Genomic DNA, 55,351 nt, shown 5'->3' with positions numbered 1-55,351 from the left:
CCATCTGTGCCGCCTAAATCCCCTGAATCGCAACCTGTGCCGGGGGCGGAAACCGGGGACAAGGCCGTGGCTCCGGCTGCGCCACCCTCTGCTGTGCAGATGCAGATCAAGGCCATTATAACCGAACAAACGACCAGCCCGATGGAGGCCGCGGCAAGCCCCGAAGACACTTCTTAAACGCAAGCTTCTAACTGTTGCCACTAAGGCTCTCAAAACACGCTCTTTTTATCAACCACCCTTGGTTATCCGCATCCCCAGTGGGATGTTTTCGCCGAGATATTTCGATGGATCGCGCTTCAAACGCGCGATCTATTGCAAACCAAAGACGGCACTAACGAAAGAAGTCCCGCCCCGCCAAGCGGGTCATTGATGAACACAGCGAGATGACCCAGCGCCTTTTTCGGCGTTCTGGGCAGCCAGTTTGCACGATCCATGGCGCGCTTCCCCCTTGCCCCTGCCATTTAATCGGTGCAAGGAATGACCTGCAATGCGGGTAGTGCCCGTACGTAATGCGGAGCCCCGACAGACCAGTCGACGGGACCGCGCCGAGGCGACGCAAAACCGGGCGAGGGACAGCATGACCAAAAACAAGCATGATGCAGATGTGGCTTTTATCGAAGCGCTGGCGAAACTCTTGCGAGACAACGATCTGACGGAACTGCAGGTCAAACGCGCATATGGCGAGGATGACAGCCTGAACGTGCGTGTCAGCCGCGCAACACAGGTCGCACCCGCTTCGGCACCCCAAGCCGCCGCACCTCAGACGTCGGTTGCCCCGTCCGCCGCGCCTGCCGGATCTGCCATAACCGCCCCCGAAGACCCCGCCGATCACCCCGGAGCCGTGACATCACCGATGGTTGGAACGGTCTACATGCAGGCCGAACCCGGGGCACCCGCGTTTATCAGTGTTGGCCAGCAAATCGCCGAAGGCGACACGTTGTTGATCGTTGAAGCTATGAAAACGATGAACCACATCCCTGCCCCAAGAAGCGGAACAATCAAGCGCATTCTGGTCGAAGATGGTGCCCCCGTGGAATACGGCGCGCCGCTTGTGATCCTTGAATAAGCGGGTCGCATCAATGTTTGATAAAATCCTTATTGCCAACCGGGGCGAAATTGCCCTTCGCGTGATCCGCGCATGCCGAGAAATGGGAGTGGACAGCGTTGCGGTTCATTCCACAGCTGATTCCGACGCGATGCATGTTCGGATGGCCGACGAAGCCATTTGCATCGGCCCGCCCTCTTCGACCGACAGTTACCTTTCTATTCCGGCGATCATTTCGGCCTGCGAGGTGACAGGCGCGCAAGCGATCCACCCTGGATACGGCTTTTTGTCGGAAAATGCGCGATTTGTGCAGATTGTCGAAGATCATGGCCTGACATTCATCGGACCAACTGCGGAACATATTCGTGTGATGGGCGACAAGATCACTGCCAAGGACACAATCAAGGCATTGGGCGTGCCCTGTGTCCCCGGCTCGGAGGGCGGTGTGCCCGATCTTGAGACGGCCAAAGCTGTTGGGGATGACATCGGCTATCCGGTGATCGTCAAAGCAACGGCCGGGGGCGGTGGCCGTGGTATGAAGGTTGCCGAAACGGCCGAAGATATGGAAATGGCGTTTCAGACCGCAAGGTCCGAGGCAAAGGCGGCCTTTGGAAACGATGAAGTCTATATCGAAAAATACCTGACCACCCCGCGCCATATCGAGGTGCAGGTCTTTGGAGATGGCAAAGGCAAAGCAGTGCATCTGGGCGAGCGCGATTGTTCCTTGCAACGGCGTCATCAGAAGGTTCTTGAAGAGGCACCAGGCCCCTGCATCACCCAAGAAGAGCGCGCACGTATCGGCAAGATCTGTTCCGATGCTGTGGCCAAGATCAACTATGCCGGGGCCGGTACAATTGAGTTTCTGTACGAGAACGGCGAGTTTTATTTCATCGAAATGAACACCCGCCTTCAGGTCGAACATCCGGTGACCGAAGCAATCTTTGGCGTGGATTTGGTGCGCGAACAGATCCGCGTGGCGTCTGGTCTGCCATTGTCTTTCGAACAGGACGATCTTGCGATCAATGGCCACTCTATCGAAGCCCGGATCAACGCCGAGAAGATCCCCAATTTTTCCCCGTCTCCAGGGCGGATCACGCAGTATCACGCGCCGGGTGGATTGGGTGTGCGCATGGACAGCGCGCTGTATGACGGCTACCGGATTCCGCCCTATTATGACAGTCTTATTGGCAAGCTGATTGTCCATGGGCGCGACCGGGACGAAGCGTTGGCGCGGATGTCGCGGGCTTTGGGGGAATTGATTGTTGACGGTGTCGACAGCACGGTGCCCCTGTTCCGCGATCTGCTGCAGGACCCGGACGTGCGCCGTGGCTCCTATAACATCCACTGGCTGGAGCACTGGCTTGAGCGCACCTACTCTGATCAAGGCGGGTGACATCGTGCGGTGCGGCGGATGACACATCTGGCGACACATAATGACTGTTACGCCTGACCTTTTGCTTGAAGCGTATCGGGCGGGCGTTTTTCCCATGGCGGAACATCGCGACGATCCCGAGATGTTCTGGGTAGATCCGCGCAAGCGTGGCGTGTTCCCGTTGGACGGTTTTCATATCTCGCGCAGCCTTGCCAAAACGCTGCGCCGCGACGCTTATCGCGTGACGCGCGACGCGGCGTTTGCCCAAGTGATTGAGGCCTGCGCAGACCGAAGCGAAACCTGGATCAACCGCGACATCCGTATTTTATACGAGGAATTGCACAAAAGGGGTCACGCCCATTCGCTTGAAGTCTGGCAAGACGAACAACTGATTGGTGGCATTTACGGGGTTTGTGTTGGCTCTGCGTTTTGTGGCGAAAGCATGTTCTCTCGCAGACGCGATGCGTCCAAGATTGCGCTTGCCTGGCTGGTGGATCTGCTGCGCCGGACAAAATTCACTCTGTTCGACACGCAATTCATCACACCGCATCTTGCATCGCTCGGGGCTATTGAAATCTCGCGGGTTCAATACCGGCGGGAATTGGCACGCGCGCTGACGCATAATGCCGATTTTCTAAGCGAACCGCTGGCGGCATCCGGTCACGAGGTTGTGCAGCGCAACACCCAAACGTCATAGCGTTGGTGATCCATCGGGTTCAGTGCCGGCGATGACGCAATCATCCAGCCTTCGAACACGGGCGCGTCAATGCCGATTTCCCGGACGGATAGAAACGCATACGCCTCGCCTGCCGCGTTACCATTGGGATACCGGCACTCGTCCACGGTGATCGTGATCCGCCCGACACTGTCTGACTGGCCTGTGGCAAGCTGTAGGTCGGAAACCTTGCCGGTGAGCTTATCCAGTGCCCGAAGATCGGCCCCGGTGCCATTGCTTGTGGCAAGCTGGGCTGGCGCGCCTGTTGCGAACAAAAATGCCGTCAGAAATGCCCATACACGCGTCATCTGGATTTTGCTTTCCACCACAGCGGCACGCAGCCCAATGGTTTATTCGGGGCTCCACGCCTCATAGTCGCGACGGTCCTCGGGAATAGGGCGCCGGATTGACCCGGCCGGTGCATAGGCCAAGGCCGTGCCCGTCAGGTTTTCCTGATGCGGCTTTTCCCAGTCTTTTTTGACCAATGGGCGTTCGGTCGGTGGCTCTTTGAAGGTGTGATGCAGCCAACCATGCCAATCCGGATCTACGCGGCTCGCCTCGATTTCACCGTTGAAAATCACCCAACGGCGCTTGCCTCCGTTGGCCTGATAAAACATGTTGCCCTGCGTGTCCTCTCCCACTTTTTCGCCTTTACGCCAAGTATAAACCTGCGTGTTCAACGTTTGCCCGTTCCACCAGGTCACGGCGCGCAAGAGAGTATTGAGAATGCCCATGGACGACTCCTCGGGGGTTGTTTGCCCGTGTTATAGGGCGCTTTGCCGATCAAGGTCCAGCGCAGCTATGCCGCAGTTGGTGCAAGCGCCGTTACTTCGATTTCAATTCGGTATTTCGGGTCGATCAACCCGCATTCGATCATTGTCGCAGCAGGCGGGTTTTCGCCAAATGCCTGCGACAGAATGGGCCAACACGGTTCGAATTCGGCCCGATCCGGCAAAAAATAAGTGACCCGCACAACGTCAGCCAGCGATGCACCGGCCTTTTCCAAAGCCGCCGAGATCGTGTCCAGCGCAGCCTGGCATTGCGCGGTGACCGTATCGCCCTGGCCCACCGTCCCGGCCACATGGACAAATCCCCCGGCGACAACGGCGCGGCAATAGCCGATTTTGGCTTCAAATTCGCCGCCGGAATGGATGCGTCTGATCGTCATGAAAGGCCCTCAAAAAGAAGGGCGGGCAAAATGCCCACCCTGATATTTGTCTTTGTGTTCTGTCTGTTATCCTGCTTCTGCAGGTTCTTTCTTTTGATCGGCATAGATCATCAGCGGCTTTGCGTCCGACGTGACCGCCTCTTCATTCACGACAACCTCGGTCACCTCGTCCATCCCCGGCAATTCGAACATCGTATCCAGCAGGATGTCCTCAAGGATCGACCGCAAACCACGCGCGCCGGTTTTGCGTTCGATCGCGCGCTTTGCAATCGCGCTGAGCGCGTCGTCGGTAAAGCTGAGCGTGGTGTCCTCCAGCTCGAACAGGCGTTGGTATTGCTTGACCAAGGCGTTTTTGGGTTGCGTCAGGATGATGACCAAAGCGTCCTCATCCAGATCTTCCAAGGTGGCGATTACCGGCAGACGCCCGACAAATTCCGGAATCAGACCGAATTTGAGCAGATCTTCCGGCTCAAGATCCTTGAATGTTTCGCCGACGCCCGCTTCGCTGTCGTCGCGCACATCGGCACCAAAGCCCATGGCCGACCCTTTGCCACGTTGCTTGATGATCCGGTCCAGACCCGCAAACGCACCGCCACAGATGAACAGGATGTTGGTGGTGTCCACTTGCAGGAATTCCTGCTGCGGGTGCTTGCGTCCACCTTGCGGCGGAACCGATGCTACGGTGCCTTCCATCAGCTTGAGCAGGGCCTGCTGCACGCCCTCGCCCGACACATCGCGTGTGATCGACGGGTTTTCGGACTTGCGGGTGATCTTGTCGACCTCGTCAATATACACAATACCGCGCTGTGCGCGTTCGACATTGTATTCCGACGCCTGAAGCAGCTTGAGGATGATGTTCTCCACGTCCTCACCCACATACCCCGCCTCGGTCAGGGTTGTGGCATCTGCCATCGTGAACGGCACATCCAGAATACGCGCAAGCGTCTGTGCCAGAAGCGTTTTACCGCAGCCGGTTGGACCGATCAAAAGGATGTTCGATTTCGCCAGTTCGATATCTGACGATTTCTGCGAATGGTTCAATCGCTTGTAGTGGTTGTGAACCGCAACCGACAGCACCCGTTTCGCAACGGCCTGACCGATCACGTAATCGTCCAGCACATCGCAAATCTCGCGCGGTGTCGGAACACCATCGGTCGATTTCAGGCCACCGCCCTTTGTCTCTTCGCGAATGATGTCCATGCAAAGCTCGACACACTCATCACAGATGAACACAGTCGGGCCTGCGATCAATTTGCGGACTTCGTGTTGGCTTTTGCCGCAGAAACTACAGTAAAGCGTGTTCTTGCTGTCGCCACCAGAATTCGTCGCCATGTCTTACCTTTCCCGGCTCGTCCTTTTGGTTGATCAAACTCAAATCCATCAACCTAAGCGCGTGTGTCGTGTTGTCTGTCTTAAACCTTAGGACAGCATGGTTTGAGCCACAACGCCAAAAACACATCTTGTGCGGTATGGCCCAATTCCAGTTTACGCATCGTCAGGTCCGGTTACGCGGTTCTCGACAATTTCATCAATCAAGCCCCAGTCCTTGGCCTCTTCGGGAGACATGAAATTGTCGCGCTCAAGCGCCTGCTCGACCTTTTTCAAGCTTTGACCAGTGTGTTTGACATAGATCTCGTTAAGCCGCTTTTTGAGCTTCAGCGTCTCTTCGGCGTGGATCATGATATCCGTGGCTTGCCCCTGATACCCGCCGGACGGCTGGTGAACCATCACGCGGCTGTTGGGCAACGAAAACCGCATGCCAGCAGCCCCTGCCGTCAGCAACAAAGACCCCATGGACGCCGCCTGGCCAATTACCAGCGTGCTGACCTTGGGTTTGATATATTGCATTGTGTCGTAAATCGACAAACCAGAGGTCACCACGCCACCGGGCGAATTGATATACATGCTGATTTCTTTCGACGGGTTTTCCGCCTCAAGGTGCAACAACTGCGCAACAATCAGTGATGACATGCCATCATGCACAGGACCATTGAGAAAAATAATCCGCTCTTTCAGCAAGCGCGAGAAAATGTCGTAAGCCCGTTCGCCGCGGCTGGTTTGTTCAACCACCATTGGGACGAGCGTGTTCATGTAAGTATCGAAAGGATCGTTCATCTGTGCCTGCCTGGATGAAGCGGCCGCCGAACGGGGCCGCGGTTGCGAGTTCCCCAAAGACTAGTGTCCGGCTCTGGGGGCTGCAAGGGGGGCCACGAGATCAGTGTCTGTCAGCGGCGCTTGACCCGGCGTAGCGTGGCCTTACCTCGGGCCGTATGACAGACCTGTTTCCCCCGACGCGCACGGCTGCGCTTGAAAAGCTGGCAGAATTTTTGCCCAAAGCTGCACGCGAGTATACGGCGCAGCGCAATTATGATCGCGGTCCCGGCAACCACACCGCTGTGTCGACCCTGTCCCCGTATATCCGCCACCGTCTTGTGACAGAACAAGAGGTGCTGGACGCGGTGCTTGGCCGATTTTCACCGTCTTCGGCCGAGAAATTTGTGCAAGAGGTGTTTTGGCGCACCTATTGGAAAGGCTGGCTAGAGCTGCGCCCTGCGGTATGGGACGCCTATCAGCAGGGCGTGATCCACGCGTTGGATCAGGTCCAGACGCAATCTGGTCTCAGATCGGAATGGGAAGCGGCATGTAAAGGCGAAACCGATATTGCCTGTTTCAATCATTGGGCACATGAACTGGTGGAAACCGGCTATCTGCACAATCATGCCCGGATGTGGTTTGCCTCGATCTGGATTTTCACGCTGCGGCTGCCCTGGCATCTTGGGGCCGACTTTTTCTTGCGCCACTTGCTTGATGGCGATCCCGCCTCGAACACGCTCAGCTGGCGTTGGGTTGCGGGGCTTCAGACGCAGGGCAAAACCTATGCGGCGCGGGCCTCCAACATTTCGAAATATACCGAAGGCCGCTTTTCTCCGGTCCACCAACTTGCCGCGACCCCCGCGCCGCTGGAAGGTGCGCCGCATCCGCCGCGCATGGCCCCGCCAGTGGGGGATGACATTGAGACCGGCAAACGGTCCGTTTTGTTGCTGCATGAAGACGATCTGAGCCCGGGATGGATTTTCGATCTGGGGCTGACGCCTGTCGCCACCGCGACCGTGGATGCGTCCGGGAATGTAAGCCCCCTGCATCTCGCACCGCATGTCGCGACGTTCAAATCCGGGATCATTGCGGACACCACGAACCGGTGGGCGCAAAAGCTTGGACCTGTCACAACCGGGGTGCAATCAGCACAGGACATCGAAGACTGGGCGCGTAGCCATGGGGCCGAACAGATTGTCACGCCCTACGCTCCGGTCGGGCCGACAGCAGCGATCCTCAAATCGGTGACCGCAATGCCCGTTCTGCGCGCGTTGCGGACCTATGACGAACGCGCCTGGCCGCACGCAACGGCGGGTTTTTTCAAGTTCAAAAAGAAGATTCCGGAATTGATCGGCGCTGTGAAAGGGCTGCATCCGGTGTAGCCCGCTAAAATTCTGACGAGACTGCGACATCCGATGCAAAACAGGGCCGGGTACGTCCGGCCCTGTGTGTCAGATCGTCAGCTCCCTACCCGAACATGTCCGAGGTGATACCCTCGTACCAACCGATGCTCTCCTCAAAGGTCGCGCGGCGCAGGTCTGCATCTTCGCCGGTTTGGCTGATAAAGCCGTCAACCTTGGCGATCTTTTCGTCCGTCGCCTCGTAAGTGGCACCCACTTTGACACCGTCTTCGGTGTCGATCAGCGACCAACACGTGTTCGAGAATTTCGCAGGGAACACGCGGCTGCCAGTCAAGGCACCGCGCACTGCCATGGCGGCGACTTTTGCCTGTGAATTGGCGGAATAACCGGATTTGGGCATATCGCCTTGATTGGTCGCATCGCCAAGAATGTGGATATTCTCATCCATACGGGACTGCATCGTATGCCCCGACACCGGGGCCCAATTGCCTTCGGTCAGTCCGGCCGCATCGCAGATCAGTCCCGCTTTTTGCGCCGGAATCACATTCACAACATCCGCCTGAACGACTTCGCCGTCGATATCCACCGTCATGGCCGCCGGATCGACCGATACGTTCTGGCCGCCGAAATCCGGACCGATCCGTTCAATCATCCCGGTGTAATGCTTTTGCCAGCCTTCTTCGAACAGCGCCTGTTTCGAGAATTTCTCTTTGGGATCGGCGATCAGAATCTTGGCCGTTGGGTTGGTCGCTTTCAGCACATGCGCGACCATCGAGATCCGTTCATACGGCCCCGGCGGACAGCGGAACGGGTTGGGCGGGGCCACCATCACAAAGGTGCCGCCTTCGGGCATTGCGGCCACCTGCGCGCGAAGCAGTTCCGTCTGGCTGCCGCCCTTATATGCGTGCGGCATCGCGTTCTGGGCAGACACATCCCAACCGGGAACCGCGCCATCCACAAAATCAATGCCCGGGCTCAGGATCAGCCGGTCATAAGGCACCGTCGCGCCACCCGCCAAGGACACCGTCTTGGCATCACGATCCACACCAACGGCCCAGTCATGCACCACATTCACATCATAGTCAGACGCCAATGTCCCATAGGAATGCTCGATGCTCTCCAAATCGCGGAAACCGCCAATATAGAGGTTTGAGAAAAAACACGTGTAATAACTTCGGCTGGGCTCGATCAATGTGACATCGATCTCGCCTGCGCTGTCTTTGGCTACATAGCGCGCCGCCGTCGCGCCTCCGGCACCGCCACCGACAACCACCACTTTCGGTTTGCCCTGAGACGACGCGTGTACGTTTGGTGCCGCCAGAGTTGACGCAGCAGCCACGCCGGTCCCGACAAAAGCCCGTCTGTTCAGTTTCATGTCTTTCCTCCCTTTGAAATATTTTCCGCCGGTGAACCGGGGTTATTCAAGCTTTGCAAAATATGCAGCAAGCGCGGCGATTTCTTCTGCGGACAATCGGCTTGCCATCATTTGCATCACCGGATGAGGCCGGATTTTTTGTTTATACGCATGCATCGCAACAACGAAATCTTCCTCGGGCCACAGGGTGATTGACGGAATGCCCTGATCCGACCCGTCCCGTTGATGACAGGTCTTGCATTCGCTTGACAGGTATTCGCCGTATTCGGCATCCCCCACAATTTCCAGAATATCAGCAGGCAACGCCACCTCCACCGCCTGCGCGGTGGGGGCTGCTTCGGGGATGTTCTGCGGATTGTCGGAATACAGGCGCAGATAGGCCAGAAGATCGCTCCGGTCTTGCGGATCATCTATCCCGCGAAAGGACATCCGTGTCCCGCTGACCAGCGCTTTCGGATTTTCGATATAGGCGTCGAGATGCTCCAGATCCCAGACCAGACCATCGGCGGCCGCCCGTTTGAGGCTCTTGGAATAAAAGAAGCCTTCAATTGCGCCTGCCCTGCGGTCAAACACCCCGTTCAGCGGTGGGCCAATGCCGCTTGTCGCATCAGGCCCCACCATATGGCAGCCACTGCATTGCGCATAAATCTCTGCGCCCCGATCGGCATCGCCCAATGGGATCGCCTCTTCCTCAGCCAATGCGCCGCCCACGGGCAGCGCAAGGCAAAGGGACGTTATGAAACCGCGCAGCACTGCTTAATTCGCAGTAGTCATGAGATACTTCGGACCACCAGCCCCATTTTCGGGTTTGCGACATGTGGCGACACTTACTTTCGGGCCTTCTGAAAAGGCGCGCGGGTGTTCAAGACATGCAATCAAAGCATCCTCCGTTCAAAAACCGTCCGTTCCCGCAAGACCCTTGTCGCCTCTGACCCTATCCATCGCCGCAATATCGCGCCCGATGATGTCGTTCAGCACAGAAAAATCACAGGTCTTCTCCCCACCTCCAATGTGATGAAGTGCTTCGCATTTGCCAAATACTTTTTCGCCTGCGGCCCGTAAAATTTCACCCAGACAGGGTGTTGCGGGCGTTTGAACACCTGCAACACCCCCATTGTGGTCAGCTCGCGCCGTTTCGATTGACGCCGTGCGATAACTTAATCTTCGGGGGTCACATTCAGAACAGACGACCGCATCGTGATCTCGACGCTGTCTTTGCAGTTCTCCATACACGGCTCTGTGCGCCACATAGGATATTCGGTTTCGGCCCGGTCATCGACGATAAAGCCATCGGCATTCGGCATCTCCACTTCAAGGAAATTTTCGTTCGACAGAACAAAATCGTCCTCAACAAGAAAGTTCGAATAAAGAATATACGCCACAATCGCATATACTTCATCGTCACTCAGGATCTGCGCGCTGCCATAGGGCATGGAGCGGTGGACATAGTCCCATGCGGTTGACAGGTATGGCCAGTAGCTGCCCACTGTTTTCACCGGGTCTTGATCGGCAAGCGTGCCTTCACCGCCGGCCAGTTCCGGCCAATTGTCGACACCTTCGGCAAATTCACCGTGGCACACCGCACAATAGTCGGAAAAGATCATCTCGCCGTCTTCGACGGAGCCAGACCCCACCGGCAGACCGGTTCCATCGGGGCTGACATCCACATCCCAGGCGGCGATTTCCTCTGGCAGGGCCGCGCGGCCAAGCCCCAGCTTGTCCTGCGCCAGCGCCTGTGTCGAGAGCATCGCCGTTGTCGCAAGCAGCGCCGCGCCACAGATAACTTTAGGAAACTTCAACATTTTCCGCCTCCCCATTGGGCATGACATGCCAGGTCTGAATGCAATTATTGTGATAGATCGAATTTTCGCCGCGCACTTCGCGCAGCTGGTCTTTGGTGGGCTGGACATAACCGGTCTCATCAACCGCACGCGCCTGAAGCAGCATCTCTTCGCCATCCCAATCCGTGTCCAGATAGAACCGGGTCAACGCCATCTTCTCACCCGGTTTGGCCAGGCGAGCGGTCTCCCAGGTGATGCCACCGTCTTTGGACACGTCCACGCGGGTGATGGCCCCGTGGCCTGACCACGCCAGACCCGAGATCACCAACGGACCCGCGCCATGTGTGATCGGCGATTGCGGACTTGGCGACGTGATGACGGATTTCGCATCCATCACCCACGTCCATTTGCGGCTGGTGCCGTCTTCCAGTGTGTCGGTGTATTTCGACGTCTCCTCGCGGCTTTCCACCGCGTTGGCCGTGACCTCGATCCGGCGCAACCATTTGACCCAAAGGTTGCCCTCCCATCCCGGAACGACAAGGCGCACGGGATAGCCATGCTCTTTGCGCAACGCCTCTCCATTGGCCTTGAACGCGACAAGAACATCGTCCAGCGCCTTTTCCATCGGAATGGAGCGCCCGTTTGACGACGCATCGGCCCCTTCCACATAGACCCATTTGTCAGACAGATCGCCCGCCGCGTCCAATCCCGCTTCGGTCAAAAGCGTGCGCAGCGACACTCCGGTATATTCCATGTTGTGAATCATGCCGTGGGTGAATTGCGCGCCGTTTAATTGCGCACCGGCCCATTCCATGCCGGTATTGGCCGCACATTCACAGAAATACACATGGTTTTCACGCGGGAACCGCTCCAAATCCTCATAGGTGAACACCAAAGGCGTATCGACCAAGCCATTGATCATCAGTCGATAATCCTGCTTGCGCAGCTCAATCGCACCTGAATGGTGACGTTCGAACGCGCAGCCCTGGGGCGTGATCGTGCCGTCCAGGGCGTGGATTGGGGTAAAGTTGATCGAGCTTGTGGTGTCGGCGGTCAGCCATTCCACATTCCGCCGGACAACATCGCTCTCGTATTCGATGGGCAACCCATAGGGCGTGACATCCACTCCGTCGCCAAACGACATGGCCCAATCCTGCACCTCGGTGATCAGCGGATCAGGTGTGTCAGCCCGCGCCGCGGCCCCAGCTGTGATCCCGGCCGCTGCCGCAGCAGAGCCGCGCAAAAATGCACGGCGGGAGGGTTTGAAGATATCAGACATATCTCACACTCCGATTGATTACGCGCCCACAACAGTGACGCTGGTGTTTTCATTCACGGTGACGGTGCCAAGCTTTTTGATATGCGCTTCGACAACGTCCCAAATTTGCGGACCTTCGGTGCCTTCGTTGACGGACGCCCAACCGGCGACCACATAATTCCGAGCAGGATCAATGGCTTCGCCGGTCTTGAGAAGGGTCATGTCGCTGATCCGCTCGCCTTGAGGCTTGCGCACATCAATGCGGTATCCCATGCCCCCGATCCGCACCATATCGCCGCCTTGCTGGTAATAGGGGTCCGGGTTAAAGATATTGTCGGCCACGTCTTCAAGGATCACCTTGATGAATTCGCCCGTCATTTCCGACCGATAGGCCTTGCCATAGGTCATCGACGTGACGTTCCAGATATCTTCCCGCGTGATGTCATCACCCGGAATCAGGCTTGGCCCCCAACGCACGCCCGGCGACATGGCAATGTCTGCTTCGCGCTCGCTGATCAGGGCGTCACAGATCAGATCATCCCAGGTTCCGTTAAAATTGCCGCGACGGTAAAGAAGGCTGTCGGTCTGTCCGATCACCTCTTCCAGATCCGCTTTGAACGGCGCACGCTGCGCGTCGATCAGTGCGGTCATATCCGCATCCGGTGTGATCACATCCGAGAAGATCGGGATCAGCTTGTGGCGGAAGCCCATCATCCGGCCGTTCTGAATATCCAGATCCACGCGGCTGACAAATTTGCCGTTCGACCCAGAGGCCACGACGATGGTGTCGCCCACCAAAACCGGTTCCGGCAGGGCATCATGCGTGTGACCCGACAGGATCACGTCAATACCGGTGACGATGCTGGCCATTTTCTTGTCTACGTCAAAACCATTATGGCTCAGGCAGACGACACACTCGGCCCCTTGGGCGCGAACCTCGTCGACCATGGCCTGCATGTTTTGATCCCGGATTCCAAAAGAGTATTCCGGGAACATCCAGCCGGGATTGGCAATCGGCATGTAGGGGAAAGCCTGACCAATCACTGCGATCTTGACGCCACCGCGCTCAAAGAACTGATAAGGCGGGAACAATTCTGCGGGTTCATCCCATTCCGCGTCAAAGATGTTCTGACCCAACGCCGCAAACGGCAGGCCTTCGACAATCTCGGCCACACGATCAGAGCCCAGCGTGAATTCCCAGTGGAACGTCATCGCATCAGGCTTGAGCCCATTCATCACGTTGACCATGTCCTGGCCTTCGGTTTTGTAGCAGGTATACGAGCCGTGCCATGTATCGCCGCCATCCAGCAAAAGCGCATCCGGCCGGTCAGCGCGGATCGCGTTAACCACCGTGGCCACGCGATCCAGACCACCGACACGCCCATAAGCCTGGGCCAGGGAGGAGAAATCACCCGAGCTGAGCGCGTAATGCGACGGGCTGCCGTCATCTATGCCATAGAGTTTGCGAAAATCCGCACCAGTGACATGGGGCACCGCTCCGCGATTGTCGCCCACGCCGATATTCATCGAAGGTTCGCGGAAATAGATCGGCTTGAGCTGAGCGTGAATGTCGGTGACGTGGATCAGAGAGACGTTGCCGAACGTGTCGAACTGCAAAAGCTGGTCTTGCGTCAATGCTTGCTGAGCCGCCAATCGCGACCAATTGCCAAAGCCGGACGCGCCGACCACAGCAGAAGCAGCCATCGACACTTGAAGAAAATCGCGTCTTGAGATCATGGGATGGGCCTTTTGGGGTTTCCCGTCACACATTCGCATGTGTGAATGAGTTTAAGCAAAAAAGACCCCGCGCCTCGAAAGCTACGGGGTCGACGTGTTTAGTTGCGGACGGACGGTGCCTCGACCGACAAACCATTGCCGCGCGATGCAACATACAGCTCCAGCGCCACAAATTCAGGCGAGCCGGGGCTAAAGGTTTCGGCACGCGTATCGCGGATGCACCCCTTAAAGCGGTTGTGCTGTTGAATCAGCTTGGCTTGTTTGAGGCGATAGGTCGGAAATCCATTGATCTGGCCTTGGCTCAGGTGATCGGCGCGGATGTAATTGCCATAATTGTCTTCATGGCAATTCGCGCAGGACAGCTCAAGCTGGCCATACCGGGTGTAGTAGATTTCCTTGCCCTTCTCCCATGTCTCGGCGGCGGGTCCGTCGATCGCCACATTGACGGGCATGCCACGCGACTGCACCGAGATAAGCGCTTCCATCGCGGTCATCTGACTGCCGTCATACTTGTAGGGCTCTGCGCCCATGCGCTCTGTGCGACAATCGTTGATCTGCATCGCAAGCGTGCGGACCTCTCCGGCCTCTTCATTCCACTTGGGATACACTGCGCGTACGCCTTCCATGGATTCCGGGCCTTCGTGGCAAGAGGCGCAGGCTTTCTCGGCACTGCCCTCGACCGTGTTCCACGTATCTATCGCCTGATCGACAAAGATCATGCCGGGGTTGTCGAACGTGTCCATTTGCATGGCCTGCGTGTCGTCCTCCCGAAAATGCCAGCCGGACATGATCGTGCTCACACTGGTGTCACTCATATGCGCAGGCGCGGCTGTCTTGGAGATCATCTCCTGACCGTCGATGGCGAGCGTGTCGTCATCTGCGCCACCAGCGATCACCACTGGTGCTGCGATGGCAAGCGTGGCGCACAGCGCCGTCATTGCCTTGAATTTCATTCTTGTCCCTCCCAAAAGGCTTATCGCCACTCTCTTTGCAGCGGCTCAAGGTGCCCTGCCCCTTATCGGGGGCAGGAACAGTATCAGCCGATGGCGATTGCTTTGCTGTCTTCGTAAACGGAACCATCATCATCGTACCATGTGAATTTGAATTCACCGGCGTCGGGCACGGTGGATTCAAACTCGATATATGGATTGGTCGAAATCGCGGGTTCCAATGTGACGTCGACCACATTCTGTCCGTTGAAATCGCAGGTAAAGCGATTGATGATCGACCGGGGAATGGGGTTTCCGTCTTTGTCTTTGCGCTGACCCGACTCCATCGGGTGGCTGATCAGCGTTTTGATGGTAATCGCATCGCCGACAGCGGCTGTTTTCGGAACCTTGACGCGGGGTTTTACACCTGATGCCATGTTATTTCTCCTGAAATCCTGAGTGTTGACCTTAGCCGCCGCAGCCGCCGATGGTCACTTTTACGGTTTTGGCGCTGCGCGCAAAGCTGCCGTCGGCCAGTTTGGCAATGGCAAGAACATCCTGCGTTCCGGCAAGACGCATGCGCGTGCTTGCAGATTGGGACGCGGCCAGCGGTCCAAAGTTGAACGTCGCGACGCCCGGTGTCGGGTTGCCCGTTGCCAGCACCATAATGGCTGTCGCGCCAGGTGCGGACACCTCGATCGGCACGGTGTTGCCGTTTTCGGCAATTTCGGGTGCGATCAGCTCAACACCGCTATCGGCAAGGTCTGCGCCGCCGGTAAAGGCATTGATCGCATCATTTGTCGCTGCCTCTGTTGCCGCGCTGGCGCGGAATGGCAGCGCAAATGTCAGCGCAGCAGCCCCGGCCAAGGCAAGGGTTTCGCGTCTTGTAAACTCCATGTCGTATCTCCTAATTCTGTGCGGTGCGGTTCAGCTGTCCTGAAGCGTCATCAGGAACGCCACCACATCTTCGATTTCCTGCGCCGTCAGGATTGGCGTCAGGTCTTCTTCTTTTGCAGCTTTCCCCGTGTAGCCGTCCCCCGGGCGGATAAAGCCGCTTGTTTTATAAAACGCTGGCATCATTGTGCCCTCGAACATCATTTTTGCATTTGCGATGATGCCGCGCAATTCTTCTACACTGCGAAACCCGCCGATCCCGTCAAGGGTCGGTCCGACCTCTCCATGGAACGGGGCGTCGTTCAGCGCGGTGACCGCATGGCATGCCACACAATTGCCCTTGCCGCGATTGACCATGATGGCCGCACCGCGTTCGGCATCACCGGGTTCACCCGAAAGCGATGTCTCGATCGCTCCGAATTCGGTGAATTCGATGTCTGCCGGCGACACCGGATTTGCAATCGCGGCACCTGCGCATAGCACGATACCTGCAGTAAGTCCTGTTAGCTTCATTGTCCCTCCCTTACCGCCCGGGCGATATCCCGGGCTGACATTGGCTTTGCATACCGTAGGCGACAGTACGCGATTCACGCAACAACAAATTCATAGAAATGAATGGATGCGATCATTTTTTCGTGCGTTCAGTCAAAACTGTTGTTGTCGCGCTCCTGGATGCGGCGTGCGTGATAGCGTTGGAAATTCTCGCCATCCTCCATCGCATAGCGTTTTTCCGCGACCCAGGTGAACATGTCCAGCGTGGTGCCTTTTCCAAAAGCCCCCGGCATCACCGATACCGCCGCCTCTAATGCGGTTTGATCCTCTGGCACGTCTTCCGGCAGGAAAACGATGCTGGGCGTGAACATCACGCGCCATCTTTGGGCCATTTCCTTCTCGGGCAGGACTTCGCCGTCGAAATCGGTCACCTCGATATCGCCATAGAGGTTCATCTGAACGACAAAATAATTCTCGGCGATGTAGTCACTGACCTCGGCATCCGAGAACACCTCTTCATGCATCTTGGAGCAATAGATGCAGCCTCTTTGTTCGAAAAACAGCACCAGGCGTTTGCCTTCGGCGTTGGCTTCGGCCAGGTCCTCGCGCAGGTCCATAAAGGTGTCGCGCATCCAGGGCTGCTTGTGCAGACCATCATCTCCAAGCTCTGCCGCCCCAATCGGAGCCGCCATCAAAAGCGCCAACACGCCCGCCAAAAAATGTCTCATACCACCTCCTTTATCAAACGACCTTCATCCAAGAGCCACCCAGCCCGGAAACATGCGCAACATGGCATCCGCAATTAGCGTCACGGTATCCGTTGCGATCAGAACCGCAAACACGATCAACATACCGCCCATAACCTTTTCGGCATGGCCCAGCACGTTGCGGTGGCGCGCCGTCCAGCGCAGAAACGGTCCCGAAAACAGTGCGGCGATCACAAAGGGCAGCGTCATGCCCAGACCATATACCAGCAACAGCATTCCGCCCTGAACCACGTCTCCCATGCCGCCCGCGATCATCAGGATCGATGCCAAAGCCGGGCCGACACAGGGCGTCCAGCCAAACCCGAAGGCCAGTCCCATAACATAAGCCCCGAGCCATGTTGTGGGTTCCGCCTGAGCCTCTACCCGCGCTTCGCGGTACAGGATCGGCACCCGAATCACCCCCAGAAAGTGCAGGCCAAAGACCCCCAGCACAATCGCCGCAACATAACGCAGCGGTTCCCGATACTCTGCAAAGGCTTGCCCCACCGCTGTCGCACCAATGCCAAGCAAGACAAAAATCGTTGTCACACCCAAAGCAAAAAGACAGGCCGACAAAACCAGATTCCACGCAATGCCCTCTGGCGCATCCTCCTCGCCACGCAGCTCGTTCATGGAAATCCCGGCCATGTAACACAGGTAAAAGGGCACCATCGGAAGAATACACGGCGTAAAAAAGCTGAGCACACCCGCCAATGCCGCACCTGCAAATGAAATGTCGAACATCAGTCGAGTTTCCTTGAATTATTCACATATTCAAATTAAGTAGTTTGTGCTCCTGTCGTCAATTGGTGTGTGATGCAATCTCTCAGACCCTTGGCATTTGCCGCCCTTTCATCGCTCTGTATGTTTTGGGGCAGCGCGGCTGTGGCCGACCCCAATCTCGTCATGGTAGAACAACACGGGTGTATATATTGTGAACGCTGGGACGCAGAAATCGCTCCAGCCTATTCCAAAACCGCCGAAGGCGCGTTTGCACCTCTCATCCGTGCGAATTTACGCGATGGCGCGCCTGAGGGCATCACCTATGCCCGCAAAGTGATGTTCACCCCGACATTTATCCTTGTGGAGAACGGACAAGAACTGGCCCGTCTTGAGGGTTACCCGGGCGAGGATTTCTTTTGGCCCCTGCTTGGTAGGCTTTTGTCTGATCATACAGAATTTGCGCCTGAAACCCAGACCGACACGGTCCAGAATTAGAGGCACGGCATGGCACTCCCACAGCTTAGTCCCGATCTGAGTGAAGAAGAGCTTGACCGCATCGCGGACAAGGCGACCATTGCGTCGAACTTCCTTAAGGCGATCAGCCATGAAGGCCGCCTGATGATCCTGTGTCATCTGGTAACTGGCGAAAAATCGGTGACCGAACTCGAAGACCTTCTTTCCGCGCGGCAAGCGGCCGTGTCGCAACAATTGTCGCGTCTGCGGTTGGAAGGGCTGGTGATTCCGCGGCGCGAAGGAAAGACGATCTATTATCGCCTGTCGGACAATCGTCCTCGCAAAATGCTGGAATGCGTCTACGATCTTTTTTGCAAAGACGACTGACCCCCGCTGGAACCGAGAGACTTGCACAAGACCTGACCGCGCCGCATAGTTTCGATCAAAAATCTGGCCACGGGGGAAAATCACATGCTGGAACTGTTGCCAGAGCACAGTCTTGTCGCCTTGGTGGGTTTGTTTGGTGGCATCTTGCTTGGCCTGGCCGCACGGCTGGGCAGATTTTGCACTTTGGGAGCAATCGAAGACGTGCTTTACGGTGGCTCGGACACCCGGCTGCGGATGTGGGGCATTGCCATTGGCACTGCGGCCGTGACCAGTTTTGCGCTGACGGGCACTGGTGCGCTGCCGGGGGGCGATACGATCTATTTGTCGATCCGCTGGTTGCCCTGGGCCTCGGTAATTGGTGGGCTGATGTTCGGCTATGGGATGGCGCTGGCCGGAAATTGCGGCTTTGGCGCCATTGCGCGCCTCGGCGGCGGCGACCTTCGGAGTTTTGTCATCGTTCTGGTCATGGGGGTATCGACCTATGTTGTTTTGAATGGCCCGCTCGCTCCGATCCGAAATCTGTTTTTCCCACAAAGCGCGCTTCTGCCCGGAGAGGCCCCCCCCGGCATCGCCCATCTGGTTGCATCGTGGACATCCCTGCCCGCCTACATCATCGGAATGGTGATTGGTGTGGGTCTATTGGCACTCTCCGCAAGCTCCCGCGCACTGTGGGAGACGCCATCATCCGTGGTCTGGGCGGCGGTTGTGGGGCTTGCCGTGACAAGCGGCTGGGCCGGTACGGCTTGGGTTGCGGCAAACGGGTTCGAAGCCATCCCCGTGGTGTCTCACAGTTTTGCGGCACCGTTGGGCGAAAGCATCCTGTGGTGGATGATCGGTTCGGCGCAACCGATCAGTTTTGCGGTTGGGTCCGTCGCGGGTGTATGGCTTGGGGCCTTCATCGGGTCTTTGATCAAAGGCCACTTTCGGTGGGAAGCCTGCGAAGACCCACGTGAATTGCGCCGTCAGATTTTCGGAGCTGCGCTTATGGGGGCCGGTGCCGTTATCGCCCTTGGATGCACCGTGGGTCAGGGCATCAGCGCATTTTCGGTCCTGTCCTTCAGTGCGCCGGTGACATTTATGTCCATTTTCCTCGGCGCGGCCCTTGGCCTTCGGCAATTGATCGTTGGATTTCGCCTGGCCGAATAGCCGGACAAAGCGTTGCCAAAGAATCACGGTTGAGCACATTCTTCAGACACCGATTCGGTTTGGCAATTTTTCGCCTGCAAAAGCATCGTCCTTTGTTTACATTTAACAAAATTATAAAACGAGCAGGCAAACGGGACTATGGGAACGGCTTTCAATGGCACGTTCGTCATCTCCTGGTCGCAAACAACAATCGACACGCTTCAGGCGGCTCCGGCCGAATTCCTGAATGTCGGAGCGGCATGGAGTTGGACAGGCGATGCTGTCCGCGTGGACGGCCCAAACGATTTGTTGCGCCTCGACGAGGCGGAAGGCGACGCAGAGCGCCGAAAACGTGCGGCGCGGATGGTGCGGCGGCTTGTGGGGGCCGCCGTGGACAACACCCAGGATCTGACGGCAGTTTCGATTGATCATCCGGTCGCGGATAAAAGTTTTGTCGTCACCGATGGTCAGCACACTTACACTGTCACACTGATTGACTCAGGCACGCGCAAACCACCTCTGTTGATGTTCCTCAACAGGGTGCCGCCCAAAAACAAAGATCTCTGGATCGTCCACGCTTCGGTCAACAAGGCGCTGCCGCAAAGCACGGCCGAACATCAGGGTGCCGTGATCTGTTTCACCCCGGGAACGCAGATCCTGACGCAGGATGGTGTTCAACGCATCGAGGATTTGCGCGAAGGCGATTTGGTTCAGACCAAAGACAACGGCTGTCAGCCCATTCAATGGATGGGGCATCGCCGGATGAGTGGCGCACGTTTGTTTGCAATGCCAAAACTGCGCCCGATCCGCATTCGTGCGGGTGCATTCGGCATGGACGAACCGGATGAAGACCTGCTCGTATCACCCGAACACCGTATGCTGGTCAAAGGTCGTGTGGCCATGGATCTGTTCAACACGCCCGAAGTGCTTGTTGCGGCCCGCGACCTGATCGACCATGACCGTGTGTCCGTCGATTTGTCGATCCGCGAGGTCACCTATGTCCACATGCTGTTGCCGCAACACGAAATTCTCTTTGCCAACGGCGTCCAGACCGAAAGCTTCCATCCTGCAAATGCAGCCCTATCCACACTGGACGCGCGCGATCGGGTGCGGCTGTCGCAGATGTTGCCATCTGTCGAACATGCGCCACAAGACTATGGGCGCTATGTGCGGCGCAACCTCTCTGCGTCCGAGGCGGCCATCCTGATGCATGAAGCGGCTTGAGCAACCATAAATTTCAGACGGTTGGCAGGGTTTGCCCCGGCAGTGGCGACTGTCATTCGAATACTTCGCCCGGTTCCACGCCCCAGAATGACCCTTTCCGCGCCCATCCCCGATAACCGCCAGCGGACAGTTCACACCAATCGGGCTCACATTTGCGCACTTCAGCGACAACCCCCATCGACAATTGCGCATTGATTTGGGCGGATTGATCCGGTCGTGCATAAAGATTGAGCACATCGACCTCGATGATGACGGTGCGGACACCTGAAAGAAGGGCGTAATGCACCCATCCACCTGCCCCATCGCGATCCTGGACGCGACGCCAATGCCCATGCTCTGCCGTGATCTGAAGCGGCATGTTGCGACGCTTGTAGACCCAATCAATCCGATGCGACAGCGACGGCCCGCGTCGCACGTTCCCCTCGCTGGCTTTCATCGACACAAAACGTGGCAAAGGCAAATTTGTGACTGGCCCACGTTCTTCTGCAAAGACCGGTGTTGATGCAAAAAAACCTGCAATGAGAAGAGGTAACATCAGAGTGACAGTCAAAGCCCGGAATGAAAGCCAGCTCATGTAATATGCCTCAACTTGCTTGGGTTTTTGTTTTTTCCAGCAGGTTCTTGTGCCTGCCGCGCCTTTGCGACACTGTGCCAAAACCGGACAGCACGGGAAAGTAGCGGGAGCGAAGGTATGCCATCAAATCGTCTGAGTGTTGTTGTGACGCGACGCTTGCCTGATGCGGTTGAAACGCGCTTGAAAGAACTGTTTGACGTCCGCCTTCGGGACACTGATGATCCCATGTCCGAAGAAGAATTGATCGATGCCGTAAAGCAGGCAGAGGTTCTTGTTCCGACGGTGACCGACAAGATTGATGCTGGTTTGATTGGCCAGGCTGGCGACCAACTGCGCCTGATTGCAAACTTTGGCGCGGGCGTTGATCATATTGACGTGGACACCGCGCGCAGCCGGGGAATTCTGGTTTCCAACACACCTGGCGTCGTGACCGAAGACACAGCCGACATGGTTCTGGCGCTGATGCTGGGCGTCACGCGTCGCATTCAGGAAGGCCTGAGCGTCATGCAAAGTGGCGAGTGGGATGGCTGGGCCCCGACGGCGTTTCTGGGCGGGCGGCTTGGCGGGCGCCGTTTGGGCATTCTTGGAATGGGTCGGATCGGACAGGCCGTGGCACGCCGCGCGCGGGCGTTCGGGATGCAGATCCACTACCACAACCGCCGCCGCCTGCGCCCCGAGATCGAAGAAACGCTGGATGCGACCTATTGGGAAAGCCTTGACCAGATGGTCGCGCGGATGGATGTGCTGTCTGTCAACTGTCCTCATACGCCGTCGACGTTCCACTTGCTGAATGCGCGGCGGCTCAAGCTGCTGAAACCAAGCGCTGTTATCATCAACACCTCGCGGGGTGAGGTGATCGACGAAAATGCGCTGACGCGAATGCTTAAGGCGGGCGAATTGGCCGGCGCGGGCCTTGATGTGTATGAACATGGCCACCGCGGCGCACCAGAGCTGCGCAATATGCCCAATGTTGTGATGCTTCCTCATATGGGATCAGCGACCCAGGAAGGCCGCCTCGAAATGGGTGAAAAGGTCATCATCAATGTTAAAACCTTTGCTGATGGGCACCGACCGCCAGATCAGGTTGTGCCGGCAATGCTCTGACACGGGTGCGTCGCTTGCAATAGAGATAGCATTGCGCGATGAACAAATCATGAACACACTCGAATTTGATTTCCAGTCACAAACGCTTGTTGCTTTGCCGAGCGGGGCGTTGTTCTGGCCTGACCGGGGTCTTTTATGTGTGTCGGACCTGCACCTTGGAAAGTCGGCGCGCCCGGCCCGGTTTGGCGGGGCGCAGTTGCCGCCCTATGAAACCACCGAAACCCTGACCAATCTGGCCCGCGATCTGGATGTGACACAGGCCAAAAGTGTGATGTGTCTGGGTGACAGCTTTGATTCGCCCAGCCTGCAACAGGCGTTGCCGGAACAGGATCGCTTTACCCTGCTGGCCCTGCAAGCGGGGGTGGATTGGGTCTGGATCGAAGGCAATCATGACCCGGGTCCGGTGGCATTTGGCGGTCGCTGCATGCAGCAGCTTGCGATCGGCCCTCTTCACTTTCGTCATATCGCCAAAGGACAGGCGACAGCCGGCGAAGTCTCGGGGCATTATCACCCCAAGGCCACGCTTTCTTTGCGCGGGCGCAGCCTGACCCGACCGTGTTTCGTGTTTGATGACACACGCCTGATCCTGCCTGCCTATGGCACATTTACCGGCGGTCTTCATTGCCATGATCCGGCGCTGACCCGGCTGATGTCTCCGACTGCGCATGCCATTCTGACCGGTCCAACGCCGTGCAAAATCCCCATGCCGGGTCGTGCCCCCTTGTCTTGACCGGGATGGCATGCTCACTTGCAGGCATGACGATTGCCCCTCGAATTCAAGCCAGCTTTGACCGCCAATCGATGATGACGACGCTTGGGGCAACGCTGATCGAGACCGGAAAAGGCACTGCCACAATAGCGGCACCGATCCTGCCGGGGACGCAACAACAGCAGGGATTTGCCCATGCTGGTCTGACCTTTTCAATCGGCGACAGCGCAGCGGGATACGCCGCGTTGACGCTGATTCCGGAGGATCAGGAAGTGGTCACAGCCGAGATCAAGATCAACCTCCTGTCCCCGGCAAGCGGAGATCGCCTGATTGCAAGAGGCCGCGTCATCAAACCCGGTCGCAGGCTGATTGTCGTGGCGTCAGATGTATACGCCGAAACCGACGGCACGGAACGCCATGTTGCCTGCATGATGGGCACCATGATGCCGGTCACCCTTTGAAGGAATGGAAAATGTCCAAATACAATCAACCCCTTGGTGGCAACGATGCACCCCGTTTTGCTGGCCCCAACACAATGATGCGCCTGCCGACGCAGCCGACCGCAAAAGGGCTTGATGCGTGTTTTATCGGCATTCCCATGGATCACGGCGCCTCAAACCGCCCCGGAACGCGGCTTGGCCCCCGCCAGATCCGCGAGGAAAGCCGCATGATGCGCCCCTACAATATGGCCACCGGCGCGGCACCGTTTGAACATATGCAGGTGGCCGATATCGGCGACGTGCCGGTCAACACGTTTGATCTCAAGAAAACCATTGGCATCATCACCGATTTTTACCGCGATGTTCTGAGCCATGGAACGATCCCGCTGACTTTGGGGGGCGACCACACACTGACATGGCCAATCTTGCGCGCCATCAGGGAAACACACGGCCCCGTTGCCCTGATCCATGTGGACGCCCATGCGGATACCAGCGAACATATGTTCGGCGAAAAAGAAGCCCACGGCACTCCGTTTCGCCGCGCCTGGGAAGACGGTTGCCTGCAAAATGACAAGGTCTGGCAGATCGGTCTGCGCGGATCGGGCTACAGCCCCGACGACTGGAACTGGGCCCGCGATCAAGGCTGGACGGTGATCCCGTCCGAACAATGCTGGTACAAATCGCTTGCGCCCCTGATGTCCGAGATCCGCGCCAAGATCGGCGAGACACCCGTCTATCTAAGCTATGACATCGACAGTCTTGATCCGGCTTTTGCCCCCGGCACCGGCACGGTCGAAATGGGAGGGTTGAGCACCTGGCAAGCACTTGAAATCATACGCGGATGTGCCGGGCTTAACCTTGTCGGAGGCGATCTGGTGGAGGTCTCACCACCGTTTGACACAACCGGAACCACGGCTCTGATTGCGTCTAACCTGCTTTTCGAAATGCTGTGCGCACTGCCCAAAGCCCAAGGTTGAGCGACGCCGGGCGGCTTAGGTCAAACCACGGGATGTTCGGCCTGTCACTGCCTGTCGGTGCCCAGCGGGACAAAGGCGGTGGTTTTGGTTATCCCCGCGCCTGATCCAGATATTCCCATTGGGGTTGATCCGGAACGTGCAAGCGCAGCACATCGCCAATACGCAACGATCCGGGCCGTTCCACCCAGGCGGTGACGCCACGGCGGTGTTTGGCGGCGGCCTTGAACGCTTTGCCTTTGGTGGGATGGATCGGCTCAATCTCTTTCGCGGGCAAATGACAGGGCCTGTTCTCCATATCAATCACCAGGGTCACACCGTCCGGCCCTTGCAAGCGCGAGGATGGCGGGACATGGGTAAAGCCCGGTATGCCCTTGATCACAAGGGTCGCGCCAATCCACACAGGATCAATTGACGGCAGCCCCATCTCTGCTGCAATCGCGTCAAGCTCTTCGGCGGACACAACGGACACTTGTCTGGCGTTGGCGATTTCGGTGCCCTTGGGATGCTGGGATGTCACCCGGCTACAGGATGGGCGCGTCAGACCGCTATGGCTGTCGCCGCGCGGGCCTTCGAATCCCAGATCAAGCTGCTCGATCCGTTCCGACGCGATGCCGTCTGGATCTTCTGGAACCAGACCAACCCAACACACGGTTGCAGCGAAATCGGTAGGTTTCAGCGCGGGCATGGATATCTCCTTGAACGGTGTGTTGTGAAAACCGCATCACACGTCACGGCGCAACCCGAAACATGCGGCAAGCGCTTTTGAACGCCCTCATTTCCAAAACCACCAGTCAGAAAAAAGCCCCGGTGCCCATATTGGGACCGAGGCTTTTGCAGTTGATTGCAACTCACACCTAAGCTGTGGGTTCCGGCTCCAGTCCGGGATCGCCTTCGCGCGGTTTGGACTTTGGCTTGGTCTTGGGAATCGCGGTGACACTGGGTTTATCCGGCGCATCGCCGGACGCATCATCATCCCCAGCCGACGGAGGCTCGCCATTCATCACGCGCTTGATCTCGTCTCCGGTCAGGGTTTCGTATTCCAAAAGCCCCTGCGCCAGACGCTCCCACTCTTCTTTCTTGTCGTTAAGGATCTGGAAGGCCCGATCATACGCCTCTTGGATAAAGCGTTTGACCTCTTCCTCGATCATCTCTTTGGTATTGGCCGACACCGAGAACCCGGCAGTGTTGCCGCTATAGCCCTCTGCCGCTTCGCGATAATCAATATTACCGACCTTGTCGGACATACCCCATTGCAACACCATCGCCCGCGCCAAAGCAGAGGCTTGTTGAATGTCACCGGCAGGCCCGTTGGACACATTGTCCGCGCCATATTTGATGATCTCGGCAGCCTTGCCCGCCATCGTCATCGCAAGCTTTTCCTCGCACTCGGATTTGTGCCAGTTCAAACGGTCGATTTCAGGAAGCGACACAACCATCCCCAAAGCGCCACCGCGTGGAATGATTGTCGCTTTGTAGACCGGATCACATTGCGGCAGAGAAAGCCCGACTACCGCGTGCCCCGCCTCATGATAAGCGGTCTTTTCCTTCTGGTCCGGCGTCAACACCATAGAGCGGCGCTCTGCGCCCATCATGACTTTGTCTTTGGCGTTTTCAAAATCTTCCATCGTGACAAACCGACGTCCGACACGGGCCGCCATCAAGGCCGCTTCGTTCACAAGGTTTGCCAGATCCGCACCGGAAAAGCCCGGCGTGCCGCGCGCGATGATGCGCAGGTCCACATCCGGCCCCAGCGGCGTTTTGCGCGCATGCACGCCCAAAATCTTCTCACGGCCCTTGATGTCGGGGTTCGGCACGGTGACCTGACGATCAAAACGACCCGGGCGCAGAAGTGCTGGGTCAAGCACATCACGGCGGTTGGTGGCCGCAACGATAATGACACCTTCATTGGCTTCGAACCCGTCCATCTCGACCAGAAGCTGGTTCAACGTCTGCTCGCGTTCATCATTGCCGCCGCCATACCCGGCCCCACGGGCACGCCCTACGGCGTCAATTTCGTCGATAAACACAATACAGGGCGCGTTTTTCTTGGCCTGTTCGAACATATCGCGGACACGGCTGGCACCCACACCGACAAACATCTCAACAAAGTCAGAGCCCGAGATGGTAAAGAACGGCACACCCGCCTCTCCGGCAATCGCACGCGCAAGCAGCGTTTTACCGGTCCCCGGAGGGCCCACCAACAGCGCGCCTTTGGGGATCTTGCCGCCAAGCCGCGAGAACCGCTGCGGATTGCGCAGAAATTCCACAATCTCTTCCAGCTCTTCCTTGGCTTCGTCGATGCCGGCCACATCATCGAATGTGACCCGACCATGTTTTTCCGTTAGCAGTTTTGCCTTGGATTTTCCAAAACCCATGGCACCACCACGGCCCCCGCCCTGCATCCGGTTCATGAAATAAATCCACACTCCGATCAGCAAAAGGAACGGCAGCAGGCTTAGCAAAAAGGACTGGAAGCCGGATTGCTGTTGTTGCTCGGCCCGGATGGGCACTTCGTTTGCGATCAACAAATCGGTGACCGTGGCATCCTCTGGTTTGATGGCGACATAATCCTGACCATCTGTGCTGCGGAAGCGGACTTGTTCACCGTCCAGCGTGACCGAACTGACCGTGTCATCTTCAACAGCCGTCACAAAATCAGAATAGCTGATTTCGCGGCTTTGCAGCGTGTTGCCGCCACCCGAAAAGATGTTGAACAGAGCAAGGATCAGCAGGAACAGTACGACCCAAAAGGCGATATTTCGTGCGTTGCCCAAGGCAAATTCTCCTGAAAACGACAGACACAAGGACGGTGCCCATCTCTTGGTGTATAACATAGAGATGCATAGGCTGGGTTCAATGCGAAAGACAAAATGCCTCGAATCCAGTGTCACGCCGTCCCAGAACATACCGCGTGGCCCGATAATCCGCGTGATCTTCCCATAACGGACACCACATTAAGGTCGCGTTCTGCCAAACGGCAGGCAAGGACAGCGCCGCATTGTGCGGAATCACCGGCACAGGCCGATCCACCCGCGCAAGCCACTGTCGCCAGCCGTCTTCTCCCAACATACGCACAATGGCATTTGCATCCGCGCCGTCATGTGTCGGCTCGATATGCCACTGCCCGTCCCACATTGATCCTAACGGGCTGTGCCGGTGATGAACCGCGCCCGTATCGCGCACAACGCGCAGCTGGCGGGCTCCGACAATCACCCGCGCCCCATGCAGTGTTCCGCCTTTCCCGGACAAAATGTGATCCAAAAGCATGTCGCTTGCCTGCGCACGGGGCCTGTATTCAGACGATGCCACATAGCACAGCGCCGACGTCAAAAGCCGCATCTGCGTTTCCGTGTCCAGCGCCGCAAACCCATCGCGATCCAGTAAAACCTGTCCCGGCAGGGTTGTCTCGGACAGATCTCTCACCGCACCGACCAATCGCGCCTGCAAGGCGTCTCGCGCCCGCGTCATGCGCTGCGCGGTTTCTGCCAACGCCGCCAGGCTCAGCCCGTCCTGCTGTAAAAGAGCCAGCATCTTCCGAACCCGCACCCGCGCAAAGGAATCGTCCTGATTGGTGGGGTCATCAACCCATCTACCTTTCAGCACACGCGCATAGTGCCGCAGGTCTGCCCGCGACATGCCAAGACAGGGACGCACGATCCGATATCCCGGTGTCCATCTGCCGTCAGGGCCATCGCCCAGACACTCGGTCGCCGACAAAGGCATTGCGTCAATCGGATTAGGCACAACGTCACGGCTGGCACGCATCCCGGCCAAACCGTCCACGCCAGAGCCGCGCATCAGCCGCATGATTACGGTTTCCGCCTGATCATCCAGACTATGCGCAAACAAAACATGTTTCACCCCGCCACGCCAACGATCCAGCAACTCAAGCCGCGCACGCCGCGCCGCATCCTGAACATTGCCCGAATGGTCCCACACCCAACGCAATGTTGCATGCGGCCATCCCAAAATGCGGCATTCCTCTGCCACCATAAATGCCTCTGACGCGCTTTCCGGACGCAGCCCGTGATCCACGGTTGCGACCCACAACCGGACGCCAAAATGATGTGTCCAATTATGCGCAAGATACAGCATGGCCATACTGTCGCCCCCGCCCGACACGGCCAAGCCGATGTCAGACGGAAAATCCGGCCCCAGCAATCGCCCCATTTCATCGGCGAACCGCTGTTGCAGCGGCGGATCTGCTGTCACGGACAGTTGAAACGGGCCTTGGCGGCCTCGGCTTCGGCAATCGCCTCACGACTGCCCGGATACCGCCCCGCCACTTCCGACAAGGTCACGCAGGCCTCTGAAGTGTTGCCCAGATCACCCAAAGCAGCCCCAAGACGCCAAAGCGCCTCTGGCCCGGCGTCGTCATTTGGATACCCGGCATAGGCATCCAGGAACCGCCGCGCCGCGTCCCGCAGATTTCCCTGACCGGCAAGCGCGCGCCCCTCAAGCACCAGCGCCTGCGCTTCTAGCGGTCCCCCTGGATAGGTCTCGCGAAAGGTCGCAAACTGGTCTGCGGCGGATTGAAAGTCACCCTGGGCGAGCGCCTCCCCAGCTCGCCGAAAGTCTGTTTCTTCGCCAACCGCCAATTGCGTTTCGCCAGTTTGCGGGACCGGTTGCGGCGTCGGTGCCGTGGCGGTCTCGGTCTCGGCCTCTCCACCCAAGGTCGGCACACGGCCCAAAGACCCAAGATCGCATCCGTCCTCCAGTTCGCACAGGCGGAATTCAAGATCGCCCAAACGGCGCGCCCCGTCATCCGCGACGCGCCCCACGCGGAACTCAAGCTCTTCTGTTTTGGCCGTGAGGCGCTGCAGCTCTGATTCTATGGCGTTGATCCGGTCCAGCGCCCCCGCCGGCAGCGCCACCGTGCTGGGCCCGGTGGTGCTCAGTTCCCGCTTCAGCTTTTGGATCTCGACAAACAGGACAGACATGTCCTGCCGAATATCAGCCAGCGTCTCGGCCGCCTGCACCCCAAAGGGGGCAAACGACAAAAGACCACCGACCACAATAGCCCCAAGGCGCATTCAGATCTCCGTTAGCTTGTGACACCGGCGGAAATGATGGTCACCGCACGTCTGTTCTTTGCATAACACGCTTCTTGTGAACAGATTTCAATCGGGCGTTCCTTGCCATAGCTGACAAAACGCAACCGATTAGACGCGATCCCCTGCGCAACAAGGTATTCCATAACCGCATTGGCCCGCCGCGCGCCCAAAGCAAGGTTATAGGCCCGCGTGCCTTGCTCGTCCGCGTGGCCTTCGATCACCGCATTGTAATCGGTGTTGGTTTGCAGCCACTGAATCTGACCATCCAGCGTGGCACGTGCCTGGGGGCTGAGCGTGGACTGATCGACGGCAAACAAAACACGGTCGCCCACGGTTTGCTGGAAATATGCCGGGGAACTGGGATCACTTGCGCTGCCGGGCACAATCCCGCCGGCAGAGCCGGTTGCAGCATTCAAATCGACCGCATCATTGTCAAAACGGTTGGCATTCGTACAGGCCGACACGGCCAAGACCGTGATCAGCATCGTCAGTTTCGCGGAAAGTCGCATGAATTGTCCTGCCCTTATCTGTTATGTTGGTTTTACCACGGCACCCGCGCCGCATATAGACCCGTGTGCCCAAGAATTTTCGTACGAAAATTCTTTTACTTTAAGCCGCAAATCTTGTAACCGGGTTAACCTCATTGCAACGGCCCCCAGCTTGGATCCGACGCCCCTTCGGGCGTGCGAACCCGCTTGAGATTGCGCCCGGAAATATCAACCGTATAAAGCGAAGAGGCACCCTGAGCACCCTGTGTTTCCCGCGCAAACATGATCACCCGGCCATTTGGCGACCAGGTCGGACCTTCATCCAGAAACGACGCCGTCAGCAACCGTTCCTCCGACCCGTCAGTGCGCATCACGCCAATATGAAAACGCCCCGCGCTCTGCTTGGTAAACGCAATCATGTCACCGCGCGGCGACCAGACCGGCGTGGAATAACGCCCCTGTCCGAAACTGATGCGCTTGGCCTCGCCCCCTGACGCGGACATCACATAAAGCTGCTGCGTGCCGGACCGGTCGCTCTCAAACACAATCTGTTGCCCATCCGGCGAATAACTCGGCGCGGTTTCAATCGACGGCGCACTGGTCAACTGCCGGGTGCCGCCGCTGGCGATATCCATAGCCCAGATGTCGGTGTTTGACCCTTGCGTCAGGGAATAGACCACCGTTTGGCCATTCGGGGCAAAGCGCGGCGCAAAACTCATCACGCCATTCTGTCCCTGAAGAATACGGCTTTGCACCGTGCCGACGTCTAAAACATGAACCCGCGGCATTCCTGTTTCATAGCTGGTATACAAAACGCGCTGCCCGTTCTCTGAAAAGCGCGGCGCAAGAACAAGCGCGTTGCTGCCCGTCAGATACTGAACATTGGCCCCGTCATAATCCATAACCGCCAACCGTTTGGCGCGCTGATCTTTCGGACCGCTTTCCGACACAAACACAACGCGACTGTCAAAATACCCGCTCTCGCCGGTGATCCGGGCATAGACCTGATCCGCAACCTTGTGCGCCATGCGCCGCCAGCCATCCGCAGTACCCGCAAATTGCATCCCCTGACCAAGTTCGGTCCCGGCAAACACATCCCATACGCGGAATTTCACAACGACCCGCCCATTTGTTTCGCTGACCGCTCCCGTCACCAGCGCCTGCGCATTGATCGCCTTCCAATCGGTAAATTGAACCGGGCTGCCAAAGCTGGTGATCTGGCTGATATGTGCATCGCGGGGCACTTCACGGAAAAGCCCCGTTCCCGTCAGATCATCCGCCACAACGCGCGCGATCTGTTGCGCCAATTGCTGCGCATCGACACTTTCCGCGACAAAATCGGGCACCGCGTAAGGCAGCGGCTCAACCACACCTTCGGTAATTTCGATCCGAAGCGGGCCGCTTTGCGCCTCCGCCAGCGCAGGGGCCAGCATGGGGGCCATAAAAGCCAGGAAAAATACACTCAAAAGACGCACGACGAGCTGTTTCATCGGATCCTCATACTCTCTGGGTTGAACGTCATTTCCACATTCTTCCACTGGTCAAACTTGTCCGCAGGAAGCGCATAGCCGTCCCCCTGGCATCTCAAAATCGCGCGACGCGCGGCCTGAAACGCGGTTTCAGCGGCGGTTCCACTGCCACCTTCTGCAGCCAGCATACGCAGGGTCGATCCAACAACACGCCCCGTGCGATCCATCTCAAACCCGACGGTGACAGTCACATTTGCGGCCTGCGACCCCACATCCACCACCCAGCAATCCTGCACGGCAATGCGGAATCCATCCCGCTCACCCGCAGTCAATGGTGGCCCCTCGCTGGTGCCAGTTGCCGCATCCGACAGCGCCTCTTCCAGTGCACCGGCAATCGCCGCCGCGGTGGTATCTTCCTCTACAGACGGATTCTTTTCCGGCCCTGCCTCAGGCGCAGGTGCCGCTGCAGTCGCGCTTGGCGCTGGCCGGTTGGGGCGCGATTGGGGGCGCACCGATGCCGTTGGGGCGCGCGCAGGGTCTTCCGCTTCGGTGACGATTTCGGTCGCGGCGGCCTCTGGCGCGGTGGCTTGCTGTTCTTCCGCGTCACTTGGCTCTGCCGTCTCCGATTGCTCCACTGTCTCTTGCAGCTCGGGCGCGATCTCTGCTTCAGGCTCTGGCTCCGGCACCGCGTCAGGTGCCACCCGCGGAGCCGGACGCGGCACCGGGCGCAGCGCCACATCCGGTGCCTCAACCTCTGGCACCGGTTCTGGTGTCGGCGGTTGCGGCACGTCTTCGGTCAGATCAGGTTCGGCGATCGGCGCGATCTGCTGGGGGGCGGGATCGGGCTCTGCGACATCCGGTTCAACCGGCTCTGGCGGCTGCGCAGGCGCGGTTTCGGCCACCGGCGTATCCGGGGCCACGTCTTCGACGTCCGGCACCGGCAAGGCCGCAGGCTCCGTCACGGCATCAGGGGACGATTGCGGCTGCATCATCGCGGCAAACTGCGCCTCAGAGATCACCGACACATCAGCCACTTCCATCTCCGGTGGATCGCCATGGAACATGCCGCCAAACAGCGCCCAAAGGATCAGAAATCCGTGCGCACCGCCCGAGATATAATGGCCCGTATGCACCGCGCGCCTCAGCCATCCGACCCGTCAAGCGCCGGACCACCCACATCCGTCACCAGACCGATGGACGAAAACCCGCCCGCATTCAGAGCACCCATCACCTGGGCGACAATATCATAGGTCACCGCACCATCCGCGCGCAGAAACACCCGGTCATCCGCGCGCTCTGCGGCAATGGCCTGCAAGCGCGGGATCAATTCTTCGCGCCCGACATCGGTGTTTTGGATCGACACGGCACCATCTGCCGAAATTGTGACGGTCAGCGGCTCTTCGGTTTCCGACGGCAACGCAGAGGCCGCCGTCTTGGGCAGTTCAACCGGAACACCAACTGTCAAAAGCGGTGCGGCAACCATGAAAATGATCAACAAAACCATCATCACATCGACAAAAGGCGTCACGTTGATTTCCGACATCGGCTGCGCTCTGCGCTTGCGCCGTCTGCGACCTCCGCCACCGCCATTGCCCTGACTGACCCCGGCCCCCATGGCTCAGCTGTCCAATTGACGGCTGAGGATAGTCGAAAACTCATCCGCAAAGGATTCGTACCCGGCAACGATCCGATCACTGTCCGACTGTAATTTATTGAACGCGACAACCGCCGGAATCGCCGCCAACAAGCCAAGCCCGGTTGCCAGCAAGGCTTCTGCGATACCCGGCGCAACAACAACCAGGGATGTATTTCCCTGCTGCGCAATCTCGATAAACGCGTGCATGATACCCCAGACCGTCCCGAAAAGCCCGACAAATGGCGCAACCGAGCCGACTGTCGCCAAAACCGCCAGATTTTTTTGCAGATCCTCAGCCTCTTTCTGAATAGCCACATCCATGGACCGGTCAATCCGCGCATGCGCCCCCGCGATCAACCCCCCATCATCGCGATGCGACCGTCGCCATTCCGTCATACCCGCGGCAAACACTTTTTTTGCGCGCCCATCCGGGTCTGGTCCGATCTGGTCAAACAACTCATCCAACGGCTCTCCTGACCAAAACGCACGATCAAATTCGGCCGCTTCGGACCGCGCCTTGCGGTAGGCCAAAATCTTTTCGATAATAATCGCCCATGCCCAAAAGGATGCGATGATCAAAAGGACCATCACAATCTTCACGGTCATCGTGGCGCGCGCAAACAAGCCCCACATAGAGAAATCAATCTCTTGCGCCAGCGCGAGTGTCTCTGCTTCCATCTGCCTGCTCTTTAGCCGGGTGGGCCCATTACTCGGGCTCTGATTATCAAGTTTACTAGCGCAATTTCAGGGGAAACGCCAACACAATGGCGTCAGAACCGCCGCAAATCGGCTCATTGGCCGCGCGGCTCGTGGATTTGACGGCGGATATTCGCCGGAAGACGCGCAGGCGCGCCGCCCTCTGCGATACGTACAACCGTCACCTCGGCCTGAAACAGCACAGCGTCGCCACGGACAATATCCTGCGTCAGCATCAATCGCGCACCGGTCACGGCTTTGACACGCGTGCGCACCAGCAGTTCATCGTCAAACCTGGCAGGCAGCAGATATTCCGCTGCCACCCGCCGCACCGCAAAAACCACGCCGTCCTTTTCCCGCATCGCGTTCTGGTCAATGCCCAATGACCGAACCCAATCCGACCGCGCCCGTTCAATATAGCGCAGATAATTCGCGTAATAGACGATACCGCCCATATCGGTGTCTTCGTAATATACACGTACCGGAAATGTATGATCCAAAGGTTAACTCCCCAAAGATATCTGCAGACGCGCTGCCAATCGCAAGGCGTGGCTGGGGTCGCTGGCCATCACCGGCATCACCGGATCATACGCTGCGCGCAGCAGAGCCCCGATGTCGGGGCGCAACACGACGCGCCCGTCTTCCAACGCCCCCAAGGGCGACCGGTCGGTAAAAGCAGTGTCCGACCACAGCACCATCGACTGCACCACCTGAGACAGCGCCAAAGTCTCGGCCGGAATGTCTGACAAGACCGCGTCCATGCGCAAAAAGACGAAACAGGCCTTGATCGCACCCGCCTCGTCGAACCGGAACACCCTATATTGGTTGGCCTGCGCCTCAGACAGCCGCGCAACAAGCGGTGCCAGACCGTCAATCAACCGATCCAGATCCGGCACGGACAGCAACTCGCTCCACTCTCGAAAAAAGAACACCATGACGTTTGAGCCAAGTTCGGGGTCGGTCTCGGCCATCTGATGACCGGCCATCTGACACACCGCCTCAAACGCGCCTTTGACAACCGACAGGGTCGCATCCTCTACTCCGAAAACAATCGGCGCGATGGGACGCCCCCACCGCGCGAATAGGTAGGCCCCGTCAGACCGCGTAAAACACCGCTCAACCTCTTTTGCATCCATCATGCGCGCTTGCCTGTCCGCTTCTTCTTTTCAAAAATATGCAATGCCTAGCCAAACAAATCGGACTGACCCGGTGGTCTGGGTGCCGCCAGACCCAAATGCGTCCAGCCTTTCTGCGCGAGCATCCGCCCTCGGGGGGTCCGCTGGATCAGGCCCTGCTGTAGCAAATACGGCTCGATCACCTCTTCCAGCGCATCCCGGCTTTCCGACAAGGCCGCCGACAGGGTTTCGATACCCACCGGCCCACCGGCATAATTTTCGGCAATCAACCGCAGATATCGCCGGTCCGCCCCATCAAGGCCCAGACCGTCCACGCCAAGCCGCGTCAGGGCGTTATCCGCCAACGCCTTGGTGACAATGCCATCGCCCTCGACCACAGCGAAATCCACCACACGGCGCAACAACCGCCCTGCAATCCGCGGTGTCCCGCGCGAACGGCGCGCAATTTCGCGCGTTCCTTCCGGGGCCGCCTGCACGCCCAGCTTGACCGCGTTGCGCCCGACAATCGTGTTCAGCTCATCTTCGGTGTAAAAGTTCAACCGTGTCGGAATACCAAACCGGTCGCGCAACGGTGTGGTCAAAAGCCCCAAACGCGTGGTCGCCCCGACCAGCGTAAAGGGCTGCAATTCGATCCGGACGGTGCGTGCGGCCGGGCCTTCGCCAATCACAAGGTCCAGCTCATAATCCTCCATCGCCGGATACAGCACCTCTTCCACGGCCGGGTTCAGGCGATGGATCTCGTCAATGAACAACACATCCCGCGCTTCAAGATTTGTCAGGATCGCCGCGAGATCCCCCGCCTTGGCCAGCACCGGCCCGGATGTCATGCGAAATCCGACGCCCAATTCTCGGGACATGATCTGCGCCAGCGTCGTCTTGCCCAATCCCGGAGGACCATGAAACAAGGTGTGATCCATCGATTCACCGCGATGCCGCGCAGATTGGATAAACACCCGCAAGTTCGCCCGCGCCTCGGCCTGGCCGACAAAATCGTCAAGCATCTGAGGCCGCAGCGCGCGGTCCCGGTCTTCGGGCAACGGATCAGGCCGCAGGTTTGGATCAGGCTCGATCATTCACATCACTCCGTAGGGCGCGGCAAAGCCCGCACCACTTATCCTTTCGGGGCCAGCAGTTTCAGCGCCGCCCGGATCAAATCCGATGTTTCGGCCTCGGGCGCGTCGCTGGCCGCTTGCGCCACCGCAGATGCGGCCTCGCCGGGCGCATAGCCAAGATTGCCCAACGCCGACAGCGCTTCGGCCTGGGCAGAGGCCGAGGGAGCCGGTGGCGCCGCATTCGGCCGCGCTGTTGGCACCTCGATCACTGCATCATCGTCAGACGCAACCGCCGCCACAGAGGCCGCCCCGCCCATCGCCATGACCGTGGGGGCCTTGTCTTTCAATTCGTTCACAACCCGCTGCGCGGTCTTTGGACCAATTCCTTTGGCCGCCTTGACCGAGTTCCAATCGCCCAAGGCGATCGCGCGGCTCACACCGTCCGGCCCCAGGGTTCCAAGAATGGCCAAAGACGCTTTTGCCCCCACCCCCTGAACAGACATCAACAACCGATGCCATTCTTTCTCGACCAATGTCGGAAACCCAAACAGCTGCAACAGGTCTTCTCGCACCAGCAAGTCGGTGAACAGGGCGACCGCCTCTCCGGGTGCCGGCACAGAGGCCAGAACCCTGTCCGAACAATACACCACATAGCCGACACCACGCACGTCGATCAAAACGTGATCGTCGCCTTGGTATTCGACCCGTCCCGCAATCCGCCCGATCATGCGCGCATCCTCATTCCAGGCCCGGTCATGTGATGTGCATGGCAAATCGCAATCGCCAACGCATCCGCCGCATCCGATCCATTGATCTGAACGCCGGGCAATTGCATCTTTACCATATGTTCCACCTGCGTCTTGTCCGCATGGCCGACGCCGACAACGGTTTTCTTGACAGAGTTCGGGGCGTATTCGCCGATCTCAAGGCCAAATTGCGCCGGCACCAGCAACGCAACCCCACGGGCCTGCCCCAGTTTGAGCGTTCCAACCGCGTCTTTATTCACAAACGTTTTTTCGATCGCGACGGTTTCGGGCTGAAATTGCTCAAAAACCTCTGACAGACCACGATGCAACGCCAGCAAGCGCGCGGCCAATTCACCGGTCCCGGACAGACAAACGCCATTTGCGACATGCCGCAAACGACTGCCTTCGGCCTCAATCACGCCCCACCCAAGGAAGCGAAGCCCCGGATCAATACCCAAAACACGCATGCTGCTCGCGCCTTTGTTGCTTTTCAAACACAGCTAGCACGAAGCGCGAACAAACGCCAAGCAATCAATACAAATGCAAGACAGATCAGCGCGTGACGCATTTCATCTGCGTGCATGTCGTTATTGACGAAAAAGAGGTCGAAAACGACATTTTTCATGTCGTATTTTTCTCTTTTTTACAGGCGCTTAACCAACACCCACAGCCATGCAGAAAGCGCATAAATCCTATGCAGAAATCGGTCTTGTTGCACAGGGTGCAGGCTCCTAGATGCGGCTCAGACGAACCAACACAAACACGCATACAAAAGGAACATGGCAATGGCCGCTTTTGACACATCCCGCCCCACCTACGTCGCTGGCTCCACAGGCTTCGGTGCATTTTTTGCTTCGTTGATTGCTGCGTTCGCTACGTGGAATGACCGCCGTCGCACACGCATCGCGCTCAACCGTCTGAGCGACCACGAGCTGGAAGACATCGGTCTTATGCGGGGCGATATCAATTCGCTCTGATCAGATTTTCTGCAAACAGAAAAAAGCCGTGTCAGAGGCCTCTGACACGGCTTTTTTCATGTGTGAGCAAGCGGATGAAGAGTTTAGCCGACAACCAGGCTCAGCATCTGCGAGATAACCCCTGAAACCGGGTCCACTTGCATGAAGAAGCCGCCCAATTGTTCGCCAAAGCTTCCATTCTGAAGCTGCGCCACCTGGGCTGCATAGGCGTCCCGCCCCAGAACGGTGATCATACACGCCTTCAAAAACAATAAGATACCAACTGGCAGAAGCAACGCTTTCAGCGAGATGGCTTCGCGAAAATGCCCAATCGGGTGATGGGCGATAACGCCATTCTGCCCAAGACGTGTGACGTAACCACGGGACAACTGGCGGTGACGCTTCAGAACCTTGCGGTAGCGTTCGTCAAACATATCCTGCTTATCTGTCATGTTCAGCAGCCTTTACTTCCGGCCCCCACCGGATGTGACAGGGATACGGATAAAATGTGGCAGGAATTAGGCAAATAGGGCGACTTTGATGAAAATACGGCGAAAAGCGGAATTTATGGTTAATTACGGCGTTTCCGTGGTGTTTGTTGTAAGAGTTAATGTCGTCCATTCACCAATCTCTTCGCGATGCCAAAGATTGATGCCGTTTTGTGCATAAACCGACACCACCTCATCGGCCTGTTCGTTTAAAATGCCCGACAAAATCACAAAACCACTGTCGGCGAGATGCGCAGCCATGTCTGGGGCAAGGTCAATCAGGGGCTGTTTCAGGATATTGGCAAAGACCAGATCAAATGGGGCAGAATCATGTAGCAGTTTGGCGTCGAAACCCGCCGCCTGAAGGCAGTGAACCCGCCCGTCTAGCCCATTTGCCGCCACATTCGCCTCGGCCACGTCCACGGCAATCTGATCCATATCGCTGGCCAGCACGGTCTTTGGCCATGTACGCGCGGCTGCCATCGCCAGAACCGCCGTACCACACCCGATATCCACCACATTGTGGCAGACCACCCCGGCCTCGATCAGCCGGTCCAGGGCGCGCAGACAGCCCTGGGTCGTGCCATGATGGCCGGTGCCGAACGCCATCGCCGCCTCGATCAGCAACGGCTCTACCCCGTCCGGGATCGTTTCGGCATCGTGGCTGCCATAAACATAAAAGCGCCCCGCATGCACCGGAACAAGCTCGCGACGCACCTTGGCAACCCAATCGGTTTCAGGAAGCTCGGACACCACAAACGGTTTGGCCCCATGTGCGGCTGCAAGCAAGGCCAGCGCAACATCATCGGGGGCCTCCAAGAAATAACTGCCGACTTCCCACAGCCCAGAGCCATCTTCGATCTCGAACACCCCAACACCATAAGGCGCTGGGTCCAATGCCTCCAGCGCATCCCCCAGCGCCTCTGCTGCGGTCTTTGGGGACAAGGTGGTAAAAGCGGTCCAGGTCGGCATCAGCTGGTCTCCTAGTCAACAGACCTGCGCCTTACCGCGCTTTTAGACCCCTGACCAGCCAATACCCGGCCAAGACATTGGTCGCGCGCATCAACACCTGCTATTCGGCCGGAGCCGCCACAAACTTGGAAAATACGGTTTCATTCCCCGGTTCAGGATGCCGCGGGATCATCAACGCAAGCATAAACGACACCGCCGCCATACCTGCCGCCAGTCCAAAAACAAATTGCGGCGATACAAGCCACAGATACCCAAGACCGGCGGGCAAAAACACAGCGGCAATATGATTGATGGTAAAGGCAACCGCTGCGGTCGGTGCGATATCTCCCGGATCGGCGATTTTCTGAAAATAGGTTTTCAGCGCCAGCGCCAGGGCGAAAAAGATATTGTTGGCTATATAAAGCCCCGCCGCCAGCAGCGCCCCCCAGCCAAACCAGTAAATGCCACCATAGGCCACAAACACAAGAAACAGACCAACATATTCAAGCGCCATCGCATTGCGTTCGCCAAACCGGTGAACAAGCCGGCCAAGGAAGGGGGCAAGCACCATGTTGGCAACAAGTGTGATCAACATCAGTTTGGTGATCTCATCCACATCGAACCCGAACCGCTCCACCATCATAAAGGCGGCAAAGACCACAAAGATCTGCCTGCGGGCACCCGACATGAACTGCAACGCATAATAAAGCCAATACCGGCGGCGCAGAATGAACTTTTTGGTCTGCGGGTTCGGCGATTCAAACTGCGGCATCGCAATGACACAATAGGCCACGATCACCAGCGTCAGCGCCCCTGACACCATATAAACGAAGTTATAGCTCAGGTCATAGGCGCGCCAGGAAATCACGATCACACCATACGCCACCAGCGTCGCGGCAGAAGCCGCCGACACCAAAAGGCCCAGAACCTGCGGCGCGCGGTCTTTGGGCAGCCATTGAAGCTGCAACGACTGGTTCACGGTCTCGTAATAGTGAAATCCGATCGAACTGATCAGCGTGATGAACAACAGCCCACCCATTGTCGGGAAATAGGCGGTCAGCGCCGTCGCAATGGCCAGCATGGCCAGCGAAATCATCGCAAGCGTCTGTTCGCGGATGAACATAATCACAAAGATCACACCAATCGCCAGAAATCCGGGGATTTCGCGGACCGTGTGCAGCCATCCGATATCAGAGCCGTCGAACTTTGCCACTTCGATGACGAAGTTGTTCAACAAGGCCGACCACGTCGCAAAAGACAGCGGCATTGCAATGGCCATCAGGAACAACAACGTCACAGGCCTTTGCCAGATCGGCAAATGTCGGGCGTCATCAAGGGGAACAATCTTCCGCATAAGCTTGTCTACGCCGCTTCGTCTGCTTTGGCGAGGGGCAAGGCTGTGCAGGGTTGCACAGGCAGATAGCAGCGGCGGGCCTGTCCCGGCAACGATGCCGGCTTTTAAGCGACACGGTGCCCGTACCTGATTTATGTCAAGGCAAACATATTCGATCTACTGCATTTATCGACCATTCTTGAATGACTGCCCAGCGCATTGGAAACAAAAGATATGGACCTTGTCACGCTTGTTGATCGGATCGGAGAAGCCCCGACAGCGGCTCTTTTTGGTCTTCTGACCGGGCTTGTGTTCGGTATCGCGGCCCAGCGGTCGCGCTTTTGCCTGCGCGCGGCCACTGTCGAATTTGCCCGTGGCCAGATGAAAGACAGGATTGCGGTTTGGCTTCTCACATTCTCGACCGCCGTGGTCTGGGTTCAGGGCGCACAGATGCTGGGACTGATCGACACCACCGAAGCCCGGATGATGGCGGTTCCCGGAAGCTGGTCGGGGGCGATCATCGGTGGTTTGCTTTTTGGCGCAGGTATGGTTCTGGCACGCGGGTGTTCCGGCCGATTGCTGGTTCTTGCCGCGACAGGCAACCTGCGATCTGTTGTGTCGGGCCTGATCTTTGCTGTTGTGGCGCAGATGAGCCTGACCGGCTGGCTCGCCCCGATCCGAGATCAGATCGCCATGCTGTGGATCACCGAAGGGGGGCGCAACATGGATTTGCTGACAACGCTTCGGCTCCCCGATGGGGCTGGTCTTGCTTTTGGCCTGGCGACGGCGCTTTTGGCGCTCGAACTGTCCCGGCGCAATCAGATCGGGTTTTCCAGACTGGTCTTTGCGTCCGGCGTCGGTTTTGCCGTGGCGCTGGGATGGGGGCTGACCTATGCGCTCAGTCAGATCGCCTTTGACCCGGTGCAGATCGAAAGTGCCACCTTTACCGGCCCGTCGGCAAACACGCTGATGTTCTTTCTGGATCGCTCTTCAATTCTGGAATTCGACATCGGGCTGGTTCCGGGCGTTGTCATCGGCTCTTTCCTCGCGGCCTTCTTTGCTGGGGAGCTCAAATTTCAGGCCTTCGACGGCCCAACCCCGATGCGCAACGCGATGATCGGGGCCGCGCTGATGGGGTTTGGTGGCATGCTGGCCGGTGGCTGTGCCATCGGCGCGGGTGTGACCGGCGGGTCGATCTTTGCCGGAACCGCATGGCTTGCGCTGTTTTCGATGTGGGTCGGCGGCATGAGCATGGACATGGCCATGGGCGGTCGCGGCGAACCCGCTGCGGTTTAACAAATCGCGCGGCCCGTTGTCCAAGACCCCACTGACATCACGTCCGTATCCGCCAACCCGTCTTGAAGATCCACCAGATGATCCCAAGGCAAAGCGCGGTAAATCCCGAAATTGCCAACAGGCTCAGCCCGATGGGCACATCGGCAAATCCGAAAAACGACCACCGGAACCCCGACACCAGATAGACCACCGGGTTCAGGAATGAAATCGTCTGCCAGACCGGCGGCAACATCGAAATCGAATAGAACGATCCGCCAAGAAAGACCAAGGGCGTGACCACGAGAAGCGGGATCAACTGCAACTGTTCGAAATTCCCCGCCCAGATGCCGATAATAAATCCAAAAAGCGCAAAGCTCAGGCAGGTCAGCACCAGAAACGCCAGCATCCCAACAGGGTGCTGGATCGACAGATCCACAAACAATGACGATGTCCCAAGGATGACCACCCCGATAAACAGCGCTTTTGTGGCCGCCGCCCCGACATACCCCAGAACGATCTCAAGAAAGTTGATCGGGGCCGACAACAATTCGTAAATCGTGCCAATGAATTTCGGGAAATAAATCCCGAAGGACGCGTTGGATATCGCCTGCGTCATCACCGACAGCATGATCAACCCCGGCACGATGAAGGCCCCATAGGACACGCCCTCGACCTGATCAATGCGCGATCCTATCGCCGCCCCGAACACCACGAAATAAAGCGATGTGGAAATCACCGGCGACACAAAGCTCTGCAAAAGCGTGCGGAAAAATCGCGACATCTCAAACAGGTATATCGCGCGGACAGCTTGCCAGTTCATGCTGCACTCTCCTGATCCGAAACCAGACCGACAAAGATATCCTCCAGCGAATTTTGCCGGGTCTGAAGGTCGCGCAACACCAAACCGGCATCGCTGACTTCTCGGATCAAAGAGGCAATCCCGGTGCGATCCTGTTTGGTGTCATAGGTATACACCAACACCTGCCCCCCCTCTTCAAGAACAAGCCCCCGATCCCGAAGCGCGTCCGGCAGGACGTCAATCGGCGTCTGCAGGTCGATCCGCAACTCTTTCTGTCCAAGCCGTGTCATGAGCGCCGCCTTTTCTTCGACCAGCAAGATCTCGCCCTTGTTGATCACGCCCACCCGATCAGCAATCGCCTCGGCTTCTTCGATATAGTGCGTGGTCAAAATGATCGTGACGCCATCCCGTTTCAGCTGGGCCACCGTGTCCCACATGTCGCGCCGCAATTCGACATCGACACCTGCGGTCGGTTCATCCAGAAACAGGACCCGGGGTTCATGGGCCAGCGCCTTTGCAATCAACACCCGTCGTTTCATCCCGCCTGACAGCTGCATGATGCGGCTGTCGCGTTTGTCCCAAAGCGACAACTGGCGCAGAACCTTTTCAATCAATGCGTCATCCCTGGCCTTGCCAAACAACCCGCGCGAAAATTTGACGGTGTTCATCACGCGCTCGAACGGTTCGAGATTGATTTCCTGCGGCACCAGACCAATCAAGGATCGCGCGCTGCGATACTCGGAAACAACATCATGCCCGCCCACGCGGATTGACCCCGAACTGGCACTGGTGATGCCACAGATGGTTGAAATCAGGGTTGTCTTACCCGCCCCGTTCGGCCCCAGCAAAGCCAGGATTTCACCATCCTCAATGGTCAACGACACGCCTTTCAACGCCTCGAATCCGCCCGCATATCGTTTGGTGACGTTTTCGATTTCGACCATTGCCGACATTGCAGATCCTTTCGACGCTTCGGTCGCGAAACCTACTCATTTGACAGGCACGCGCAACGGACAAACCTGTGCGCCAATGCACGGCAGCGTGTGAATGTCGCTTTTTGCGCTGACCTTCCAACCGGACCGGTGTAGCTGAAAGGTATGACAGACCTTCGAGAAAACCGCGCCGGGCTTGGGATTGCCCTGATTTGCATCGGCGTTTTTGCCATTTCGGTAAATGATCTGCTGATCAAAACCCTCGCTGACAGCTATCCGCTGCACCAGTTGGTTTTTATCCGAACAAGCATTGCCCTGTGCCTGTCGATTGTGATCCTGCAGGTCGAAGGTGGTGCGCGGCTGCTCAGAACGGATCGGCCTGTTTTGCATCTTATCCGCGGGTTGATGCTGGTTGGCGCAAATATGACGTTTTTTGCGTCTCTGGCCGTTCTGCCGCTGGGTGTGACAACCGCCTTGTTCTTTGTCTCGCCCCTGTTCATCACCCTGCTGTCTGTCGCGTTTCTGCGCGAAAAGGTCGGGCCCCTCAGAATCGGCGCGATTGTCGTCGGTTTTCTGGGCGTGGCGGTGATGCAGGAACCCTGGGCCAGTAACGGCAATGACATCGGGTGGCTGTTCCTGCTGCCGATGACAGCAGCCGCCCTTTATTCCGCCATGGTGGTGATGACCCGCGCGCTTGGCGTGTCAAGTTCGGCTGCGGCCATGACGATCTACAACCAGCTGACATTTTTGGGGGTGTCGGCCCTGTTCTTTATCCTTGCCGGACAAGGTCAGTTCGATCCCGGCCCGGACCGTATCAGCCTGCATTTCCTGTTCCGCGCCTGGGAATGGCCGCAAAGCACGGATTGGAGCGTTCTGTTCGGTGTCGGCATCGCAAACGGCATCACCGCCTATTGCATCAACGCCGCCTATAAAATGGCCCCATCGGCAACGATTGCGCCGTTTGAATATATCGGCCTGCCGCTGGCAATTTTCTGGGGGTATCTGGTGTTCGCAGAATGGCCGACGCCCGCCGTCTGGGCGGGCTGTGCGATGATCCTTGGTGCGGGGCTGTTTGTGTTTCTGCGCGAACGCCAGAAAAACAAACCGAACCCCGGCAAGCGGTATTTGTCAAACAAACGGTGACGCAGCCTTAAATGCCGCGCACCGTGTCGATCATCAACTGCACGTTTTCAGGATCGGCATCCGGCGTGATCCCGTGGCCAAGGTTGAAAATATGCGGCCCATTCCTGAGCGCATCCACAACCTTGCGGGTTTCATCCACCAACGCCTGACCACCGGTCACCATATGCGATGATTTCAGATTGCCTTGCACACATCCCGCCGGCTGCACATGTGTTGCAATCCACTCTGGCGTCACACTGTCGTCGAGCGCCACACAATCGGCACCGGTTGCTGCATGAAAGCCGATATAATTGTCCCCCGCCTGACGCGGGAACGCGATCACCGGGATACCCGGATGGCGGCGTTTTATCTCTTGGGTGATGATCCTGGCAGGCTCCAAAGCGTATTTCTTGAAGTCCTCCCCCTTGAGAGACCCCGCCCAGCTGTCGAAAATCTTGACCACCTCGGCCCCCGCGTCGATCTGCGCTGACAGATAATCAATCGTGCTTTCGGTCAGCCGGTCCATTATCGCCTCGAACACAGCGCGATTTTCGTTTTTCAACGCATGCGCCGGGCCCTGATCCGGCGTGCCCCGCCCGGCAATCATATAGGTCGCCACGGTCCAGGGCGCACCGGCAAAGCCGATCAACGTGGTCTCTTCCGGCAACTCGCGCCGCAAGATGCGCACGGTCTCGTAGATCGGGTTCAGCGTGTCGTGAATCATCTCGCCAGACCCCAGCTTGTCAAATTCGGCCTGGGTGGTGATCGTCGACAAACGCGGGCCTTCGCCGGTCACAAACCACAAATCCGCGCCCAGCGCCTGTGGCAACAACAAAATGTCGGCGAACAGGATCGCGGCATCAAACCCATAGCGCCGGATTGGCTGTAGCGTCACTTCGGCGGCCAACTTGGAGTTATAGCACAGCGACAGGAAATCCCCGGCTTCGGCCCGTGTCGCGCGGTATTCGGGCAGATATCGACCGGCTTGTCGCATCATCCAGATCGGAGGTGTCGGAAGGGTCTCACCTGCCAATGCGCGCAGGATTGTTTTTGTCTCGGCCATGGTCGTTCCTTCGGTTCGTCAACCTCGGATCACCCCTTGGCGGCAATATGTCAAGCCAAGCATGGTTGTCAGGACAAGTTTACACATCTAAAGATCACTTTATGACGATTGACCTGCCCACCCCCGACCAGCCCCTGAACATAGGCACGCGTGGCTCGCCGCTTGCTTTGGCCCAGGCATATGAAACCCGCGACCGGCTTGCCGCCGCATTTGATCTGCCTTTTGAAGCGTTTACCATCGTTCCGATCAAAACAACCGGCGATGACCGCGCCTTGATCGACGCGGATCGCCCGCTGAAAGAGATCGGCAACAAGGGCCTGTTTACCAAGGAAATCGAAGAGGCCATGATAGACGGCCGCATCGACATCGCCGTCCACTCGATGAAAGACATGCCGGTCGAACAACCCGAGGGTCTGGTGCTTGAAACCTACCTGCCGCGCGAAGACGTGCGCGATGCGTTCATCTCGCCCAGCGTGACCCGCATTGCAGACCTGCCCGAAGGCGCGGTTGTCGGCACGTCCTCCTTGCGGCGCAAGGCACAGCTGATGAACCGCCGCCCCGATCTGAACGTGGTCGAATTCCGGGGCAACCTGCAAACCCGCCTCAAAAAGCTGCATGACGGCGTCGCCTCCTGCACATTTCTGGCCATGGCGGGGCTCAATCGGCTCAAGATGGACGAGGTGCCGAAAACCCCGATTGAAACCACCGACATGCTGCCTGCCGTATCGCAAGGGGCCATCGGTATCGAATGCCGTGCAAGTGACGCCCGCGCGACGGACATGCTGGCGGCGATCCATGACATCGAAACCGGTCAACGGCTGGCTGCCGAACGCGCCTTCCTGGCAACGTTGGACGGGTCCTGCGAAACCCCGATTGCCGGACTGGCAGAATTGCATGGCGACACGCTGCGTCTGCGCGGCGAAGTGTTGCGCCCGGACGGCTCGACCTCGCATTCAGATGAAATCAGCGGGCCAATTTCGGAGGGCGCAAAACTGGGCGAAACCCTGGCGCGTACATTGCTCGATCGGGCCGGTCCAGGGTTTTTCGACTGGCACTAGCAACCATCCCTCTCTGTTTCAAAAATATCTCGGGGTGAGGCCGCAGGCCGAGGGGCAGAGCCCCTCTTCCGGCACCGCCTAACCTGCGCAGGTTCACGCAGATGTTGCCTGCTTGCTTTCAATCTCGCGCGCAAAACTCGACATGCGTTTTTTGAATTTTTTGTTGATCCGGGACCGGGCCAACTTGAAGGATTGCACCAAAAGACGCGCCGACAGGGTCTGGGGCGTCATCTTGAACACAACATTCACCCGGGTCCGGCGCGGCGACAGGGGAACCAGCTCAATCTGAGTATCGGTTTCAAGCCCCCCGGTTGATCCCGAAAACCGAAGAAACTGAGGAGCCTCATACCGGCTCAGCGTCACTTTGACGGTGCGGTCCTTGCCGCGAAACCGAAAACCGGCATCCCACCCTTCCCCGATTTCTGGCACCGCGCCGCGAAACCTGCGACGGACATCAATCCCACGCCGCAACGCTTGGCGTTCCAAGGCATCAAACGCCGTCAATTCTGCAAATACGTGCTCAATCGAAGCTGCAACATCCTCGGTCGCTGTCACTTGCATGGTGCCGCCCTTTTCGTCAGTTGCGCCTAGACTTGCGTCAATCAAGCGTGTCGGCAAGCCAATTGCGCAGTAAAAAATGCGCAATCGCGCCTTTGCGGGCGGGCAACAGCCCATCGCGCCGCCCGGCCAGAGCGTCCATCACATCCTCCCGGCTGACCCACAGTGCGTCTTCTATCTCGGCCGGATCAATCGTGATTTCATCGGTTAACGCAATGCCATGACATCCGAACATCAAGGATGCCGGAAACGGCCAGGGCTGGCTCGACAAATAGCGCACGTCGCCAATTCGTACGCCCGCTTCCTCCAAAACCTCACGCCGGACCGCCGCTTCAATCGTCTCGCCCGGCTCAACAAAGCCGGCAAGACAGGAATACATCCCATCGGGCCACCCCGGAGACCGCCCCAACAGAACCTTGTTTCCACGCGTGATCAGCATGATCACAACAGGATCGGTGCGCGGAAAATGGTGTCCGCCGCATGTCTGACAAACCCGTTGCCAACCCGCCTGTGTTACGTCGCTTTGAGCGCCGCAGCGCGCGCAAAAGCCGTGCGTTTTATGCCACCCCAGAATGGCCTTTGCGGTCGCCGCCAATTCCGCATCGCGTGGGGTCAGCGTGGTCATGACAGTCCGCAATTCCGCGAATCGGTAATCGCCTGAAAGTGAGGGATGGCGCTGTTCGCTTGTGTCGACAAAGGCACCAACATCGGTGATGTCGTCTTGCGGAACCCATCCTGAAATATCATGCGCGAACCGCACGGCCCCATCTTCGCGCCCCAAAAGGACCGGGGGCGCATCGGCCTCTTTCAGAACCGGATGGTCCATTGGCAGCCGCGCCAATTGCCGCTCTGCGCCGTCACCCGTCAACAACGCCTTGCCCTGCCAAAGCAAAACCGTGCGGGTGTGCGCATCGGCCATTGCGGCGGCCAATGCCGGGATGTCCCCGCGCAGCTCTGCCGCGCGATCCAGACCTGATCCCCCAAATGTCACCCGCTCTGCGTTTTGCATAAATCCCCCTTCGCGTTTTGCCCGCGATGCCATGACAGTCCGAAAAGGGCAATGCAAAGGCGGCCTCCACCCCCGCGCTGGACTTGCAATTCCCGATTCTTGCGCTTATCTCAGCCCCTGAGAGGTTGGCGCGGGCGAGCGCCTCGCCAACCCGGTCAGGTCCGGAAGGAAGCAGCCGTAACGAGCCCCGCTTGGGTCGTTGTCCAGCCTCTCACCTTATCCCCGCTCCCCCTCATTGGGTGCAACCGGCACCAGTACCACGCACGGTCCAGCAACCCGTTTCATCAGCAGGTCAAAGGCCTGTTATGGATGATCGGGCGCTACGCCGGAACAAGGCGCGCTTGGGTCTCGTCGATCACAACACTGACGGCATCGCCTTTGGCAAAAGATCTGGCCTGCACCGGTGCGACAATGAATAAAGACCCGATGGGCGTTTCAACCGAATACTGAATTTCCTTCCCCAGATAGGCGGCATAGGTGACTTCCCCGGTCACACCTGCCGCGTCTGGAGGTCCGAGATGCAAGGCATGCGGGCGCAGCACAATCTGCGCCGGGCCTGTGGTCACATCATTGGCGGGCACGCAGTAACGAACATCATTGAGTGCCACTGTCGCAGTGCCCGCCTGCACGGTTTCAACGGTGCAGGACGCAAGATTGGCATCACCTATGAAATCAGCCAGAAACGCCGATGCTGGCGCTTCATAAAGGTCTGCTGGTGTGCCTTTTTGGGCAATCTCGGCATTGTTCATGACAATGATGTCGTCAGACACCGCCATGGCCTCTTCCTGATCATGTGTCACATAAACGGCCGTCAAACCAAGGCGTTGCTGGATCTGCCGGATTTCTTCGCGCACATGACGGCGCAGCTTGGCGTCAAGATTGGACAGCGGTTCATCAAGCAACAGGACCTCTGGCTCCAGCACAATGGCGCGGGCCACGGCGACCCGTTGCTGTTGACCGCCCGACAGCTCACTTGGCAGGCGATCTCCGTACCCGGCAAGCCCAACCAGTTCGAGCCCCTGCTCGGCCTTTTGCGCTGCCTCTTTTTTTGGCAGGGATTTGACGGTCAGCCCGTAGGCCACGTTTTCCCGCACAGTCATATGTGGAAACAACGCGTAAGACTGAAAAACCATCGAAACTTTGCGGTATGTCGCAGTCAGATGTGTGACGTCCTCGCCGCCAATGCGGATGGTTCCCTGCGTGGCCATCTCCAGCCCCGCGATCAGGCGCAATGTCGTTGTCTTGCCGCAGCCAGATGGCCCCAAAAGGGTCACAAGCTTGCCCGGTTCAATGTTCAGATCAAGACCCTTCAGGGCCGTTACGTCTCCGTATGTCTTGACAACGCCGTCAAAGCGCACGGAGCCAGGTGTGAGTGGTGTCATGTCATATCCTCAAACGATGGGGTCATGCAGCCTGTTGAACGCGGTCGGTTCGACGCAAACGGCGCGCCCCGACAGCCAGTTGCAACAGCAGGATCGCAGCCAGCATGGTGATGATCAGAACCGCAGAATAGGCAATGGCGATGCCGAACTCGCCATTTTCAACGCGCCCCACGATAAACGAAGTGGCCATGTTGTGTTTGGCGCTGACCAGAAAGATCACCGCACTGACAGACGTGATCGCCCGCACAAAACTGTAGGTGAGCGCGGCAAGAATGGCCGGTCCCATCAATGGCAAGATCACTCTGCGCACCGTGGTAAAGCTGTTGGCCCCAAGGGTGATTGACGCCTCATCCAGGCTTTTGTCCAATTGGCTCATGGCTGCGATCCCGCCGCGGACACCGACCGGCATATTGCGAAAGACAAAGACGATGATCAGGATGATCGAGGTTCCCGTCAGCTCGATCGGGGGAAAGTTGAACGCCATGATATAGCTCACCCCGATAACCGTGCCGGGGATTGCAAAACTGAGCATGGTGGAAAATTCAAACGCATTCTTGCCGACGAATTTTTGGCGCACCAGAAGGTAGGCGGTGGCCAGACCGACAAGCGCCGTCAGCGGCGCGGCGATCGACGATATGGTCAGCGTGGTGAAGTAACTGTCCCAGGCGACGCCGGTAAAGCGGCCGGTGGAAAAGTCGATACCAAAGGCTCTTGTGTAGTGGGCCAACGTAAAGCTGTGGTCATAGCCCCAAAGCTTTACAAAACTGCCGAAGATAATCATGGAATAGACCACCGCCGTCAGAAATGCCCAGGGCAATGCAATCGCATAGCACAGCCCGCGCAATACCGGGTTCAGGCTGGCATTCTGACCGCTGTCTGCCTTGCCTGTGATGGTTGCGTAAGACTTTTTCCCAAGCCAGAACCGCTGCGCCAGAAACGCGGTCAGCGTCAGCGACAACAGCGCGATCGCCAGTATCGCGGCTTTTGCGGGGTCCGCGACAGCGCCGACAATGGCAAAATAAATCTCGGTCGACAGAACGGAATAGCCACTGCCCAAAACCAGAGGGTTGCCGAAATCCGCGAGGCTTTCAATGAAACCCAGCAAAAACGCATTGGCCAAACCCGGTCGCATCAAGGGCAAAGACACGTTGCGGAATGTCTGCCAGCGGTTGGCATCCAGCGTCTGCGATGCCTCCTCCATAGAGGGGCTGACGCCCTGCACCACGCCGATGAGCACCAGAAAGGCAATTGGCGCAAACGACAACAGCTGTGCAAAATAAATCCCCCAGAACCCGTAAAGCCACCGCGTCGCCTCCCAGCCCATCAAGTCGGCGACGTATTCCGTGACAGTGCCGGCGCGCCCGAAAAGCAGGATCAGGGCCAGACCGATCACAAAGGGCGGCGTGATGATGGGGATGACCGTCAACACCCGCAGCAGTTTCTTGGCGCGGAAATTCGTGCGGGTGAAAATAAGCGCAAATGCCAAACCAAGGATGGTTGTGCCCAGACCGGTCATGACTGCCAGAAACAGCGAATTGATCGCCACACCGCAGGCGCGATCCCCAAAGATGCAGGCCAGCCCCCATAAATCACTGCTCAGGAAACGCGGGAAGAATTCGGTCAGGGAATAACCGCCCTCGACCTCGAAGGCGCGCACAAGAATGTGCATAACGGGGAAAAAGACAAAAACCGCTACCAAGGCGACGATGAGCCCGATCATCGACACAACAAACGCATCGCCCTGGCCTTTGCCTGATTGGGACATGGAAATTGTCGCCACAAACAGCAGGGCCATCGCACATACAGCGGCACCTGCGCCCATTCCCGGCTGTCCGGCGGCCACCGCCTCACTGGTCAGAACCGCCTCAAACAGACGGGGACCGCTGCGCACAATAAGCAAACCCTGCAGTGCCAACCATCCAAGCCCTGCCATTGACACGATCAAAGTCCGTCTGGCGCGGCGCACCGGGTTGTCCACCCCTGCTTGCACACCCGCCGAGACCAGAAAGGCCACCCCGACCGGCGCGAGCCACCACTGCCCCGCGATCGTGGAAAACAAACCTGTCGAAGCTGAACCATCGGTCATCCAGCCAAAATCGAACAGTCCGTCTTCTGTCATATGCCACGGCACGGCAACAAAGCTGACAAGTCCGATGATCAGCCAGAGGTAGATCGGGTTTTTCATGAAACATCTCCCACGACTGGAGGGATGCCCCACAGACATGCGAGGCACCGTCATTGCTCAGATCGCTGATGCGATTAGTCTGACAAAAGGAGCATCAATCAGAGTTTTGATCGCCCACTTCAGCGTCCCACCGGGCCAGCAGACGTTCGCGTGTCTCGGAAGATCCGTAAGTTGCAAAGTCGTAATCGATCAACTTGATCGACGCGAGGTCCGGGGAGTCCGGGGCGACTTGCGCATTGGAGTTGGATGGCACCTGAAACGCCCCGACTTCCGGTGCGCGTGATTGGACCTCTGCATTCAGCGCGAATTCGACCCAGGCTTTGGCGGCGTCGAAATTGCGGGCCCCTTCGATGATCGACACAGCCCCAACCTCGTAGCCGGTGCCTTCGCACGGCGCGACAATGGTCAGCGGGAACCCTTGTGCCGCGAGTTTCACCATGTCGTGCATAAAGCCGATGGACACACCCGTTTCACCCCGTGCCGCTGCCTTGGACGGGGCCGAACCGGATTTGGTATAGGAATTGACGTTCTCGCCGATCGCATCCAGCCGTTTCATAGCCTCATCTTCGCCGAACAGCTGCACGAAAGTCGCAAGCGCCGTGTAGGCGGTTCCAGAGCTGTTGGGATTTGCCACCTGAATTTCACCCGCAAACCGCGGATCTTCGAGATCGACCCAGCATTGTGGCGGCGCAATATCCTTGTCAGCAAGAATTTCGGAATTGTAAGCGATACCCAAAGCCCCGGCATAAATACCAATGGCGCGACTGTCGGATATTTCGGCCATGTTCTGCGCCCAGCCAAGCAATTCGCCGGTATCCACGCCGGACGGTTGTGTCAGACCTTCTTCAGCCGCAATCAGATGTGGATCACCGGTTCCGCCCCACCAGACGTCAATCTTGGGATTGCCTGCCTCTGCGCGGATCTGTGCAAGGGTTTCGCCTGTGGATTTGCGCACCATCAACACGTCGGTATCGGGATTCTGCTCTTCGAAGGCGGCGGCCATCAAATCGCACCAATCTTGTTCCGCGCCGCACACAACGCTGAGTTCATCGGCAAATGTACCCCCTGCCGATGCCATCATGACGGCCGCCGAAATCAAACCAAGTCTTTTCATGTGATCCTCCCATTCGATCAATGTGCTGCCTGCCCTCCTCTGAGGCTGTGGCACGTCATCAGTGTAGGAATGGGACACGCCCCGCGATATGCCACGCACATTAACAATGCTGCAGATCCGCAGGGCAATGATTTACAAAGTTACAGTGTCAGCTTTGATTTGTAACAATTGAAATAATTCAGATTGCGACGGATGCGCGGCTTTGATGCTAGTCTGACCCCGCAAGAAAAGGAGGAACATCTTGTCAAGGCCGGTCATAGGCATTGTTGATGACGAAGCAAGCATGCGCGATGCACTTGTCGCGCTGTTGACCGACAATCAGTTTGACGCCGTGCCCATGGCGAGCATCGCCGAGTTTCAGGATGCACAGGCCCATACCAGCTTTGATCTTGTGCTTATTGATCTACAGCTGCGTGACGAAAGCGGGCTGGAATTGGCGATGAGTATCCGGCGCGCGTTGGATATCCCCATTGTCATGCTGACCGGACGCGGCGACGAAACCGACAAAATTGTCGGGCTGGAGGTCGGCGCGGATGACTATGTGCTCAAGCCGTTCAATCCGCGTGAGTTGATCGCCCGGATCAGGGCCGTCTTGCGCCGATACGGGCAGCCGATGCGCCCTGTTCTGGATGCGGATGCTGACAGCCGCCGGGTCTCGTTCGGGCGGTTTGTTGTGGATCAGAAACAACGGGCTCTTTTGGGTGCTGATGATCAGGAAATTCCGCTGACCAATGCCGAATACCGCCTTTTGGATTATTTCCTCAGCCGTCCCAACGTGATCATCACACGGGTGGATTTGCTGGCAGAACTGGGCGGCGACCTGACCAAATATGTGGATCGCACAGTCGACGTTCTGATATTGCGATTGCGGCGCAAGATCGAAGAGAACCCGTCAAAGCCGGTGCATCTTCAGACCAGACGCGGTCAGGGGTATATATTTGTGGCACATGATCTGAAACGGTCGGCTTGATGCAAGTGCTGCCGCGCTCTGTCCGGGGACGCCTGTGGTTGGCGCTGGCGGTCTTGTCTCTCGCTGTTTCGGCCATCAGCGCCCTGACATGGACAACGTTGCAAAAGGTAGATGCACGTTTGCAGGACTTGCATCGTCAATCATTAAGCCAGGTCGCGCAGGCGATTGATCTGTCCAAGCGAACCTCCGATCTCGCGTCCTCGGCACCTTACCTGTTGAACCAACGGTCCAATGTGCTGATTGAACAAGAGGGTCAGCAACTGGTCGCCATTTTGCAACGCGTACGTGATGAATGGCCATTCTCAGAGATTTCCGACAGCAAACGAAACCAGATTTTCCCGATCACACAAGAATTGGAAACCGGGATCACTGATCTTGTCTCGGCATCGAAATCGCTCGACGACATCCAGGCGACGATCCGACAAAGGACTGCAGAACTCAGCTCTTTACGAGAGCGCGCCACAGCAGCAATCGAAAACCCGTCAAGTGATGACGCTGACCGTCTGATCTGGTGGACGCTGAAGACTATGACCTCCGACGCGCTGAATGGTGCCTATGCAGAAAATCTGATCGGCGTGGGCGAAGAACAACGTCATTATCAGCGGCAAAGGCTTATTGTCTCACAAGCGGAGCTGAGCGAGGCGCAGTCGCAATTTTTGGCGGTTCTGGCGCGTCAGGTCTTGGGATCGGATGGTATTTTCGAATTACGCCGGATCGAACTCGGCACTGTGCTCGATGCGCAAAACGCCTTGTTCCGCATCCGCCACGACGCAAACCGCATCAACGAGCTGGCAACAGAGTTTGCCTCTGACGCCGAAGTTTTTCTATCGGCAGAGCGCGACGCATCATCTTCAACAATTCAGCTGACGCGCCTGTCGGTTGCAACAATCAGCCTGACCGCATTGGCCTGCGCCTTGGCGGCCGCGTTGTTTGTGTCGCGCTATGTGGCCTTCAACATCAGCCGCGTGTCCGAAGCCATGGTGCGGCTTGCCAACGGCGATCGCAGTAGCGCCCTGCCGCGCCGTTTGGGGGGCAATGATGAAATTGGCGATCTGTTCCGATCGTTCCGCAGCTTTCGCGCCAACGCGCTCAGACTGGACCGTTCGCATCGCCAGTTAAACCAGCGCAACGCCCTATTTGAAAAAGTCTTTGCCAATATTTCCGAAGGCATTGCCATCACCGATGCCACAGGACGA

General features: G+C 57.8%; 61 protein-coding genes and 1 other RNA gene (1 of these 62 only partly in view). 19 read left to right on the top strand and 43 right to left on the bottom strand.

All coding sequences use genetic code 11. The annotated features are described in order from the left end of the window. Window positions 1-577 precede the first annotated feature (577 nt). The 3 genes from accB to aat are packed head-to-tail and all read left to right on the top strand — an operon-like array spanning window position 578 to window position 3,114. Window positions 578-1,066, top strand: a complete 489-nt coding sequence (accB, locus tag ACG74X_RS18680) for an acetyl-CoA carboxylase biotin carboxyl carrier protein (RefSeq protein ID WP_411236742.1) — start codon at window positions 578-580, stop codon at window positions 1,064-1,066. Window positions 1,067-1,079: 13 nt separating this feature from the next. Then, window positions 1,080-2,438 carry an acetyl-CoA carboxylase biotin carboxylase subunit gene (accC, locus tag ACG74X_RS18675; RefSeq protein WP_411236740.1) on the top strand — a complete coding sequence of 453 codons (1,359 nt, stop codon included), beginning with the start codon at window positions 1,080-1,082 and terminating at the stop codon, window positions 2,436-2,438. Window positions 2,439-2,478: 40 nt separating this feature from the next. Then, on the top strand, window positions 2,479-3,114 hold the full coding sequence (gene aat, locus ACG74X_RS18670; RefSeq protein WP_411236739.1) for a leucyl/phenylalanyl-tRNA--protein transferase: 636 nt from the start codon (window positions 2,479-2,481) through the stop codon (window positions 3,112-3,114). On the opposite strand, the gene ACG74X_RS18665 is transcribed toward aat, so the two are convergent. The 5 genes from ACG74X_RS18665 to ACG74X_RS18645 form a co-directional block, all read right to left on the bottom strand. Continuing rightward, on the bottom strand, window positions 3,078-3,440 hold the full coding sequence (locus ACG74X_RS18665) for a DUF2155 domain-containing protein (protein WP_411236738.1): 363 nt from the start codon (window positions 3,438-3,440) through the stop codon (window positions 3,078-3,080). The genes aat and ACG74X_RS18665 overlap by 37 nt on opposite strands. A 42-nt stretch (window positions 3,441-3,482) precedes the next feature. Beyond that, window positions 3,483-3,866, bottom strand: a complete 384-nt coding sequence (locus tag ACG74X_RS18660) for an NADH:ubiquinone oxidoreductase subunit NDUFA12 (protein WP_411236736.1) — start codon at window positions 3,864-3,866, stop codon at window positions 3,483-3,485. A 65-nt stretch (window positions 3,867-3,931) separates the two neighbouring features. Continuing rightward, a complete protein-coding gene (locus ACG74X_RS18655; protein ID WP_411236734.1) occupies window positions 3,932-4,300 on the bottom strand; it encodes a RidA family protein in 369 nt (122 codons plus the stop codon). 66 nt (window positions 4,301-4,366) lie between these two features. Then, a complete protein-coding gene (gene clpX / locus ACG74X_RS18650) occupies window positions 4,367-5,632 on the bottom strand; it encodes an ATP-dependent Clp protease ATP-binding subunit ClpX (protein ID WP_411236732.1) in 1,266 nt (421 codons plus the stop codon). A gap of 153 nt (window positions 5,633-5,785) precedes the next feature. Beyond that, window positions 5,786-6,415 carry an ATP-dependent Clp protease proteolytic subunit gene (locus tag ACG74X_RS18645; protein WP_411236731.1) on the bottom strand — a complete coding sequence of 210 codons (630 nt, stop codon included), beginning with the start codon at window positions 6,413-6,415 and terminating at the stop codon, window positions 5,786-5,788. 155 nt (window positions 6,416-6,570) lie between these two features. Here ACG74X_RS18645 and ACG74X_RS18640 point away from each other — a divergent pair, with 155 nt between their 5' ends. Then, complete coding sequence (locus ACG74X_RS18640) at window positions 6,571-7,776, top strand: FAD-binding domain-containing protein (RefSeq protein WP_411236729.1); 1,206 nt, start codon at window positions 6,571-6,573, stop codon at window positions 7,774-7,776. Window positions 7,777-7,861: 85 nt separating this feature from the next. Here the strand turns inward: ACG74X_RS18640 and ACG74X_RS18635 are convergent, their stop codons facing one another. The 11 genes from ACG74X_RS18635 to ACG74X_RS18585 form a co-directional block, all read right to left on the bottom strand. Continuing rightward, window positions 7,862-9,130, bottom strand: coding sequence for an FCSD flavin-binding domain-containing protein (locus ACG74X_RS18635; protein ID WP_411236727.1), 1,269 nt, complete (start codon window positions 9,128-9,130; stop codon window positions 7,862-7,864). Between the two features lie 42 nt (window positions 9,131-9,172). Further along, entirely contained in the window at window positions 9,173-9,880 is a 708-nt protein-coding gene (locus ACG74X_RS18630) for a c-type cytochrome (protein ID WP_411236753.1), read from the bottom strand. Between the two features lie 407 nt (window positions 9,881-10,287). Continuing rightward, window positions 10,288-10,932 (bottom strand): c-type cytochrome, encoded by a 645-nt coding sequence (locus tag ACG74X_RS18625; protein WP_411236725.1) that lies wholly within the window; start codon window positions 10,930-10,932, stop codon window positions 10,288-10,290. Then, entirely contained in the window at window positions 10,916-12,190 is a 1,275-nt protein-coding gene (gene soxC, locus ACG74X_RS18620) for a sulfite dehydrogenase (protein ID WP_411236723.1), read from the bottom strand. The genes ACG74X_RS18625 and soxC overlap by 17 nt, the downstream gene beginning before the upstream one ends. 18 nt (window positions 12,191-12,208) lie before the next feature. After that, the gene (gene soxB, locus ACG74X_RS18615; protein ID WP_411236721.1) at window positions 12,209-13,906 is read right to left on the bottom strand and encodes a thiosulfohydrolase SoxB; all 1,698 of its coding nucleotides are present in this window, start codon (window positions 13,904-13,906) and stop codon (window positions 12,209-12,211) included. Between the two features lie 98 nt (window positions 13,907-14,004). Next, a complete protein-coding gene (soxA, locus tag ACG74X_RS18610; protein WP_411236719.1) occupies window positions 14,005-14,859 on the bottom strand; it encodes a sulfur oxidation c-type cytochrome SoxA in 855 nt (284 codons plus the stop codon). Between the two features lie 83 nt (window positions 14,860-14,942). Further along, window positions 14,943-15,272: a thiosulfate oxidation carrier complex protein SoxZ gene (gene soxZ, locus ACG74X_RS18605; protein WP_411236717.1), complete on the bottom strand. Its 330-nt coding sequence runs from the start codon at window positions 15,270-15,272 to the stop codon at window positions 14,943-14,945. A gap of 31 nt (window positions 15,273-15,303) precedes the next feature. Further along, the gene (gene soxY, locus ACG74X_RS18600) at window positions 15,304-15,732 is read right to left on the bottom strand and encodes a thiosulfate oxidation carrier protein SoxY (protein ID WP_411236715.1); all 429 of its coding nucleotides are present in this window, start codon (window positions 15,730-15,732) and stop codon (window positions 15,304-15,306) included. A 30-nt stretch (window positions 15,733-15,762) separates the two neighbouring features. Then, complete coding sequence (gene soxX / locus ACG74X_RS18595; protein WP_411236713.1) at window positions 15,763-16,242, bottom strand: sulfur oxidation c-type cytochrome SoxX; 480 nt, start codon at window positions 16,240-16,242, stop codon at window positions 15,763-15,765. 128 nt (window positions 16,243-16,370) lie between these two features. Continuing rightward, on the bottom strand, window positions 16,371-16,949 hold the full coding sequence (locus ACG74X_RS18590) for a thioredoxin family protein (protein WP_411236711.1): 579 nt from the start codon (window positions 16,947-16,949) through the stop codon (window positions 16,371-16,373). Between the two features lie 24 nt (window positions 16,950-16,973). After that, entirely contained in the window at window positions 16,974-17,711 is a 738-nt protein-coding gene (locus ACG74X_RS18585; RefSeq protein ID WP_411236709.1) for a cytochrome c biogenesis CcdA family protein, read from the bottom strand. 120 nt (window positions 17,712-17,831) lie between these two features. Between ACG74X_RS18585 and ACG74X_RS18580 the strand changes: the two genes are divergently transcribed. The 4 genes from ACG74X_RS18580 to ACG74X_RS18565 all read left to right on the top strand — a co-directional run bounded on the left by ACG74X_RS18580 (window position 17,832) and on the right by ACG74X_RS18565 (window position 20,879). Then, window positions 17,832-18,185: a thioredoxin family protein gene (locus ACG74X_RS18580; protein WP_411236708.1), complete on the top strand. Its 354-nt coding sequence runs from the start codon at window positions 17,832-17,834 to the stop codon at window positions 18,183-18,185. A gap of 9 nt (window positions 18,186-18,194) precedes the next feature. Further along, the gene (locus ACG74X_RS18575) at window positions 18,195-18,530 is read left to right on the top strand and encodes an ArsR/SmtB family transcription factor (protein WP_411236707.1); all 336 of its coding nucleotides are present in this window, start codon (window positions 18,195-18,197) and stop codon (window positions 18,528-18,530) included. Window positions 18,531-18,614: 84 nt separating this feature from the next. Then, complete coding sequence (locus ACG74X_RS18570) at window positions 18,615-19,676, top strand: YeeE/YedE family protein (protein WP_411236705.1); 1,062 nt, start codon at window positions 18,615-18,617, stop codon at window positions 19,674-19,676. Window positions 19,677-19,814: 138 nt separating this feature from the next. Beyond that, a complete protein-coding gene (locus ACG74X_RS18565; RefSeq protein ID WP_411236703.1) occupies window positions 19,815-20,879 on the top strand; it encodes a Hint domain-containing protein in 1,065 nt (354 codons plus the stop codon). Window positions 20,880-20,931: 52 nt separating this feature from the next. Here ACG74X_RS18565 and ACG74X_RS18560 read toward each other — a convergent pair whose 3' ends face one another. Further along, window positions 20,932-21,414, bottom strand: coding sequence for an SH3 domain-containing protein (locus tag ACG74X_RS18560; RefSeq protein ID WP_411236751.1), 483 nt, complete (start codon window positions 21,412-21,414; stop codon window positions 20,932-20,934). 156 nt (window positions 21,415-21,570) lie between these two features. On the opposite strand from ACG74X_RS18560, the gene ACG74X_RS18555 reads away from it, so the two are divergent. The 4 genes from ACG74X_RS18555 to speB are packed head-to-tail and all read left to right on the top strand — an operon-like array spanning window position 21,571 to window position 24,683. Then, a complete protein-coding gene (locus ACG74X_RS18555; protein WP_411236701.1) occupies window positions 21,571-22,557 on the top strand; it encodes a 2-hydroxyacid dehydrogenase in 987 nt (328 codons plus the stop codon). A gap of 49 nt (window positions 22,558-22,606) precedes the next feature. Next, the gene (gene pdeM, locus ACG74X_RS18550) at window positions 22,607-23,287 is read left to right on the top strand and encodes a ligase-associated DNA damage response endonuclease PdeM (RefSeq protein WP_411236699.1); all 681 of its coding nucleotides are present in this window, start codon (window positions 22,607-22,609) and stop codon (window positions 23,285-23,287) included. 26 nt (window positions 23,288-23,313) lie between these two features. Further along, the gene (locus ACG74X_RS18545; protein WP_411236698.1) at window positions 23,314-23,727 is read left to right on the top strand and encodes a PaaI family thioesterase; all 414 of its coding nucleotides are present in this window, start codon (window positions 23,314-23,316) and stop codon (window positions 23,725-23,727) included. An 11-nt stretch (window positions 23,728-23,738) separates the two neighbouring features. After that, window positions 23,739-24,683 (top strand): agmatinase, encoded by a 945-nt coding sequence (speB, locus tag ACG74X_RS18540; RefSeq protein WP_411236697.1) that lies wholly within the window; start codon window positions 23,739-23,741, stop codon window positions 24,681-24,683. Window positions 24,684-24,771: 88 nt separating this feature from the next. On the opposite strand, the gene ACG74X_RS18535 is transcribed toward speB, so the two are convergent. The 15 genes from ACG74X_RS18535 to ACG74X_RS18465 all read right to left on the bottom strand — a co-directional run bounded on the left by ACG74X_RS18535 (window position 24,772) and on the right by ACG74X_RS18465 (window position 37,585). Continuing rightward, window positions 24,772-25,368: an MOSC domain-containing protein gene (locus ACG74X_RS18535; RefSeq protein WP_411236696.1), complete on the bottom strand. Its 597-nt coding sequence runs from the start codon at window positions 25,366-25,368 to the stop codon at window positions 24,772-24,774. Between the two features lie 169 nt (window positions 25,369-25,537). After that, window positions 25,538-27,457, bottom strand: coding sequence for an ATP-dependent zinc metalloprotease FtsH (ftsH, locus tag ACG74X_RS18530; protein WP_411236695.1), 1,920 nt, complete (start codon window positions 27,455-27,457; stop codon window positions 25,538-25,540). 79 nt (window positions 27,458-27,536) lie between these two features. Beyond that, window positions 27,537-28,895 carry a tRNA lysidine(34) synthetase TilS gene (tilS, locus tag ACG74X_RS18525; protein WP_411236694.1) on the bottom strand — a complete coding sequence of 453 codons (1,359 nt, stop codon included), beginning with the start codon at window positions 28,893-28,895 and terminating at the stop codon, window positions 27,537-27,539. Beyond that, window positions 28,892-29,716, bottom strand: a complete 825-nt coding sequence (ybgF, locus tag ACG74X_RS18520; protein WP_411236693.1) for a tol-pal system protein YbgF — start codon at window positions 29,714-29,716, stop codon at window positions 28,892-28,894. The genes tilS and ybgF overlap by 4 nt, the downstream gene beginning before the upstream one ends. 11 nt (window positions 29,717-29,727) lie before the next feature. Next, complete coding sequence (gene pal, locus ACG74X_RS18515; protein ID WP_411236691.1) at window positions 29,728-30,246, bottom strand: peptidoglycan-associated lipoprotein Pal; 519 nt, start codon at window positions 30,244-30,246, stop codon at window positions 29,728-29,730. A gap of 131 nt (window positions 30,247-30,377) precedes the next feature. Beyond that, window positions 30,378-31,667: a Tol-Pal system beta propeller repeat protein TolB gene (tolB, locus tag ACG74X_RS18510; RefSeq protein ID WP_411236750.1), complete on the bottom strand. Its 1,290-nt coding sequence runs from the start codon at window positions 31,665-31,667 to the stop codon at window positions 30,378-30,380. Window positions 31,668-31,711: 44 nt separating this feature from the next. Further along, window positions 31,712-32,827 (bottom strand): cell envelope biogenesis protein TolA, encoded by a 1,116-nt coding sequence (locus tag ACG74X_RS18505; RefSeq protein WP_411236690.1) that lies wholly within the window; start codon window positions 32,825-32,827, stop codon window positions 31,712-31,714. Between the two features lie 8 nt (window positions 32,828-32,835). Then, window positions 32,836-33,309: a protein TolR gene (tolR, locus tag ACG74X_RS18500; RefSeq protein ID WP_411236688.1), complete on the bottom strand. Its 474-nt coding sequence runs from the start codon at window positions 33,307-33,309 to the stop codon at window positions 32,836-32,838. A gap of 3 nt (window positions 33,310-33,312) precedes the next feature. After that, window positions 33,313-34,008 (bottom strand): protein TolQ, encoded by a 696-nt coding sequence (gene tolQ, locus ACG74X_RS18495; protein WP_411236687.1) that lies wholly within the window; start codon window positions 34,006-34,008, stop codon window positions 33,313-33,315. Between the two features lie 113 nt (window positions 34,009-34,121). Then, entirely contained in the window at window positions 34,122-34,526 is a 405-nt protein-coding gene (gene ybgC, locus ACG74X_RS18490) for a tol-pal system-associated acyl-CoA thioesterase (RefSeq protein ID WP_411236686.1), read from the bottom strand. Window positions 34,527-34,529: 3 nt separating this feature from the next. Next, window positions 34,530-35,162 (bottom strand): hypothetical protein, encoded by a 633-nt coding sequence (locus ACG74X_RS18485; protein ID WP_411236748.1) that lies wholly within the window; start codon window positions 35,160-35,162, stop codon window positions 34,530-34,532. A gap of 47 nt (window positions 35,163-35,209) precedes the next feature. Further along, window positions 35,210-36,235 (bottom strand): Holliday junction branch migration DNA helicase RuvB, encoded by a 1,026-nt coding sequence (gene ruvB, locus ACG74X_RS18480; protein WP_411236684.1) that lies wholly within the window; start codon window positions 36,233-36,235, stop codon window positions 35,210-35,212. Window positions 36,236-36,273: 38 nt separating this feature from the next. Next, window positions 36,274-36,942, bottom strand: coding sequence for a Holliday junction branch migration protein RuvA (gene ruvA, locus ACG74X_RS18475; RefSeq protein ID WP_411236682.1), 669 nt, complete (start codon window positions 36,940-36,942; stop codon window positions 36,274-36,276). Next, window positions 36,939-37,427, bottom strand: a complete 489-nt coding sequence (gene ruvC, locus ACG74X_RS18470) for a crossover junction endodeoxyribonuclease RuvC (RefSeq protein WP_411236680.1) — start codon at window positions 37,425-37,427, stop codon at window positions 36,939-36,941. Before ruvC ends, ruvA begins: the two co-directional genes overlap by 4 nt. Before the next feature lie 23 nt (window positions 37,428-37,450). Beyond that, entirely contained in the window at window positions 37,451-37,585 is a 135-nt protein-coding gene (locus ACG74X_RS18465) for a hypothetical protein (protein WP_411236679.1), read from the bottom strand. Window positions 37,586-37,745: 160 nt separating this feature from the next. Here ACG74X_RS18465 and ACG74X_RS18460 point away from each other — a divergent pair, with 160 nt between their 5' ends. Further along, window positions 37,746-37,937 (top strand): DUF1127 domain-containing protein, encoded by a 192-nt coding sequence (locus ACG74X_RS18460; protein WP_411236677.1) that lies wholly within the window; start codon window positions 37,746-37,748, stop codon window positions 37,935-37,937. Window positions 37,938-38,020: 83 nt separating this feature from the next. On the opposite strand, the gene ACG74X_RS18455 is transcribed toward ACG74X_RS18460, so the two are convergent. The 3 genes from ACG74X_RS18455 to ACG74X_RS18445 form a co-directional block, all read right to left on the bottom strand. Continuing rightward, window positions 38,021-38,368: a hypothetical protein gene (locus ACG74X_RS18455; RefSeq protein ID WP_411236676.1), complete on the bottom strand. Its 348-nt coding sequence runs from the start codon at window positions 38,366-38,368 to the stop codon at window positions 38,021-38,023. 123 nt (window positions 38,369-38,491) lie between these two features. Beyond that, window positions 38,492-39,376 carry a 50S ribosomal protein L11 methyltransferase gene (locus tag ACG74X_RS18450; RefSeq protein WP_411236674.1) on the bottom strand — a complete coding sequence of 295 codons (885 nt, stop codon included), beginning with the start codon at window positions 39,374-39,376 and terminating at the stop codon, window positions 38,492-38,494. Window positions 39,377-39,476: 100 nt separating this feature from the next. Next, window positions 39,477-40,709, bottom strand: a complete 1,233-nt coding sequence (locus ACG74X_RS18445; RefSeq protein ID WP_411236673.1) for an MFS transporter — start codon at window positions 40,707-40,709, stop codon at window positions 39,477-39,479. Between the two features lie 213 nt (window positions 40,710-40,922). Here ACG74X_RS18445 and ACG74X_RS18440 point away from each other — a divergent pair, with 213 nt between their 5' ends. After that, window positions 40,923-41,984, top strand: a complete 1,062-nt coding sequence (locus ACG74X_RS18440) for a YeeE/YedE family protein (protein WP_411236671.1) — start codon at window positions 40,923-40,925, stop codon at window positions 41,982-41,984. A gap of 37 nt (window positions 41,985-42,021) precedes the next feature. On the opposite strand, the gene ACG74X_RS18435 is transcribed toward ACG74X_RS18440, so the two are convergent. Together ACG74X_RS18435 and ACG74X_RS18430 are read right to left on the bottom strand one after the other, a co-directional pair. Further along, entirely contained in the window at window positions 42,022-42,783 is a 762-nt protein-coding gene (locus ACG74X_RS18435) for an ABC transporter permease (RefSeq protein ID WP_411236669.1), read from the bottom strand. Then, a complete protein-coding gene (locus ACG74X_RS18430; protein ID WP_411236668.1) occupies window positions 42,780-43,715 on the bottom strand; it encodes an ABC transporter ATP-binding protein in 936 nt (311 codons plus the stop codon). Before ACG74X_RS18430 ends, ACG74X_RS18435 begins: the two co-directional genes overlap by 4 nt. 144 nt (window positions 43,716-43,859) lie before the next feature. On the opposite strand from ACG74X_RS18430, the gene ACG74X_RS18425 reads away from it, so the two are divergent. Further along, window positions 43,860-44,837, top strand: a complete 978-nt coding sequence (locus ACG74X_RS18425) for a DMT family transporter (protein ID WP_411236667.1) — start codon at window positions 43,860-43,862, stop codon at window positions 44,835-44,837. Between the two features lie 7 nt (window positions 44,838-44,844). On the opposite strand, the gene hemE is transcribed toward ACG74X_RS18425, so the two are convergent. After that, on the bottom strand, window positions 44,845-45,879 hold the full coding sequence (hemE, locus tag ACG74X_RS18420) for a uroporphyrinogen decarboxylase (RefSeq protein ID WP_411236666.1): 1,035 nt from the start codon (window positions 45,877-45,879) through the stop codon (window positions 44,845-44,847). 101 nt (window positions 45,880-45,980) lie between these two features. Between hemE and hemC the strand changes: the two genes are divergently transcribed. Then, complete coding sequence (gene hemC, locus ACG74X_RS18415; protein WP_411236665.1) at window positions 45,981-46,937, top strand: hydroxymethylbilane synthase; 957 nt, start codon at window positions 45,981-45,983, stop codon at window positions 46,935-46,937. A 93-nt stretch (window positions 46,938-47,030) separates the two neighbouring features. Here the strand turns inward: hemC and ACG74X_RS18410 are convergent, their stop codons facing one another. Both ACG74X_RS18410 and nudC read right to left on the bottom strand, forming a co-directional pair. Beyond that, on the bottom strand, window positions 47,031-47,498 hold the full coding sequence (locus ACG74X_RS18410; RefSeq protein ID WP_411236664.1) for an SRPBCC family protein: 468 nt from the start codon (window positions 47,496-47,498) through the stop codon (window positions 47,031-47,033). A 37-nt stretch (window positions 47,499-47,535) separates the two neighbouring features. After that, window positions 47,536-48,504: an NAD(+) diphosphatase gene (gene nudC / locus ACG74X_RS18405; RefSeq protein ID WP_411236662.1), complete on the bottom strand. Its 969-nt coding sequence runs from the start codon at window positions 48,502-48,504 to the stop codon at window positions 47,536-47,538. A 118-nt stretch (window positions 48,505-48,622) separates the two neighbouring features. Here nudC and ffs point away from each other — a divergent pair. Beyond that, window positions 48,623-48,721: signal recognition particle sRNA small type (ffs, locus tag ACG74X_RS18400), an RNA gene on the top strand. A 103-nt stretch (window positions 48,722-48,824) separates the two neighbouring features. Here the strand turns inward: ffs and ACG74X_RS18395 are convergent. The 3 genes from ACG74X_RS18395 to ACG74X_RS18385 form a co-directional block, all read right to left on the bottom strand. Next, window positions 48,825-49,886, bottom strand: a complete 1,062-nt coding sequence (locus tag ACG74X_RS18395) for an ABC transporter ATP-binding protein (protein WP_411236661.1) — start codon at window positions 49,884-49,886, stop codon at window positions 48,825-48,827. 22 nt (window positions 49,887-49,908) lie between these two features. Beyond that, a complete protein-coding gene (locus ACG74X_RS18390) occupies window positions 49,909-52,071 on the bottom strand; it encodes an ABC transporter permease (protein WP_411236660.1) in 2,163 nt (720 codons plus the stop codon). Window positions 52,072-52,165: 94 nt separating this feature from the next. Further along, complete coding sequence (locus ACG74X_RS18385) at window positions 52,166-53,185, bottom strand: ABC transporter substrate-binding protein (protein WP_411236658.1); 1,020 nt, start codon at window positions 53,183-53,185, stop codon at window positions 52,166-52,168. Window positions 53,186-53,423: 238 nt separating this feature from the next. Here ACG74X_RS18385 and ACG74X_RS18380 point away from each other — a divergent pair, with 238 nt between their 5' ends. After that, window positions 53,424-54,155: a response regulator gene (locus tag ACG74X_RS18380; RefSeq protein ID WP_411236747.1), complete on the top strand. Its 732-nt coding sequence runs from the start codon at window positions 53,424-53,426 to the stop codon at window positions 54,153-54,155. After that, window positions 54,155-55,351: the start of an ATP-binding protein gene (locus ACG74X_RS18375; RefSeq protein ID WP_411236657.1), read on the top strand. 1,287 nt of this gene lie beyond the right edge of the window; 1,197 of the gene's 2,484 nt are visible here — the first part of the coding sequence; its start codon is at window positions 54,155-54,157; its stop codon lies off the right edge, out of view. The genes ACG74X_RS18380 and ACG74X_RS18375 overlap by 1 nt, the downstream gene beginning before the upstream one ends.

The organism is Marivita sp. S0852 (assembly GCF_046591575.1).
Taxonomy (GTDB): domain Bacteria; phylum Pseudomonadota; class Alphaproteobacteria; order Rhodobacterales; family Rhodobacteraceae; genus Marivita.
This window is presented reverse-complemented; position numbering and strand designations above follow the sequence as displayed.

Excerpts from the sequence above, each read along its gene's own strand:
- ACG74X_RS18445 (WP_411236673.1), bottom strand. The coding sequence starts at position 40,709 with ATGCGGAAGATTGTTCCCCTTGATGACGCCCGACATTTGCCGATCTGG.
- pal (WP_411236691.1), bottom strand. The coding sequence starts at position 30,246 with ATGCGACTTTCCGCGAAACTGACGATGCTGATCACGGTCTTGGCCGTG.
- soxY (WP_411236715.1), bottom strand. The coding sequence starts at position 15,732 with ATGGAGTTTACAAGACGCGAAACCCTTGCCTTGGCCGGGGCTGCTGCG.
- accB (WP_411236742.1), top strand. The coding sequence starts at position 578 with ATGACCAAAAACAAGCATGATGCAGATGTGGCTTTTATCGAAGCGCTG.
- ACG74X_RS18545 (WP_411236698.1), top strand. The coding sequence starts at position 23,314 with ATGACGATTGCCCCTCGAATTCAAGCCAGCTTTGACCGCCAATCGATG.
- ruvA (WP_411236682.1), bottom strand. The coding sequence starts at position 36,942 with ATGATCGGGCGGATTGCGGGACGGGTCGAATACCAAGGCGACGATCAC.
- ACG74X_RS18585 (WP_411236709.1), bottom strand. The coding sequence starts at position 17,711 with ATGTTCGACATTTCATTTGCAGGTGCGGCATTGGCGGGTGTGCTCAGC.
- ybgF (WP_411236693.1), bottom strand. The coding sequence starts at position 29,716 with ATGCGCCTTGGGGCTATTGTGGTCGGTGGTCTTTTGTCGTTTGCCCCC.
- soxC (WP_411236723.1), bottom strand. The coding sequence starts at position 12,190 with ATGTCTGATATCTTCAAACCCTCCCGCCGTGCATTTTTGCGCGGCTCT.
- ACG74X_RS18485 (WP_411236748.1), bottom strand. The coding sequence starts at position 35,162 with ATGGATGCAAAAGAGGTTGAGCGGTGTTTTACGCGGTCTGACGGGGCC.
- soxX (WP_411236713.1), bottom strand. The coding sequence starts at position 16,242 with ATGAAGCTAACAGGACTTACTGCAGGTATCGTGCTATGCGCAGGTGCC.
- ACG74X_RS18465 (WP_411236679.1), bottom strand. The coding sequence starts at position 37,585 with ATGAAAAATGTCGTTTTCGACCTCTTTTTCGTCAATAACGACATGCAC.
- ACG74X_RS18455 (WP_411236676.1), bottom strand. The coding sequence starts at position 38,368 with ATGACAGATAAGCAGGATATGTTTGACGAACGCTACCGCAAGGTTCTG.
- soxZ (WP_411236717.1), bottom strand. The coding sequence starts at position 15,272 with ATGGCATCAGGTGTAAAACCCCGCGTCAAGGTTCCGAAAACAGCCGCT.
- ACG74X_RS18430 (WP_411236668.1), bottom strand. The coding sequence starts at position 43,715 with ATGTCGGCAATGGTCGAAATCGAAAACGTCACCAAACGATATGCGGGC.
- pdeM (WP_411236699.1), top strand. The coding sequence starts at position 22,607 with ATGAACACACTCGAATTTGATTTCCAGTCACAAACGCTTGTTGCTTTG.
- tolR (WP_411236688.1), bottom strand. The coding sequence starts at position 33,309 with ATGGGGGCCGGGGTCAGTCAGGGCAATGGCGGTGGCGGAGGTCGCAGA.
- ACG74X_RS18460 (WP_411236677.1), top strand. The coding sequence starts at position 37,746 with ATGGCCGCTTTTGACACATCCCGCCCCACCTACGTCGCTGGCTCCACA.
- ACG74X_RS18575 (WP_411236707.1), top strand. The coding sequence starts at position 18,195 with ATGGCACTCCCACAGCTTAGTCCCGATCTGAGTGAAGAAGAGCTTGAC.
- accC (WP_411236740.1), top strand. The coding sequence starts at position 1,080 with ATGTTTGATAAAATCCTTATTGCCAACCGGGGCGAAATTGCCCTTCGC.
- aat (WP_411236739.1), top strand. The coding sequence starts at position 2,479 with ATGACTGTTACGCCTGACCTTTTGCTTGAAGCGTATCGGGCGGGCGTT.
- ACG74X_RS18665 (WP_411236738.1), bottom strand. The coding sequence starts at position 3,440 with ATGACGCGTGTATGGGCATTTCTGACGGCATTTTTGTTCGCAACAGGC.
- ACG74X_RS18655 (WP_411236734.1), bottom strand. The coding sequence starts at position 4,300 with ATGACGATCAGACGCATCCATTCCGGCGGCGAATTTGAAGCCAAAATC.
- ACG74X_RS18450 (WP_411236674.1), bottom strand. The coding sequence starts at position 39,376 with ATGCCGACCTGGACCGCTTTTACCACCTTGTCCCCAAAGACCGCAGCA.
- ACG74X_RS18580 (WP_411236708.1), top strand. The coding sequence starts at position 17,832 with ATGTTTTGGGGCAGCGCGGCTGTGGCCGACCCCAATCTCGTCATGGTA.
- tolQ (WP_411236687.1), bottom strand. The coding sequence starts at position 34,008 with ATGGAAGCAGAGACACTCGCGCTGGCGCAAGAGATTGATTTCTCTATG.
- ACG74X_RS18555 (WP_411236701.1), top strand. The coding sequence starts at position 21,571 with ATGCCATCAAATCGTCTGAGTGTTGTTGTGACGCGACGCTTGCCTGAT.
- hemE (WP_411236666.1), bottom strand. The coding sequence starts at position 45,879 with ATGGCCGAGACAAAAACAATCCTGCGCGCATTGGCAGGTGAGACCCTT.
- speB (WP_411236697.1), top strand. The coding sequence starts at position 23,739 with ATGTCCAAATACAATCAACCCCTTGGTGGCAACGATGCACCCCGTTTT.
- clpX (WP_411236732.1), bottom strand. The coding sequence starts at position 5,632 with ATGGCGACGAATTCTGGTGGCGACAGCAAGAACACGCTTTACTGTAGT.
- ACG74X_RS18535 (WP_411236696.1), bottom strand. The coding sequence starts at position 25,368 with ATGCCCGCGCTGAAACCTACCGATTTCGCTGCAACCGTGTGTTGGGTT.
- ACG74X_RS18395 (WP_411236661.1), bottom strand. The coding sequence starts at position 49,886 with ATGACACCACTCACACCTGGCTCCGTGCGCTTTGACGGCGTTGTCAAG.
- ACG74X_RS18390 (WP_411236660.1), bottom strand. The coding sequence starts at position 52,071 with ATGAAAAACCCGATCTACCTCTGGCTGATCATCGGACTTGTCAGCTTT.
- ACG74X_RS18645 (WP_411236731.1), bottom strand. The coding sequence starts at position 6,415 with ATGAACGATCCTTTCGATACTTACATGAACACGCTCGTCCCAATGGTG.
- ACG74X_RS18590 (WP_411236711.1), bottom strand. The coding sequence starts at position 16,949 with ATGAGACATTTTTTGGCGGGCGTGTTGGCGCTTTTGATGGCGGCTCCG.
- ACG74X_RS18440 (WP_411236671.1), top strand. The coding sequence starts at position 40,923 with ATGGACCTTGTCACGCTTGTTGATCGGATCGGAGAAGCCCCGACAGCG.
- ACG74X_RS18565 (WP_411236703.1), top strand. The coding sequence starts at position 19,815 with ATGGGAACGGCTTTCAATGGCACGTTCGTCATCTCCTGGTCGCAAACA.
- ACG74X_RS18410 (WP_411236664.1), bottom strand. The coding sequence starts at position 47,498 with ATGCAAGTGACAGCGACCGAGGATGTTGCAGCTTCGATTGAGCACGTA.
- ACG74X_RS18560 (WP_411236751.1), bottom strand. The coding sequence starts at position 21,414 with ATGTTACCTCTTCTCATTGCAGGTTTTTTTGCATCAACACCGGTCTTT.
- ACG74X_RS18425 (WP_411236667.1), top strand. The coding sequence starts at position 43,860 with ATGACAGACCTTCGAGAAAACCGCGCCGGGCTTGGGATTGCCCTGATT.
- ACG74X_RS18640 (WP_411236729.1), top strand. The coding sequence starts at position 6,571 with ATGACAGACCTGTTTCCCCCGACGCGCACGGCTGCGCTTGAAAAGCTG.
- ruvB (WP_411236684.1), bottom strand. The coding sequence starts at position 36,235 with ATGATCGAGCCTGATCCAAACCTGCGGCCTGATCCGTTGCCCGAAGAC.
- ACG74X_RS18570 (WP_411236705.1), top strand. The coding sequence starts at position 18,615 with ATGCTGGAACTGTTGCCAGAGCACAGTCTTGTCGCCTTGGTGGGTTTG.
- soxA (WP_411236719.1), bottom strand. The coding sequence starts at position 14,859 with ATGAAATTCAAGGCAATGACGGCGCTGTGCGCCACGCTTGCCATCGCA.
- ACG74X_RS18660 (WP_411236736.1), bottom strand. The coding sequence starts at position 3,866 with ATGGGCATTCTCAATACTCTCTTGCGCGCCGTGACCTGGTGGAACGGG.
- tolB (WP_411236750.1), bottom strand. The coding sequence starts at position 31,667 with ATGGCCCCCATGCTGGCCCCTGCGCTGGCGGAGGCGCAAAGCGGCCCG.
- nudC (WP_411236662.1), bottom strand. The coding sequence starts at position 48,504 with ATGCAAAACGCAGAGCGGGTGACATTTGGGGGATCAGGTCTGGATCGC.
- ACG74X_RS18435 (WP_411236669.1), bottom strand. The coding sequence starts at position 42,783 with ATGAACTGGCAAGCTGTCCGCGCGATATACCTGTTTGAGATGTCGCGA.
- hemC (WP_411236665.1), top strand. The coding sequence starts at position 45,981 with ATGACGATTGACCTGCCCACCCCCGACCAGCCCCTGAACATAGGCACG.
- ruvC (WP_411236680.1), bottom strand. The coding sequence starts at position 37,427 with ATGCGTGTTTTGGGTATTGATCCGGGGCTTCGCTTCCTTGGGTGGGGC.
- ACG74X_RS18625 (WP_411236725.1), bottom strand. The coding sequence starts at position 10,932 with ATGTTGAAGTTTCCTAAAGTTATCTGTGGCGCGGCGCTGCTTGCGACA.
- ACG74X_RS18385 (WP_411236658.1), bottom strand. The coding sequence starts at position 53,185 with ATGAAAAGACTTGGTTTGATTTCGGCGGCCGTCATGATGGCATCGGCA.
- soxB (WP_411236721.1), bottom strand. The coding sequence starts at position 13,906 with ATGATCTCAAGACGCGATTTTCTTCAAGTGTCGATGGCTGCTTCTGCT.
- ACG74X_RS18635 (WP_411236727.1), bottom strand. The coding sequence starts at position 9,130 with ATGAAACTGAACAGACGGGCTTTTGTCGGGACCGGCGTGGCTGCTGCG.